We start from the raw sequence: 57671 nt of genomic DNA on the forward strand, positions 1-57671 counted from the left end.
CAGCATGCGCCTCGGCACCACCGTGGAGGCTGTCTCCGCTGATCCGCTCAACAAGGGCTTTTTCATCCTAGGCGGCGGCGAAGAGCAGCACGACCTCTACACAGGCGATTTCGTCGCCGTGAACGTGCTGCATGATCTCTACTACAACACCAACCTGAAGTCGGTGCGCGTGGATGGCTGCCCCGCGCATCAGGCCGCGCTACTGCAGTCGGAATACAAAGCCACGTCGATCTCCAACTCGATCGTCGACAGTGGCACCAGCGATCTATCACTGGCTCAGGACGTGTACGACGCGATCCTGCAAGGACTGGAGCAGCGCAACCCTGCGTTCACGCAGGCCATTCAAGCGGCGGCCGACAGCCGCGACGGCGTGCCATCTGCATCGCTGGACCTTGCGAAGTGGCCAATCATCTATTTCACGCTGGAGGGTGAGAACGGCGAGGACGTCGAACTCGCTTGCATGCCGCAAACCTATTGGCAGGCCGACTTCCCGGCGAAGGGCCGGGCGGCCTTCCAAATTGGCGGGCCGCTCGACACGGCTAACCAATCCATCCTCGGACTGCCGTTAATGAACAACTATTACACCGTCTTCGACCGCACTCAGGACGTCAACGGAGTTATCCGCTTTGCCAAGATCAAGGCCCTGGCCTAAGGCGCCCATCCACCGCCGGTCTTCGCTAGAAGCTGGCGGATTTCACCGAGTATGTGCGGCCTTTCGTGAAGAGCAATAAGAACGGCTCTGTCAAGTTAGCGGGCGTAGGCTACCTGTAGATCAAAAGTAGTTGTCCTTATCAGATAACTTTCTCTGCTGTGGCAGTGACAGTCCAACCATGCCATGTGGGGGTCCCCTTGATTTCGTTGCATTTTACGGGGATAGCAGCGCCTAGGCGCCATGCGGCTTTGCGAAACGGCCTTATTAAAAAATCTCATTAAATCAAGCGCTTCCTGTCTGGTCTCTTTCCGGCAGCGGGAACGCCTTCATGGCTACGACTCGAAGCGAGGGGTATGGCGAGTTACGGAGCACAAAATCCGGTCAAGCATTTCAGCGTAGTTCACATGGCAGCGAACGCTTCGCGGATCTGTTTGGCACGTTTCACTTCGTCGCTATGCAAGTAGATCGACATCGTCGAGATCGAAGCGTGACGGAGATTGTCGCGTACCGTTGTCAGATCGGCACCGCGTGCGAGCGCGTGAGTCGCATGCGTATGTCGAGTCCAGTGCGGGCTCGCGCGACGCAGCTTTTCCGCGAGTACTGGGTTGTCCGCTTCGATGACCTCGGCCGCTTTCGAAAAGAACCGCCGTATGATCTCCCATAGCCGTACACCGCTAATGCCTGCCGCACTGTCCTGCTCGAGGCTGCCGATGAGTGGCGTATCGGGATGCCATCGGGTCGGCGTGACCGGCAGCCTTCGCTCCACCAGATAGCGGTCCAGCGCGGTACGGGCCAGTGGAGGCAGCGCAACCTTACCCGCCTTGCGACCTTTCCCGATAAGGCTCACCTAATGATCGCCGCGGGCATCGGTTTCGATGTTGCTGAGACGGGCACCGACCAGCTCGCTCGCACGCAGGCCGGTCGCATACGCAAAGTCCAGCACGAAACGCAGGCGTTGCGCCGCGGGCGCGTCCCAGCCATACGACCACTCAAGTCCGTCAGCAATGGCACGCAGGAGCATCCACTCGCCTTCGGGAAAGGCGTGGGAGGTATCGAGGACAGTTGAGCGACCGGAGCCGCGCACCTTGACACCGGCGAACGGGTTGGCCAGGAGATAGCGCTGCCCGATCAGCCAGCGGAACATCGCGCCGAGTACCGACAGCGCGTAGGCGGTGGAACGGGCCGACAGCCCACCGGAGAATGGTCGCCATTCCGGCGAGCTGCGGGCTCGCACGGGACCCACCCAGCGCTCGCGCGGCGTCGGCCGGCGCATGAAACTTCTGTACGCAATCGCATCCTCCGTCGTGAGCGACGACAGGGCGCGGTCACGTTCGGCGATCGCCCAGAGGATCGGGCGTTCGGCTTCCTTACGGTAGGCTCGCCGCGTGGCGGTGGATTCGTGCAGCGACAGCCATGCCTGCACGGCTGTGTAATCGTTGCTGGCGTCGAGCGTGCAGGTGTGCCGCGGCGCGCGAAAGGTGCCCGACGAGCCATTGACCTCGTGCGGCAGTCGAAGCGCCTCCCACGGGACGATTGCGCCAGGACCGGAGGCTGCGATCAGGGCGCTCGCCCGCTCCGTCAGCGCGGGATACGCGGCGAAAAACGCCTCAATCCGCCTCGCGGCAGCTGGGCCAAGCCCGGGTACGGTTTTCCACCACCGGCGTCGGCGGGGCATCCGCACGGTCAGATCGGCCAGCGTATCGATACCGTGCGCACGCAGTGCATTCACGGTCCGTACCGGAACCATTGGCCAATGTCATCGCTGACCTGCGGCGCCGGCACCTGCAACGACCGTAGCACCCCAATCGCGTGTATCACCGCCTTGGTCCGCTCGATACGTTCGGCCGCGGGATGCTCGAACAGCATGGCGAGATCTTCGCGGTGAAGGCTGCGAGCCACGTTGACCAGTTGGCGACGGATGCGTCCCAGGACGCCACGCGCGGACTGTCCCTCGCTCACGCTCCCGGGCAAGTAACGCTTGATCGCTTCAAGCGCCGGCAGGCCCACATACCAGGCGCGCAGCGCGGTAAGTGAGTCTGCATCGGGAAAGCCGTCCGGTATCGGGGCAGAATCGGAGGGGGACGTGAGGCGCGTTTTCATGAAGGCGAGTTTGTCCGGAAAACATAGTCCTTAAGATAAGCATACTTATCTTAATAGTAGAGCATGCGGTGAGTTTTTCGACAACGAGATGCCCCTCATATACTTCAACGCGCGCAGCTTCGCCCTCTAAACCGTAGGCGAGCACGCGCCGCATCCAATGCGCGAGTTTGATAACCTGGTCGGTGCGTGACGCAATCGATTAGCGTCGAAACATTTAATTATCTGAAAGTCGCTTTCACTTGCGCGTGAGGTCCCACGACCGAGATCGTGGCGTGCCCAATATTTGTCTATGGGGGTTGCTCTGCAATTCCCAGCTCGGATGCGGCATCTGGCAAGTCCCATAAGAGAGTTGCCACGCGACAAATCCGGTCCCAAGTCGAAAGCCAAGCGCGGCTTTCATCGGCCGCGCGAATGTTCAAAATGCTCTGCAGTTCCGCCGGCTCGTTCGATCCGCAGAACGTCCAACTTCTTTGGGCCTGTCCCGTCGAGCAACATTGGCTTTCTATATCCGACCAAGTATGGCCCACTTGCTGCCGTTCGCCATCACGGGCGCACCGATGTCGAGCGCCTATTACGTTTAAACAGATGCCCCCACTACTGCGGGGGCGACGGTGTTTGCCCGACGACTGAATCCAGGGACAGCACGTCGGTGGACCTCGCTTCATTATTGGTCCCCAACCTTCGTTAATTCTGAATCTCGACAGGCGTTTGATCCTCGACAGTAATGGTAATGGCGACATCTATGGGATTGGGAAAATCGACGTGCAGTATGTACTCCACACCTCCCACTTCACCGCCAAAATGGGAATTGAAGTGAGGTGATATGTTGCTGATCCAAACATCAGCATTGCCAACATGATAGGGCGGTTTCAAGGGTGAAGTGCAACAGTGGGTTTAGTGTTTAGAGCTTGGAGATTGGCTTGCTGAAGCAAGGGTTGCAGCGAAGACTTCGAACGGAGAATGGAACGCGTGAGTGGCGCGCGGCCGGCTGTTCAGGCTGTCGGCGATCGCGTCGAGTTCGTCCTGACTGTAGACCGATAGGTCCGTGCCTTTAGGCAAATACTGGCGCAGCAACCCATTGGTGTTTTCGCAAGTACCGCGTTGCCAGGGACTGTGCGGGTCGCAGAAGTACACATTCACGCCGGTGGCGGCGGTGAGTTCCTGATGGCGCGACATTTCTTTGCCTTGGTCGTAAGTAAAGCTTTGCCGTAACGGCGCAACAATCGAATTGAGTTTGGCGGAGAAGCCCGCTAGCGCTGAGGCAGCGGTGGCGTCCTCCATCTTGGCAAGCAGCACCAGGCGGCTGGTGCGCTCGACCAGAACGCCGACAGAGGATTGGTTGTTCGCACCCTTGATGAAGTCTCCTTCCCAGTGACCGGGCAGCAGGCGGTCTTCGATTTCGGGCGGTCGCACGTGGATACTGACCATGTCGGGAATCTGTCCGCGCCGGTCTGTGCCCCGCGTGCGTGGCATGCGCGTGCTGTGGCCGTGGCGCAGGCAGGCAATGAGTTGGCGGCGAAGTTCACCGCGCGGCTGAGCATAGATCGCCGTGTAGATGGTTTCGTGCGAGACGTGCTGGGTCGAGTCGGTTGGATACATGCGCTTCAGTGTGCCCGATATCTGCTGGGGCGACCATTTCCACTCAAGCAAGGTGAGCACGATGCGCCAGCAGACGCTTTGCGGGCAAAGCTTGGCGGGGTGGCGCGACGCACTGCGGCGTGCGCTGCAAAGCGCCGCAGCGGGCACCGATGCGTAGCCAACAGAAGAGCTGTTTCGCATTAACTCGCGGCTAATAGTTCCCGGTGAGCGCCCGAGTATGCGGGCCATGGCCCGCATACTCGAACCCTGCAGATGCATGCTTGCAATGGTTAGGCGTTCTTCAGGCTGCAGTTGTTGGTAAGAAGTTTTTTCGGACATCGCGACACCTTATACGAGACAGGTGTTGCAGTTCACTTTTGAGGCCGCCTAGATAAAGTCTTGATTGACGTTTCCTACTACTGTGCGAGGGCCCGCCGTGATCTCGGCGGCGGACATGTGGACGACTGCCTGCGCCGATTTAATGATGTTTGGGAGGTTAAAATTTGAGGGAATCCTTCCCTGCACTCTACGCCTTACAAACCGAACAGAGGTTGATATATCAGTTGTCCTAAAAGAAATATGTGGAAATTTTCCCCAAATCGCCGTGAGGATGCCCCCAGTTTTGCATACACAAAATTGGTGATTCTTCGATAATAAGTAATTGATTAATCAAATGTAACGCTGACATTTACGCTTATGACTCTTGCCCTCCTGTAAACGGGTTGTGTGGAAGAATATGGCGAAGCGAAAGATTTCGAGTCTCGAAAGGACGATAGGTGCTTTTTTGGATTAATGCAAGGAACCCGTAGCCTTAGGCGGGCGATGGCACGACAGCTTTCATTGAAGTTTTCAAAAAAGTATTAAATGCCTTCGTTACTGCGCGACTTGCGCGCTAACGGAAGTGTCGTGTCGCCCAATGGCGGGATTTTAGATTGCAGTGTTTATGCCGCGGAATGGGGACGGGCGCACGACTTTGTTGCGGCGACCATGCGTGCGTACTGGTCGGAGAGCCGAGACATCGGCGACCTGTCTACGCTTGGGCGTGAGGTGGTAGCTGCCGGATTATCTTTGAATTTCAAGGTGGTCATTGAGCAGAACACGAATAAGGCAATGGGGCGCGAGGTGTTTGGCGCGCCTTCGTTTCTCATAGGTGATCGTTTGTTGGCTCTGTCAAGTTCGTGGCGCTGACCACGTACGCCGATCAAGAGAAGTTATCCTTATCAGATAACTTTCTCGCCAGCGCTGGCAGCAGTCCAACTTTGCCATGTCGCGAAGCGTTCTTTTAGTATGGCACGATGATGTGCCGCGTTCATCTGATGTCTGGGCAACGCGAAGTGCTACCGGATCGAGCCGAAGCTCGAGAGAAACGCCTGCGTGCGACGCACATCGCGAAACCGCAAATCTGGCGTCCGCGCCTGCGGGTCGGCTCGCGGTTGGTTCTCGGCACGATTGTTCGGCCGTGCAGCCGCTTTGATGAAAACGTGCTTCACATGAGCGAGTTTGGAAATGTCAGCCTTCGCCGCCGGAGAGCTGCGCAGCCGGTCTATAACGATCCCGCGCAGCACCGGGTTTGAACGCAGCGATCGGCGGAAGGAGCGCTTTGCAGCAGGCCTAGTCGACGCTTTTGCACCAGCACGTCCGGTTAAGCACCGTGCTCGCCGACCGCTCGCCACATTAGGTACGGCTCGCCGCGCAGCATCACGGCCATTTCGTCCAGATGCATGTGCCCAGCTTGGGTCGCGCCGCTTTGGCGCGATGTGCGAATCCGCCATCAACTTTGTCGCACCAGCAACGAAATGTTTCGCAGGTGATCACGACGCCACGTTCGAGCAACAACTCCTCTATATAGCGCAGGCTCTGGCTGAACCTGAAATACCACCGAACCTCGCAGCTGATGACGACGGCAGGGAAGCGGTGACCGTGATAAAGCGATTTCGTTTTCTCCATCGTTTCATTTTATCGCCGCCTCCCCGTCAACCTGACATAGCCGTCGCAATATCTTCGACGTTCGCCTTGCCAAGGTCGAACTCGACACCGTTGGGTAACCGCACGTGTAGCGCGACCGACATCGACAGTTCCGGAGAAAACTACGGCGGCAGCGGCAAAGAAACGACGGGCACAAACGCCGATGCGGCACTCGCATTCTGGAGGCTTCGGGCCGTGGGAACTGGAATGTCGATCGAGACGTCGTCGATTAACATCAGCTACGGATCTCCTGGAACGTGCGGAATCTGTTCCTGATAACGCGCAACCCACCGGCGCAATTGATTCGGATTGGTGTCGTGATTCATGGTCATGCGCGCGACTGATTCGCCCGGGTTCAGGCATAGTGCGATAAGTTACGCACCGCGTCTTCATTCAATTTTGCGCTGGCAATCCCGTTTCTCGCCAACAACCAGCGTGCTTCGAAGGTCTCGAATCTCGCGCATTGCAGTCTGATTTCATGTGTCCAGCCGGAAACTCTAGCTTCAGAGCTTCTGCCACTCATTGGAAGAGCGTTGATGAATAACCGCGTACGGTTGAATTCAAAAACAGCCTCAATTGAAGCAGTAACAGACTCTGATGGACACTGGCGGGTGTCGCGCGGCTTACTGCGCAAAATCGACGACATCTAGTTGATGCGAAGTCAACGCGCGATATGCTAACGGATACTTTGATGCGGGCTTTTCGATTGTTGACTGGAAAAGCGCCTGAGGGTCGTAGATGGTTCGCCCTTGCGTGCCGCTGCTTGAAGGGGACAAGCACCGCCATGTTCAATTCGCTCCGGAACGGCACAGTGTTCACGCGTCTGCTAATGGCTTGTTGCTGCCTCCAGGATCCGCAGTGGAATGGGTCACGAAAGGATTGCGCCCACGCGGAGATGGTCTATCATTCTCGACATCAACGTGCTGAACAAATGCGGGTTCAAAGTCTGCTTGCGGCCGATAGCTTAGGCGGGAGAGCGCCAATGGAATACGAGGAAGAGTACTACGGGCACAAGATCAGGATCGTGACCAAGCAGGACGCGTCGGGATCATGGTCTGCAACTGCGGAATCGCTCGACGATCCTGGCGTAACGTCGGAGCGTCATTCGTTATCCTCTGAGGCCGAGGCACGCCGTGCTGTGCTTTCCGAGGTCTATGGGGCGCTGGATCGGTTGCGCGAGCGCGTCGGCAAGCCTTGACGGATGCATACTTCTCTTGCCGCCGCGATTCGAGGTCCGGCAGGCCCACAGTCCGAACCTCGAGTACACCTCAACAGTTATTTCCGCCGGGGCCTCCAAAGAAGATTGTTTCATTCCACGGCGGGTTGTACAGAGCGACACTCACTGTATAGCACCGGGACGTGGCCGAGCCTGCCAGACCGGCGTTGGCCGTGCCGCCACCCGGCGGATAATAGCGAATATCCCTCTGATACGCTGCATGTTGCCAGCCCGCGCTCGCGAGAGCTCCACTGCCCATCGGCGGCCAACTCGATGTCCCAACGGTCTCGCCTCCATAGTCGATGGAAGTGGCGCCCGACGCCATTGCGCCATTGCGATATATCGACGCCGGATAGTATCCGATTGCATTGCTGCCGGCTTCACCACCAACATACAGCCACCAGCGCCCCTGGTACAAATAGAAGGCAACTTGGACCTCGTACTGCTGGCCGCCCGGAATGCTCCATGGCGACAGCGCGCCACCGATCGCCCATGACTTGTTTGTTTGAACAAACGCCGTGCAGGTTAAGTTGTAGCAGCCGGTGCTCTGGTAATTGTCGGCGGTCCAGTAAATGAAGAATACGGGTTTCGTGTTTCCGTACATTTGCGGATAAACTTGCCACCCCACTTCCGCGGTCTGGAGTCCTGAACCACTACCGGCAACATACCAGTGCTGCGACAGGGAAAACACCTGATTGGCTCCGATGGCTGGATCCCAAACGTTCAAATAGCTGTGACCGCCGAGATTACGAACGCTTTGATAGGCGTGCGCCCAGCGATGCGTTGCCGCCACCGGCGACTCTGGCGGCGCAAGCGCCTCGAGAGCAGATCTCACCATCAATTCGGAGCCGCCTGTTTCACAACAAGTCCCCGCTCCAAAGCGCGCACCCCTGAGGTCCGCACCCCGCAGATCGGCTCCTCGTAAATCCACGCTCCGCAGATCCATTCCTCTCAGGTCTGCGCCTCTCAAGTCCGCGCCTCGCAAGTCCGAGTCGGCGGAAGTCGCGCGTGGACTGCCGTCGTCGCGCGAGCCGAAATCAGGCTTGTCCGTGCCTGACTGGGGCGGCGTCGCGGAACCGAGTGGACTCTTCTTGAAGAAGTCCTGCAGGCTGTCGAACCTCGAGAGGTTTTCGAGCGTGACACGCCGCAATGGGATAGTTCCTTCCGGCGCATCCATCACGTTCCCGTATTGGTCCTTGCGATCAGCCGCCAGCATCTGCATATGCGCGGTATTGCGTGCCTGCTTTGCAGCCCCGACGGAATTTCCCGCCTGCGGCAGGTCCGGGGCGACCGGTATTGCTTCACGCGATTGCTTGAGTCCTGGTTGTTGCTCGACCGGGATGCAGTCGAACACCGAACCATTCTCGTCCACGAAGCTATGCTGCGCGTTTACGCCATCGTATAGCTTGAGCAAATGCGCCTGCATAGCCGAAAACTTCTCCTCATGCGACACGCGACTGCCCGGCATGCCGAGAAAATGCTCCGGTTTCGAAGCGTGAAGCTCGTCAATGAACTCCTTAAACGGTTTTATGCCACCAGCATTAGGGTTCGCCATTTTCATGTCCTCTGTGATAACGACATTGACCCACTACGCGTCGGCGCGGTGATGGTATTGCCGGAAGCCTCGCCGGTTCGGCCTGGATTCCGGTTTCACGCCGGCTATCAAATCGTAAATCTAATCTCCTTGCTGGTTGCGCCATGACTTCAGGTGCCGTTTAGGAGTCGTCGTCGGCACCATTGTCACGTTTCTCGGCTTCCTCTAGCTCGCGCATGCGCCGCTCGATGAATTCACGAGGCGAAGGCGGGGAAACGGGCTTGGTTTTGTCGCTGGTGTCTTTTGGCAAATCCGGGCCCGACGCATCGGAGATCCGCGGGTGTTGCTTCTCCGCGGGCTTCTTTCCCGTCACGCTCGCGATCTGTTTGTGCAATCGTTCTGCTCGCTGCCGCCTAGCATCAGCGTCGTCGACCATCGCTTTCTCCTAAACAGACCTCGGTCAATGCGTCGCGCCGCCGTCTATGCTCACTGAGGGAGCGACACGGAGGCGCTCGCTGAGCGGCCCATCCGCGCGCATGCCGCCACGCCGGCTTCCCACGCGTCTGCCGGCAGCAGTGGCCATGGTCGGGGAGGTTTCGTCGTGCTGTTCATCGGTCTCGGGCTCCGACCCTCCGATGATGCTTCTGATCTGCGCGCGCAGCGTTGCAGCGCGCTTCGCGTCGCCTTGGTCCAAGGCCGAGGCCGACAATCCTGCAGCCGACGCTGCTCGGATCCCGCCCGAGACCGCTTGAGCAGTATTCCCGAAGGTCATGCGATCGATCTGCGAGCGGAAGCTCCCATTCTTCGCACTGAGCTGGCCGAGACTGCGGAAGACTGGCGCGGAGCCACCAAACCATGTCTCTTGCCACCATTCGTTCGACGCCGCATCGAGCCAGCTTAGATAACCGCCCTTCAGCACCTGCCGCGGCGTCTTAATCGCTCCCGTGAACGAGTAACGCACACCCGACGCGGCGACGGGATCGAAGAAGCGAACCGAATAGAAATCGGAAACCAGAATGCCATTTACGGTATAGGCATAGTCCGCCGATTCGGACGGGTCGCATCCTTCGAGCAAGAATTGCACGCGCTTCTGGTCAGCTTTTGGTGAATCTCCCGCGACAAGCTTGCTGCCAAAAGGATCCAGCAGCATTTCGATCAACTCATGACTCGTGGTCAGCGACCAGACGTCCAGTTTGTCGCTGGCGGTGACCAGGGCAAAAGGCTGATTGTGATCGTCGAGGTGAATGCCGGCCGCGTCATAGCCGATGTCGTCCATCACGATGATCGGCCAGTAGCCTGTGGGCACATCCTCCAGACTTTCGAATACGTCCACGGTAGCATGGACCTGCCAGAACTGGGATACGTCGCGCACTATCTGCTTTTGAAGCGCGGCGCTTACCTTGGTGAGCTCACGAAAACCCACGTGCCGGGATTCAGTGACCAATCCCACGTGCCGCAGAAGAGAATCCGTCATTGTCGTCCTCCATTCGATAAATGGGTATCGGGCACGCTTGAATCTTCCCGCGTGATCCGATGAGTGACGCTCGACAGTTGCGTTCTTTTACAAGTCGACTTGCGCTTTTTGACACCAGCCCCTACTCAATATTCGACTCTGGAAAAGATGATGCCACGGTGATGTAGGCGTTCTGCCATGACATGACAGTCATCCGCAAATGCCATTCGTACTTCCGTATGTATGTTCGTACTACGTAATAAAGCAAGCATCTTTTGTGAGGCTTTACAGGGTGGCTTTTCAAATAAGAGGAATAACCGAAAATGCAACAATTTGTAACGTTATTTGTATTGGCATTTACCGGAGCTGCTCGGTGCCCTCTTCTTTCAAAAAATTTACGAATCGCGCCGAGCGTAAGGAAAAAATAGGAAATAAACGCATCTATTTCAAGCTATTTTTATGTGGGCTTTGTTGCGCAAGTTTCGAGACGACTCTCAGCAAGAAGACCCGACGGGCCGGCATCCGACTTTAATTTTACATAAGGTTATTGACCGATTTTAAGTTGTGTATTTATGTGAATAATTAGCTAATAAACCGACTGGGCTCAAAATTTTATTGAGTGCGAGAATCATTTCCGGGATCGCACCATCCTCGTCAAACATCGACCAATCTCCTTGAGCTTCACGCGCTTCACACACCGTAAGAGCGCTCGCTCGGCGTTGCGAAACGGTTCAAGCATCGAGCGGCCATGCAGCGCTTTGTAAAGAAAGCACGCCACATACACGGTCTCGAGCAGGCAGCTCACCACATCGGCAATCCCGTGACCATGGCGCATTGTTACCGACGCAAGGTGGTTTCCAGTGAAAGGATTCGGGCTTTCGCGACAGGGAGCGGCAACAGCATCTCTATGGTGAACGATTTTCCGGAAATCGCGGTGTGTAATACGCGATTTCGGCGAACCGACCATGAAGCGATCAATTTCGATAAAAGTTGAGGCGTGGTGCCCGGCGGAGGTGTGGGACGACTACGCGCTTAGACCGGCAAAGTGGGGCCCTGTCACGGGGCGTGAAATTCATCCAGCGACTCACAATTATTTGAACCAGGAAGAAGCGAAATCAAATCTTCCTTGCACTACTTCGTCAGATGTAATGAATTAGAAAGAAAAATGTTCTCATAACTTACTAAAGATTTCCTCAGATACGCCGTCATTTGTATTACGAAAGCGATTTGCCGGTCTCACCGGCTCGCGCAAAGCCTACGTTACCTGAGAGCCCCTTGATCGCGTAAGCGACGGGATTGTTGTATGGCAAGCTGGCACATACTCCGGCGTGCAAGTCATGGCGGCTTGCGCGCCATTCACCTTTGCAGTTGTTTGATCGTGGCTTTGCCGCTTATCGCCAAAGCCGCAGGTATTGTCGCGGACGGCGGTACTGCGACCACTGTTTTGACGGCTGCAAATGGCGGACAAACCGTCAATATTGCGCCGGCTATCTCTGGCGTTTCCCAGAATACCTATGGTTCTTTTAACGTCAGCACGGCAGGCGCGACGCTGAATAATGTCGGCATTAATGCGAGAACAATCGTCAATCAGGTGACGAGCACCAATCCGAGTTTGATAGAGGGAGCAATTACCGTTGGCGGCCCGCGTGCAAATGTAGTTCTGGCTAATCCGAACGGCATCACGGTCAACGGCGGCTCCTTCGTCAATACCGGCCACGTCGCTTTATCGACCGGTATTGTGAGTTTCTCCGATCTCCAGATTGCGCCCGGTTTATTCCAGCGTGATGTCGTTCTGGATACCCGCACAGGCACTATTACCGTGGGTCCTCTCGGACTCGCCAGCGCGTTGATCGGACTTGATCTGATCGCCAAGAACATCCTGATTCAGGGGCCTGTGAGCAATGGCTTCAGCTCATCGACCGCAAGTGTTCGTGCCATTGCCGGAACCAGTCACGTGGCGCTCAATACAGCGCTTTCGCCCACAGACAACGCCAATGACTGGCTGACGCTAACGCCGCCCGCCACACCCGACACCGCCGCATCGTTCGCCGTCGATATCACCGCGGCGGGTAGTTTGAGCAGCGGCCGGGTGCAATTGATCGTGACCGACAAGGGCCCGGGTGTACGTAGCGCCGGGGCGCTGAATGCGACGCTGGGCGACTTTACCTTGACCTCGGCCGGCAATGTCGAGATCGACAACACGTCGGTCACGGCCGCTCAAAACCTGAGCCTGCAAGTTGCCGACTCGATCTCATTGTCGAACACGCAGCTCAAGGCCAATGGCGGGACGGCGACCCTGACGGCAGACGGGCCGATCAGTTTTACGGCGAGCAGCCTGATCGCAAGCGCATGCGTTGAACTGAGCGGCAACGGGATCGAGCTGCTAAACGATGGCCTTAACGGCTCGACAGTCGCCTCAGCCACCAGCGGAGTAACGGTAAAGAGCAGCGGCGATATCGTGAACACGGGTTCCCTCGTGCAGGGGCAGAGCCGCATAGCCGGCAATGCCGATTCAAGCGGCGCGGTGACGCTCACCGCGGCCGGCGATATCGTGAATCAGTCCACGCTCACCTCGCCACTCGGCATTCTCTTCGGTAAGGCCGATGACGTATCGCTAAGCGCGGGCGGCGCAATCACCAACCGTAACGCTCGCATCCTGTCGAACACGAACGTCACGCTCGCGGCGACCGGGGATTTCAGCAACATCGTCGACCACGTGAACGGCGTGGGGGACGGCGAGCCCTCCTGGTATTCGAACAGGGGCCGCGCGCTGATTTTCCTCGAAACACACTCGAACGGTTTTGCCATCGACTATGGGTCGCTCGCCGATCCCACCAAGCTGGCCTACGTCACAGCGGACAGCGGCAACGTCAAGATCAGCGCAAACAACGTACTCAATTCGGGCGGTTCGATCCTGTCGAACGGCGGTTCGGTGAGTATCGCGGCACGTGGGGCATTGATGAACGAAGCGGCCTTCACGGGGCAGGCGGCCTACGATCAATCATGCTTCATTTTTTGCCGCTCGCACGCGTCCAGTACCGTGCAGGCGTTCGGGGGCGTGATCGAGGCGGGGACTGACATCGACCTTGGAAGCAGCTCGCAGATCACCAATCGCGGTGGCACCGTTCTGGCGGTCGGCACGCTGTCGCTCGATGCACCCAAGACCCTTGCGCAGGGCGTCATGGGTTACACGGCGATCACACGTTCAAGCGACCTGAAGGCATGGTTCGGCAACACTTGGTCAGCCATTTACGCGTCCGACACGGGCGGCATTTTTTCGGCCGGATCCGGTCACGTGACTATTAACGGCGAGGCTGACATCGACGGCGGCGTGTTCAGCGCGCCGGAAGGTGTGCAGGCTACGGGTGGGGTCATCACGCTGCGCGCGCCGTATCGCGCACCCGTGACGATCGGCAATCACAACCATGTCGGGCTTGTCTCGTGGTTCGGCCTATGAGGGCGGCCCTCGCTTCTCGTCTGGCGAAGGGCATTTCGCTCTGCGCTATGAGCGCGGCCTCGACGCACTTGTTGGCGCAGCTTGCCCCCGGTCTGCCCGGTGGCGCGCTGCCACCGATTACGTTGCCACCGATTCCGCAGCGCACCGAACAGGATCCCGCGCAGCGCTTGTTGCAGGAGCAGCGTGACCAGCAGCGTCAACAGGAATTGCAACAAGCGCCCGCGCAGATTGCCCTGCCGAGTTCGCCCGCGTTATCCAACTTACCCGTGGACGCGGACGTCGAGTCGCTGCCCGAAACCGGACCGGTATTCCAGGTCGACCATATCGAGTTTCTTGGCGACACCGTCTTGCCTGCCGCTGAACTCGATGCCGTGACGCATCCGTTCATCGGCAAGAAGCTGGGACGTAACCGCATCAACCTCTTGCTCAGGCGCGTCACGGAAGCGTTCATCGAACACGGTTTGATCACGACGCGGGCGTATCTGGGCCAACAGAATCTCGGCACAGGCACGCTGAAGATCAATGTTGTCGCGGGCAAGGTGTCGGCGTTCACCTTGAATGGCAAGCCGTTGCGACCGGGTGACCCGGCTGTGCCCTGGTACCACACCGAAGGCGGCGGTCTGCTCACGGACGCGGGAACCGCCTGGGCCTTCGGGAGCAGTCGTGGCGACGTGTTGCGTTTGCCCGATCTCGAACAGGGCGTCGATCAGATCAACCGCTTGCGCCGTAACCAGGCGGAAATCCAGATCATGCCAGGCGAGACGCCGGGAGACTCCATCGTCGCGATCAAGAACACGTATGGCGACCGCGTGTTCTACGACCTGGGAATGGACAACTACGGCAGCTCGCAAACCGGCACGCTGCGGTATCGGGCAGGGGTCGAAGCAGATAACGTGATCGGCCTGCAGGAGTCGCTGTCGTTCAACTACGTCGGCACGCAGGACAGCAACGCCGTAGTGTTTTCGGGTGCGGTGCCTTACGGCTACCAGACCTTCAGCTACACGACATCCCTCTCCGAATACCAGCAGGCGATCAGCGACGTCGCATTGTTGCAGGGCCGCACGTTCAGCCAGATCCTCGGCTGGAACGACGTGCTGAGCCGCTCCCGCAGCGGCCGCACGAGCCTCGATGTGACGCTCACCAAGATGCGCACCGAGCGCTCGATTAACGGCATCGAACTCTCGCCGCAAGACCTGACTGTGGCACGCGTGGGTATCAGCACGTTACGTCGTTTCGTGATGAACGATCAAGGGGCGGCAGCGACTGTCGATCTGGGTGTATCGCAGGGATTGCCGTGGCTTGCGGCGAGCCACGATGCCGGCTCGATCGGTCGGGCGCAAGCGCATAGCCAGTTCACGCTGCTCGATTCCACCGGCACGCTTCAGTTCTCGCTCGGCACGCTGGCCGGCAGCGCATGGACCTATCGCGGCACGCTGCGGGCGCAGTTCAGCCGCGTCGCGTTGTTCGGCAACGAGCAGATTTTTCTGGGTGGCATGAGTTCGGTGCGCGGCTTCACGGAAGGCGGGATTGCCGGCGACAGCGGCTTCTATATGCGTAATGAAGCGGCCTGGCAGAACGTACCTGTGTGGCGCGGTGCGCGCATCGAACCGTACGTATTTCTGGACGGCGGCAAATCCCATCTGATTGCCCAGGGCGGCTGGCCCACGCTGGTCGGCGCCGGCGTCGGCACGCGCTTGCAATGGCGCTTCAAGACTCAAACGATTTCAAGCGAAGTCCTGGTCGGACAGGCACTGCTTCAACCCGCAGCGCTCGGCCGCAAAGCGACCGTGCTGCTTGCCACGCTCAACTGGTCCATCTAATGGAGAAACTCATGAAGCACGTATTCGTAGCCACGCGTCGCGCCGATATGGCTCGGTTTGCAAGTCATTCAAAGAGCAGGACGCTGGCGATCATCACGTGGGGTGTCGTCGTCCCTGTCACGCTTGCTTTCACCCTGCATGTACACGCTGCCACTAAGCCGTCTTTAAAGGCGTCGGACAAAGCCGCTCATAGCACCTCGACGCAGGCGTCCGAGGCGGCCTCGCCGCAAGCCGCGTCCGGACCGTTGCCGCCTGACGCGGTCGCTCGCGTGAACAACGTGACGATCACGCGGGCCGATCTCGATCAGGCGGTCCGCGCGTCGGGTGCGCCAGATACGCCCGCGCTGCGAGCATCGCTAAAGAATCAGTTGATCGCGCGCGAGCTGTTCCGCCAGGCTGCCGAGAAGCAGCACTACGACGTGCGCCCGCAGGTGGTAGCCGCGGTCGAACAGGCGAAGACCGCGGCGATGACAGCCGCGTATCTGCACGATCAGACAAAGACGGCGCCCGTCACCGACGTGGACGTGAAAGCCAAATACGATGCGATCGTCGCGACCCTGGGCGATAACGAATACAAGCCGAGTGTGATCGCGCTCAAGGATGCCGACACCGCGCAGACGGTCCTGGCGCAACTGAAAAAGGGCGTCGACTTCGCGCAGCTCGCCAAGCAGTACAGCCAGGGGCCGGGTGCCGCGCAAGGCGGCGCATTGAACTGGATTTCCTTCAAGACGCCGATCCAGCCGGGCAACACGCAGAACTGGCCGCAGCCGCTCGCCGAAGCGCTGGTCAAGCTGCCGCAAGGCGGCGTATCGAGCGCGCCGGTGCAGATCGGCGACGCGTACTGGATCCTGCGCGTCGATGAAAAGCGTCCGACGCAGATCCCGCCGTACGAGCAGAGCAAGGACACATTGCGCAAGCAACTGGAACAGGTCGCGCTCGAGAAGGCGACTGCTCAGGTTGTGGTTGATCTGATGAAGAACGCGCGAATTCAGCAGCAATAAGGTTCGGTTAGCAAGTTCCTGTAGCGAACGGGGTGCAGCGGGGGCAAAGGGCTTAGGCGGGTTTGATTGCCCCGTTGCAACCATGAGGCTGGCCGGTCAACCAGTCTCATGAAGAAAAAAACGAATAAGAAAGAGATCATCATGAACGCGATCACGCGCAACGCTTTGCGGAAACTCGAGCATAGCCGTCAGGTACAGGCTGAGCTGCGAGACGAGAACCGGCATCCGGCACGACCGTGGTGGTCCGTTCGCGCACCGTTGCGTGCATACCGGTGGTGGCAGCGTGCGGTGTCGGCGCTGGTCGCGTTGACGTTGTTCGCGGGACCGCTTTCAGCGACGTTCGAGCAGAGCCGGGACGCGGCCGGCGTACTGGCCGCAGGCAGCCGGCGCCTGGATGACGACGCATGGCAGCGCATTGTCGATCTGGCCGCGCTGCGGGTGCGTTTTTCAATGCAGGAGGCACAGGCCACGCCGATCGTCGACCCCGCCGCGCCGATCTCGTTCCAGCCAAAGATCACGCAGACCACGGGTGCGGGCGGCGGTGTGCCTGTCGTCAACATCACGGCGCCGAACGCAGCCGGTATATCGCTGAACCAGTACCAGAGCTTCAATATCGACCCGGTCGGTCTGATTCTTAACAACAGCCTGATGTCCGGTACCTCGCTCACAGGGGGAGACCTCCAGGCAAATCCTAATTTGTCGAGCCGCACTGCGAGCGTCATCGTCAACCAGGTGACGTCGACAGGCGCCGCCTACGCGAGTCTGCTGAACGGTCCGCTGGAAGTGTTCGGCGCACCCGCGACGGTCATCATCGCGAACCCGAACGGCATTACGACGCGCGGTACCGGCTTTACGAACACCATCGGCGTCACGCTGTCGACGGGCACGCCGCAGTTTCTGAGCGACCTCAACGGTACCGTTAGCGACTTCAGCAATGCGCAGGCCGTCGGTTACAGCGTGACCGGTGGGCATATCCAGATTGAAGGCAACGCAGGCGTGAACGGCCCGGGTGCCGGAATCGAAGGCACGGTCGGCACTATCGACCTGATCGGAGAAACCATCGGCGTTAATGCGCCGCTTTACGCAGGCTCGCGCATCAATGTGATTGCCGGCCGTCAGTTCGTGTTGCCTTCGTCCGTGACCGATACCGGCACGACCTACGCGACGTCGGCAAACGGCGCGGCCAACACGGGCGCTGCGATCAATCTCGCCAATGGCCAGGCGAACAACGGGCTCGCCATCGATGCCACCGCGTACGGTGCAATAACGGCCGGACAGATCCAGGTGATCGGAACTGCTGCCGGCATGGGCGTGCGCACGGACGCGCAACTGGCCTCAAACGCGGGTGAACTGCTGGTGTCGGCGAACGGTGATATTTCAGTGGCGGGGACTGCGGCGCAGCAGCAGGCGACGCTGCAGTCAAGCGGCAATGTATCGATGTCGGGTTCGCACATCGGCATCGGTGGCTATGCGATCAATGCGAACGGCGATGTCGCCTCGACCGGCACGATCCAGTCAGGCGGCAAGCTCGCCGTGACAGCCGGCGGGAACGTGAATCTGGCGAACGCGCAGTCTAACGGCGATATGGCGATTGCAGCGGGCGCGAACGCCACGCTCGGCGACGTGCAGAGCGGCGGCGCGCTGGCGGTGACGGCGCAAGGCAACGATGGTGCAGGCGATATCAATCTCAAGGGCACTTCCGTCGTCAGCGCAGCGACGACGCTGCAGGCCGCGCGAGATGTCAACTTCAATGGCCAGACCAACGGCAGCACGTTGCAGGCTACCGCGCAACGCAACGTCAATGTGAACGCTGCGTTGCAGAGCTCGGGCGATCTCGCGCTGACGGCGGCACAAGGCAATATCGCAACGAATTCGACCGTGAAGAGCGGCGGCAATCTCGCCTTGAGCTCGGGACAGGACACGGTGGTGGCCGCGCAGGCGACCGCCCAGAACGCCGTTACCGTGGCAGCGGGGCGGGATTTTACGGTGAGCGGTTCGCTGGCGAGCGGTACGGCGCTCACGGCTAACGTCGCACGCGACATCTCGGTGGCGGGGTCGCTGCTGGTGGGCACCAACGCCCAGGTCACGGCAGGCCGCAATCTCGATGTGCCGGGAGTCGTGATCGTCCAACAGGATGGCGCATTCAGCGCGCAAGGCGATCTCACGGGAAGCGGCTCGCTGGCGTTCGGCCAGAGCGGCTCGCTGACGACCGGTCAGGACGTCGCCTTCACCGGCAAGCTGCTGGCCAATGGCCTGCGGGTGAGTGCAGGCAACAACGCGAGTCTCGCGGACGTGCAGGCGGGCGGCGCGTTCAACGTCGCGGCCAACGGTGTGGCGGGTGGTGGCGATGTGACGTTCAACGGCAATGCTGCGGTAGTTGGTGCGACGAACGTGCAAGCTGCACGTGACGTGCTCGTCAACGGCACGTTGGCGGGTGGCTCGCAGGTGACGCTCGATGCGCAGCGCAACGTTGCCGTCGCCAGTACGGGCACGGTGCAGGCCGTTGGCGATCTGACGATTGGCGCAGCGACGGGCAGCGCGAACTCGGCCGGTACGCTCAATGGCGCGGCCAACCTTGTCGTCAATGGCGCTCAGGATGTCGCGTTGACGGGCAGGACGAGCGTGGTCGGCGATACCACGCTCACAGCAGGACATGACCTGACCATCGGCGGCACGCTGGCCGGGCAGGGCGGTGCGACGCTCAACGCGGGGCACGACGTGATCGCGGGCGGCAGCAGCGGCTTTGTGAAGGACGCTGCCGTCAATGCAGCGAACGACCTGTCCGTGACCGGTTCGCTGCAGGGCGCCGCGGTGTCGCTAACGGCGGGACAGTCGGTGACGCTCAACAACGTGCAGGCGAACGCGGCGCTGCAGGTCGCGGCCAACGGCGGTCAGGTCACCGTCAACGGCACGGTCAGCTCACTGTCGACCGGTTCACTGACGGGAGCCGGCGACGTCGCCGTCAATGGCACTTTGCAAACTGCAGGCCTGCTCGGCATCACGAGCGGCGGGAATACGTCGATCGCCGGCACGGTGCAGTCGAACGGCGATGTAACGTTACTGAACGCTGCCGGATCATTGACGAGTACCGGCGGCATCCAGTCCGGCGGCAACCTGCTCGTGAATGCGGCGCAATCGGTGGATCTCGGCACGCAAGGCACCTCGGCACTTGGCGACCTGACCGTGAACGCGGGCCAGAACCTGACGATGAACGGTTCGGTGGTCGCGCAGGGTAACGGCACACTGACTGCGGGCGGCACGATTGCGGGTGCCGTCGCAAGCGCCTTCGGCCTTGCCGCGAACGTGAGTTCCGGTGGTGACACGAACCTGACGGGGTCGCTGCGCGGCGGGACCGTGCAGACGAGCGCCGGCGGCTCGGCGTCTTTGCAGGATGTGCAAGCCGGCTCAAGCCTCGCGCTTTCCGCGGCTAACGACCTGAACGTGACCGGAGCAGTCACGGGCGGTGCCGCAGTCACGCTCAGCGCTGGCCAGAATATCAATGTCAGCGGTTCGATCCAGTCAGCGGGCGATACGACACTCACGGCGCTTACCGGCAACGCCGGATCGACGGGCACGATCGCGAGCAATGGCGCGTTCACTGTGCAGGCTGGTTCGGACGTGAACCTCGGCGGCGCGACGACTACTGCGCTCGACACCACGCTCAACGCGGCGCGCGACGTTAATGTTACCGGCTCGCTTGCCGGGCAAGGGCAGGGCATTGTCACGGCAGGGCGCGATATTGGCGGCGCGGGGACGCTCACCTTCATGCAGGCGGCGACGCTCGACGCCGGGCGCGACATCGCGCAGGGCGGCCTGGTACAGGGTCAGTCTGTACAAGCGCACGCGGCCAACAGCGCGGCGTTCAACAACATCTCCTCGGCTGGCACGATCAACCTGCAGGCCGACGGTAGCGTGCCTGCCGGCTCAGCGGGTACTACGCCAGGCGGCGACGTGTCGATTGCCGGCAACGCGCTGGCGAACGGAGCGGTCACGCTCACCGCCGCGCGTGATGCCACCGTCGCGGGCAAGTTGTCGAGCGGGGCAACCGTGGGTATTGCCGCGCAAGGCGACATCGGCGTGAGCGGCACGGTGGAATCGGCCGGTGCGATGAATCTCACGGCCCAGGGCAATCTCAATGCGACCGGCGCTGTCACGAGCGGAAGCACGTTAAGCGTGACGACGGGTCTCGATCTGAACGCGGGAGGCGCCACCAGTTCGGTCGGCTCCATGACACTTGACGCAGGCCGCGACGCAGTGCTGAACGGCGCAATCGTCAGCGAGGCGGGCGCGACGCTCTCAGCCTCGCGTGATCTGCTCGGCAGTGGCACCCAGGCCGTAGTGCAAGACTTGAGATTATCAGCAGGACGAAATATCGGTCTGACAGGTTCGATGCAGGCGAATCAGGTTGCGGCCATTGCGGGCAACGACGCGTCGCTCAACACAGTGACCTCGGGAAGTACCTTGAGCGTTGCGGCGAACGGTCAGGCGGGCGGAGGCGATGCAGGCATCACTGGTACGGCCGCCGCGCCGGGCGCCGTGAACGTGACTGCTGCGCGCGACGTGTCGGTGAGCGGTTCGCTGACGGGCGGCCCGAACGTAACACTGAGCGCCGGTCGCAACGCGACAATCGGCGGCGCGGTGCAGTCGGTAGGCGACTTGAGCGTCACGGCTCAGACCGGAGATGTGTCGGTTAGTGGCAGCACATTGTCGAACGGTGCGACCACGTTATCGGCGGCTCAGGATGCTGCGGTTGCGGGCAAAGTGGGCGCCGGCACGGACCTCAACATCAGCACGCAGACGGGCAACGTATCGATAGGCGGAAGCGCTACGTCCAACGGCGCAACGACGATCACGTCGGCCGGCGACGCGAATGTTGGCGGGACGCTTGCAAGCGGCACGACGCTCAACATGACGGCGCAGGGCAACATCGGCGTAGCGGGGGCGATGCAATCGACTGGCGCCATGACGCTCGCGGCGCAAGGAAATCTTGACGCGACGGGCGGTATCAACAGTGGTGCGGCGTTGAACGCGAGCACCGGTCAGGATTTGATCCTCGGCGCAAGCACGAGCGCCGTTGGCGCATTGACGCTGAATGCTGAGCGCGACGTAACGCTGAACGGCGTGACGGTCGGTGAAGCGGGCGCCACGATCACGGCCATACGCGATGTGCTGGGCGGCGGCACGCAAGCCTTCGCGCAAGACGCGTTACTCACCGCAGGGCGTAACCTCGAGCTCACCGGGTCGCTCCAGGCGAACACAGTCAATGCGACCGGCGGCAACGATGCGACTCTGAACAACATTGCATCCGCCACCACGTTGACGATGAACGCCAACGGTCTGGCGGGCAGCGGCGACGCATCGATTACCGGCACGGCGAGTGCGCCGGGGGTAGTCACGATCAACGCCGCGCGGGACGTGTCCGTATCGGGTGCGTTGACGGGCGGGCAGACGGTCACGCTCGGCGGACAACGCAACGCGACCATCGGCGGATCCGTGCAGTCGGTCGGGGACTTGAGCGTCACGGCTCAGACGGGTAATGCGTCCATCGCCGGAAGTGCTGTCACGAACGGCGCATTGGCGATCACGTCGGGACTGGACACGACGATCGGCGGCCAGGCCTCGGCCGTGAACGAGATGAACCTCCAGGCCGGAGGGGATATCTCGGTCGCAGGCACGCTGGCGGGGCAACAGAACGGGACACTGTCCGCGGCAGGTAACGTGAGCGGCGCCGGAACGATGGCGTTCGCGCAGGCCGCGAACATTAGCGCGGGCCAGAACGTGGTATTGAGCGGGGCCTTGCAGGGCGCGAGCATCGATGTCACTGGCGCAAACAACGCGCAACTTGGCTCAGCGCAAGCTATCACGGGTGCGCTGAATGTGACCGCACACGGGCAAAGCGGCGGCGGTGACGTCTCCCTTCTCGGCAGCGGCACGGCGCTCGGCGCGATCGCGCTGAACGGCGCTCGCGATGTGAACGCAGCCGGGGCATTGAACAGCGGCGGCGCCACGACCGTCCAGGCGATACGCACCGCAGCGGTCAGCGACATCAACTCGACCGGTGATCTGACGCTCTCCGCGCAGACGGGTAACGTAAGCGCAGCCAACCTCACCACCCAGGGCAATCTGATCGTCTCGGGCGGCCAGGCGATGTCGCTCGCAAGTGCGACCGCGGGCGGCAATGCGACGCTCACCTCGGGCGGCAACATGGTGCTCGGGGCGGTCGGCGCACAAAACATCGGTAGCATCAACGCAGGGCGGAATCTCACCGCAAGCTCGATCGCATCCGGCCAACAAGCGACCATCGGTGCAGGTGGGTCGATCAACGTCGCGGGTGCCGTGGCCACTAACGGCGCGTTGAACGCCACGGCCGGCGACGGGCTTACTGTCGGCTCAGCGCAAGCCGGGACGACGCTTGCGCTGCAAGCGAAAGGCCAGAGCGCTCCCGGTGATGTAACCGTCAATGGCGCGACGATCTCCGGTGCGGCTACGAGCGTCACGGCCGCGCGTGACGCGAACCTTAAGGGTGCAGTAACAAGCTCGGGCGCACTGACCGTTGCGTCCGGACGCAACCTTAACGCCGGGTCGTCAATCAGCTCGAACGGGAGCACAGCGCTGTCGGCCTCGACCGGGAATCTGAATGTCGCGGGAGCGATCACGAGCGGCGGCAATCTCAGCGCGACTGCAGGCGGCTCGATCGGCGTGAACAGCGCCTTGGTGAACGGCAACACCACGCTCAATGCGCAAGGCAATATCAGCGCGAGCGGACCGTTGCTCGGTCTCGGATTCGCGAGCATTGGGGCGGCGGGGCAGGTCAGCGTCGGCGCGATTACGTTCGAGAGCGATATCGGCGTGAGCGCGGGGGCCGGCATTTCGACCGGCGCAGTGCAGACCGCAGGCCAGTTTCACGCGAATGCGAACGGCGACATTTCGCTTGGAGCGACGACGGCGGTCGGTGACGTGGGCGTCACGTCCAATTCTGGGAACGTGACTTTCAACGGCGCTGCGATCAGCGGCGGAAATCTCACGGCGGTGGCCGGCAACAGCGTCTACGCAGGCGCTGGGGTTTCATCCGCGGGTTCGGTCAGCATCAACGGTGTGAACGGCAACGTGACAGTCGGCAGCGTGTCGGCTAATGGCGATGCGAACCTGCATGCAGGACAAACGCTCAGCATGAACGGCAACACGACAGTCGTCGGGCAAGTCGGCCTGTCGGGTGCGAACGTCGGTTTGACCGGAACGATCAGTGGTTCGAAGAGCGTGAACGTCTCGGCCACCGGTACCCTCGATGCCAGCGGCGCGACCATCATCGCGTCACAAAACGAGCAGTTCTCGGGCACCAACGTCACACTGGGCAACCTGATCGCAGGCGGTTCGCTGACCGCGAACGCGTCCAACCAACTGACGCTGGCAGGTTCGCAAGTGGCGGTGGTCGGTAATGCATCGCTGGTTTCGCAAAACGGTTTTTATAACGCGAGCCAGGTGTTGTCGGGCGGTGCACTGTTCGTGTCGGCGACGAACCTGACGAATGCGGGCGGCGGATCGCTCGCGTCGACATCGACGACCACGCTCAATGCATCCAACCTGACCACCGCGGGCCTGGTCAACGGCTCTGCTACGAACGTGACGGTTGGCGGCACGCTGTCGAATGCAGGCGGCTCGCTGATGGGACTTAACTCGCTCGCCATCAATACGGGGGCGCTCAACAACCAGAACGGCCTGATTTTCGCGGGTAATCCGAACGTGGCGGGCGGCCCGACAACTGGCGACTTGTCGCTCACGATCAACGGTGGCGACGGTTCGCTGGCCAATTCAAGCGGGCAGATGCTCGCGCAGCGCAACCTGGCGATCAACGCGGGTAGCGTGTCGTTCGATCCGCTGCAGCAGGGCACGATCAGCCAGGGCGGGCAGTTGTCGATCACGGCGGCTGCTATCAGCGTTTCCGGCACATGGAACTATGGCGGGCAGGGCGTGAGCCTCTATGGCATAAGTGGCGTGACCAATACGGGAACGATCACCGGGTCATCGCCGCTTACGATCTCGACGCAAGGTGTATTCAACAACAGCGGTCAGTTGATCGGCTCCGATGTGACGCTCAACGGCACCGTGAGCAACGCTGCCGGCGCGCTCTTGCACGCGGACAACGGCCTGACGATCAATGGTGATACGACCAATCGCGGGACGGTGGAAGCGGGTACCACTCTGTCTGTCAACGGTGGCAGCTATGACAACACCGGTGCGACGACCCAGTCGAAGGGCGACATCAATTTCAGCCTTGGCGGCACGTTGCAGAACACAGGCGGATCGATTTTCGCGGGGAATAACATCAGCATTAATGCTGCGGCCGTGGTCAACGATCAGACGGCGCCGACCGGTCAGCAGACGGCCACGCAGACGGTGAGTGATCCGTCGTTTCTGTTGTCGGGATCGATCGGCACTCTTACGTCGAGCACCCTGGCGGGGAGTCTGGATCATGCTCACGCTGTCTACTCGACCGGTCCCGCGGACGTCAGCGCGCTGCTCACATCGGGCCAAGCGGCAGGCGGCACAGTCACGCTGGACCAGATGAGCGACGGCAATTGGTACGTCGATGGATCAAGTTCGCAGGCGGCGATGCAAAATGGCGGTGTAACGCAGGTCGCTCAACAGACGTTCACGCTTCCGTCCATTTCGGAGACCGTGACGACGCAGACGCCCGGAACCTCGGGGGTAATTTCGGCCGGGAATTCGATCCAGCTCACTGCCGGAAGCCTGTCGAACCGGGGCGGTCAGATCGCCGCATCGGGCGACATCTCGCTCAATATCGGCTCGCTCAGTAACGGCGGGGTTTCTCCGACCGTGCAAACGGCAGGCGTTGAGAGCGTGAACGCTGCTCAGTACGCGGCGTTCCTTAGTGCGTTAGGAGCACTCGGAACCATTGCCCTGGGTTCGACCGTGAACCCGAACAATGACCGTTATGTCGCCCCGACGACCATTGCGATCAACGCGAATTCGAGCGCGCCTTCCGCACCGCTGAGTTCGACCTGGTCATCACCGACTGGCATGATCGCGGCCGGTCACGACATGAACATCACGGGCGGTGCACTCGTCAACGCAGGCATGCTTTACGCCGGCAACAACGTTAACATCTCCGGCGCGTCGGTAACAAACCAAGGCGGCAACCAGCAAAATTCTTCGACACAAACGGGCTGTGCCTCGGGCGTGCCTAGCCTCGAATGCAATACGGGAGGTCAGACACGCGGTGGTAACCCAACGACCACCACCTTCAGTTACAACCAGAACGACGCGACGATCTACGCAGGCAACAACCTCGTCATCGCGGCCGGCCAGATCAACAACACGTTTGGCAACCTGATCGCCGGGCACGACCTCGTGGTGGGCGGAGTTGGCTCGACCGCGAGTTCAACTACGCCCGCGGGGACGCTCAACAATACGTCGGGCAACATCATTGCGGGCCACGACATTACCTTGAACGTGTCGGGCGGCATTACCAACACGTTACCCCCGCCCGTGCCAGTCCACGAAAATTATGGTTCGAACGAGCAATATTCGGGCTGCATGACTGCGGGCGGTTATAAGGAAAGCTACTGCGAGGGTTACGTCGACCAGCAGTCCGGCAGCTCATCGGTGATCAGTGCGGGCAACAACCTGAGCATCAGCGCGGGTAGCCTGACCAACATCGGTAGCTTGATCTCCGCAGGTAACACAGCAACAATTTCGGTGGCGGGTCCTGTCATCAATGAAGCGCAGACGCTGAATGCGTACTGGCACTCGCATTGGGTACAGGAAACGGGTTTGTTCAGCAGCGACAAACGCAACGATGTGTGGGCGTGCGGCTCAGTCGCCGAATGTACAGCGCTTTACGGCAGCGCATACACCGGTACGGGCGGCACGATCAACCCGCCGACGCCGGTCGGCAACATCGCCGCCACGATCCAGGCGCCGAATTTGTCGATCACATCCGGCGGACAGATCCAGAACGTCGGTAACGTGATCGGCACCTCAGTCACGCTGACCGGGCAGAAGCTAATCAACGGGATCACGACTGCGAACACGTACACACCGAAAGTGAATGCGCCATCACAGGTGATTTCGCTTAGCCCGGTCGACTTGCCAGGGTTGAATCTTTCGACGCCACGTTCGATCGGCGCTGCGCTGCCTACGGCGGTGGCTGGCAAGGCCTCGTATGTCGACAATTCGCTCGGTAGTTCGGCGATTGGAGCCTTCAGCCCGCAGGATCTGCTGAACAACCTTCCGCCGAGCCTGCAGCCGAGTTCGACGCTGTTTTACTACAACCCGCAGGAAGAGGACGTGCTGTTGCAACAGGCGGCGTTGCAACAGACGGGGCAGGCGAGTTTCATAAGTGGGCTGACTTACGACAGTAAGAACGATCTGTCGGTGACGGAGCAGGAGAAGAAAATCCTGTACCAGAACGCACTGCAATACGCGGAGACGAACAATCTTCAGCTTGGTGATGCGTTGACGCAGACGCAGATCAACGCGCTCGACGAGCCGATGCTTTGGTATGTCGAGCAGACCGTGCCGGACCCGTCGTGCCAGACGGTAGGCAATGCGACGTGTCCGATGATCACCGCGCTCATGCCGCAGGTGTATCTGCCGCAGAACACGAGTGCGATGTCGGTGGGCGGCAATATCGTCGGTCAGGACGTGACGCTGAACTTCAATCAGGGCGGCCAGGGCAGCATCCTGAACACGGGGACGATCAGCGCTTCGGGCACCTTGACGGTGAACACCAACACCCTGACGAACCAGGCTAATCAAGTCAACGTGGGGAATATCTGGCAGTACATCGCCGGTGCCGGTTACTCGGACACGACGGGTACGGTGGTTCAGCCGGGCGGGTTCATGAGCGCGGCGAATATGGACCTGAATGTCCAGACGCTGAACCAGGTCGGCGGTGCATTGCAGAAGCTCAATGCAGACGGGACAGTCGATCAGGCGGGCACGCAGCAGGTACTGGCGCAGTTGCAGCAAAGCTTGGGCAACAACTTTACACAGAGTACGGTGCAGGACAACCTGCACACGAGCTTCACGGCTGAGGGCGGAGGCGTGCCGCCTGTGGTTGTGATGGCGATTGCGGTGGCAGTGTCGATTGTGACAGCGGGGGCTGCGGCGCCCGCGTTAGGGGTGATAGTGGGGCAGATGACGGTTGCTCAAGCGATCGAGATCGCCGCTATCAGCGCGATGATGGGGAGTGCTTCGAGTCAAGCCTTCAGTGGCAATGGGTTGAATGTTGGCCAGATTGCGGAGGCGGGTGCGGTTGCGGCGATCACGGCGGGACTGACGAACGGCATCACGTATGATAGTTCGTCGGGTTTCGGCGTGTCGGGCCTCGGAGATCAGGTCTCGTCTAACAGCCTCGGGTCGCTCGCCGGGATCAACACGGCGGCAAGCAAACTTGGTGGCACCGTCACAACGGCGGGGTCGGTGGCGGCATCGAATCTGCCGGAGCAAGCACTCGCTATTGCCGGCACGTCTGCCATTTCCGCTGGAGTGCAGACCGCAATCGAAGGGGGGAGCTTCCTCAATAGTTTCAAGAGCGATTTAGTTGGAGGTGCCGCGGCGGCTGGCGCATTTGCGATCGGCGGTGAGTTCGGCTCGACGGGCAGCGACCCGAATCTTATAGCTAGCATTGCCAGTCATGCGGTTCTGGGGTGCGCCAGTTCAGCAGCACTCGGCTCAGGATGCGCGGGTGGTGCCATTGGCGGGGCTACGAGCGCGGTCATCTCGCCGTACATCATCAGCCAGATCGATCCGACCGGTGCGCCGCCGACGCCGGAGCAGGCGGCACTTGTGACGGCGATTGCGATGCTGGCTGGTGGCGGCATCGCGGGTGCGCTGGGTCAAAATGTGACCGGTGCGGCGACAGCGGCAGAAAACCAGGTTGAAAATAATGACCTCAAGCACATACTTGTCGCGCTCGGTTTCTTGACACCGCTTGCTCCTGGCAACGTTGTTGACGATGTTTCATATGGACTCACGTTGCCTGCGGACACACTGCAGGAAGAATTGAAGGAAAATGTCATAGCTCCTGTTGTGCTGGACCCATTTACGCAGGGGCCTCCTAAAAAATGATCACCATGAAGAAAACTAAGATTTCCTTGGAGTGGCAGGAGTGGAACAAGGAGCCCGACGCATCAGCTTTGGCGCATGCTGCTTCGATCTTGAGTTTTTCGGAGGCTGAGGCAGCATATAGATTACTAATCGACCAAGGATCAATACTGAGTATGGTGAACTTGGGAAGTCGGTATGAATACAGATCTGATAGTGATGGTGGGCCCGATTTTGCGCAGGCAGAATTCTGGTATCACAAGGCTATTGAGGCGGGATCTGCTGTCGCGACGCTTCCAGTTGGCTATTTTTATTTGCGTAGAAAAAATTACGAGGAAGCTCGCGAAGTATTTTCAATTGGCAGGGATCGCGATTACGCGCCCTCCATCCTCAGACTTGGAGACCTTTACGCCAAAGGGTTAGGGGTCGAGCGAAATTACGATATCGCGCAAGATTTTTTTAAACAGGCTGCTTGTCGCGGGAATCTATGGGCGAAAAGGACGGCGGCAGTTCTGGCGTTTAGACGTAGTCGAGATATTGTGACAAGATTTGGATGGTGGATGCTAGTGGCGACATCCTATCTGGAATTCAGATATCAAAAATGGCGTGAGCCACGAAGTGAGCGCCTGAAAAAATAGGCCTTGAAGACTCACCAATGAAATTTTTACTCAACCGCCGCCGCAGGATGGCGTGCGAGAGCATCGCGACGCGGTCATCCGGTTTGCGCAATTCGCGGTCGTTGTGCGTGCGAGCTGAAAAAGCGCGTCGGGGCAAAAAATTCGGATAGCAAGACCGCGTCGGGGCATGTGCGCTCGCCAAGCCCGATGGCGTCTCGGTTTGCGAGGTGCCGCCAACAGAGGACGTGTCGGGTGCTGTAGATGGTGCCATTGGCGGGGCGCTGTCCGCAGGGCTGAATCCGATCATCGACGCGAAAGGCAATATCACGCCTGCTGCCTTGACGGCGATCGAAACGCTGGTGAGCGGTAGCGTCGCGGGAGTGCTCGGACTCAATGTTCAGGGCGCAGTGACTTCGGCGCAGAATGAGACGCTGAACAATTGGGCTGCGCACATAGGGTTGTCCGGTAGCGTGACTTTGGGCGGCCTTACCTACGCAGGCGGGGTGGGTGTCGCAGCAGACGGCAACGGAAACTTAGGGTGGTACACGGCGTTCAATCAAAAAAACATACCTGGCGTAGGGTTTGGAGGATCTGGTTCAATTGGCGTTAGCGCGGGGTCGTATCCCGGTGCAGGTACGATTATGGATCTAGGAGGCCCGTTCAATACGGCAAGTTTTGGAGCTGGATTAGGGCCGTATGGAGGTTTCGATGTGTATCAAGACCCGACCAAGGCGTCCTGGAATCCATCTAGCTATGAAGGCGGTTTTACGTTCGGTCTTGGCCTCGGAGGCGGGGGATCTGTTACCCGCCCCAGTACAACAGTTCACCCGATCGGAAGCGTGAAAAATTGATGGAGAGTGAACCAAACTGTGGGAGGTCAAATCACGCCGCTCGGCGCGCATTCGGCGAGTTCGCAGCTGCAGAAGTCTTGGTCAACACGGCAAGTTTCTTAACCGAGAATTCTTCGTTGAGAACAGCAACTCTGACCTGTGCCAGACAGTGCGCTCCCTCGTCCGTCCATCGCATTTGTTGCTTCTTCGCCATGCGATGGCTGACCACCAGGTTCACCGCGGACTCGGCAATGCTGCTGCTGATCGGCAGCCCCTTGTGATAGCGCATGCCATAGTTCACAAGCGTACCGGCGTTGTTCTCGATGTAGAAGTACAGGCGGCGCAGGTTCCAGTACAACGTCGAGTGCTCATAGCCTTCCTTCGCCAACAGCGTGGCATCCAATGCCTTGATGCGGAACACCGATTGTCGGCCCTTTCCATGCCAAACCAGCCACTTGGCGTGATCGATCTCTGTCTCTACAGCGATTCGCTCGTGGGGCTCCACCGTCTGGCTTCCTAACACCGAGTTCTTGGCAGCCTTGAACTTCATCGCGATGTGAAACCAGTCCAGGATCCTTCCCCTGGCGAGCTGGCTGCCGTCCACAGCCTTGCCGAATTCGCCAGCGTCATCGCTGATCACGGTGACCCGCTCGTCTGGAGCCACGTCGCTTGCATACAGAAATTGGTCCAACCGCGCGGCCGCCGATGGCACCAGCTTATGCACATACGCGTAGAGACGGGAAGTGTGATCAGCAAGAGTTGCACGGCCCGCAACGATGCTGACATGTCGATCTCGCGTCAGCTTCTGCGCCCAAGGCGATTTCAGCTCCGCAAGGTCGCGCTCCGCCTTGCGGCTCTTGGGGCTGCTGCTAAAGCTCAGCCACGCTGAGTCGACGCTCACGCAGCCGACGGTGGTCGATTCGCGAACCTGCTCTCTGCTGCCCGCCTTTGGTCCAGACGCGATATCGCGCTCGATCTGCGCGTCCAGCGCGCTACCGACGGCGAGGATCCGACGGCGAGTACTACCGAAGGAAATCCGTAAGCGCTCGATCTCCCACACACGGGGCCAATATGGCCGCGTAGCAACGGTCGCGTCAATACGGTGGTTGGGCCAAGCGTTGTTACGCGGTCAAGTCGTAGGCTTTGAGAAGTTAAACGGCAGCAGGTCGCTAACATCAGCGTCTAATGCTCGTTGCGGCAATTCGCTAAGTACCCGTACAAGGTATGCATAAGGTTCGACGTTGCACGCTCGGCACGTGAGCATCAAGCTGTAGATCATGGCACTGGCCTTCGCACCGGCAACCGTGTCACTGAACATCCACGAGGATCTGCCCGTGCAGAATGGCCGGATGTCGATCGATGACGTTGTTATCGATTGGGGCGCGTCCGTCGTTCACGTAGCGGCTCAGGTACGTCCACTGATTGCGTGTATAGGAGATCGCTTTGCCCAGCAGGCTCTCAGGAAGGATCTGCGGTGCCAGTTCGTCAAGCCATTTCCTGAAGGACTCCAGCAGCGGCACGCTGTGTTGCTGGCGCAGCCGGAAGGTGTAGTCGACGCGCGTCTCGCTTTCAGGCAGATCGCCCTTTGCGAGTGTTTCGACCTGGTAGAGCGCCTTGAAGTATTCCAGTGCATGTGCGGCACGCCCGCTTGGTTTCTTCATGCCCTTGAAGGCATCAACAAAGGTACGTCGCGAGTGGGCGAGGCAGCCGAAGTGGGTCGGACCTTCGAGCGTGCGCCAGGCGGCGTATCCATCGGTCATCAGCAGGCCCTTGTAGCCCGCGAGGAACGCCTGGGGATATTGCTGAGCGCGCCCCGGCTGGTAGTCGAACAGCACGACGGGTTCGCAGCAGTCTTCAGCGCTACGGTACACCCACATATACGAGGTGCTCTGAGCGGCTTTGCCCGGCTCCTTGAGCACCTGTACCGTGGTCTCGTCGCCGTGAATCAGCTGTTGCGACAGCAGTGTCTTGCGCAGCGCCTCGTACAGACGGCTGTAATGCAACTCAGCAGGCCGGATGATCCAGTTCGCCAGCGTAGCGCGTCCGACTTCGATGTCCGCGCGCGCCAGCGCATGGGCCATCCGGTACAACGGTGTTCCGTCAACGTATTTGCCCGCGGTGACCGTGGCGATCATCGCCGCACTGGCATTGCTGCCCGGCAGCGGCTGGGCCGGCATCGGTGCGGTGATCACCGGCGTGCGCTCGGCGTGGCGCTCGCAGTGGCGGCATGCGTACTTGAAGCGCACGTGCTGAAGCACCGACGCCTTTACTTCGATGTGCAACTGTTCGCTGAGCTCTTCACCCATGCGGTGCAGCGCGTGTGCGCAGCACGGACATACCTTCGCGCTCTCGGGCAGATCGTATTCGATGCGTTGGCGTGGCAAGTGCGCCGGTAAAGGCTTACGTCCTGGTTTGCTTCTCGTGGGTGGCGCCGGATCCGGCAGACCCGTGTTGGGGAGCACGAACGCGTCGTCAGTGGCGCCGGCGTCCATGTCGTCGGGCTCGGTGCCGGCGATCTGTTCGGCCTCGTCGAAGACGCGATCCTTGAGCTTCTCGCTGCTTGGGGCGAAGCGCTTGCTTTGCGCGAGGCGAAACTGCTCTTCGAGCTGAGTGATCCGTTCGCCCAATTGCCGGTTGCGTGTCTCAAGTTCACGGATATAGGCCTGGGCGGCCGGCGGCAATTGGGAGAAGTCGTCTTCGTTCATGCCTCCACGATAACGAAGTGTCGCGCGCAATGGGTTTACGGGAATTTGTAACAGGCCGGCCGATGCTCACAGGTGACGCGCAACGCTCAACTGGCGTGATGGTACGAGCGTACCGGGTGGCGGCGCACAGCATCGATGTCGATGCCATCCAGGAGCCAGTGCAACTGCTCGCTCGTCAACTTGACTACGGTCTGCTGCCGTCGCGGCCAGACGAAGTGGTCTTCTTCGAGGCGCCTCAACATCATCCAGAAACCGTTGCGATCGTAGAACAGCAGTTTGACCCGGTTGCGTTTGCGGTTGTGGAAGGCGAACACGGCGCGTGCAAACGGATCGAGCTGCATGGACTGCTCGACAAGCGTCACGAGACTATTGATGCCGGCCCGGAAATCGATCGGTTCGCGATGCAGAAAGACCGTCAGGTCCGCTTCGAAGCGGAACATCAACGCGCTCCCAATGCGGCAACCATCGCATTGACGATTGCTACGTCGTCTGCTGAACATTCGAGCTCGAGCTTCACGCCGTTGGGCAGGTGGGCAGACAGCCGTGCCAGTCGTGTCGAGCGTGGCGAAACGCAGGATGGTTCTGCTCTGGTGGCACGGTGCGACGCCGGTTTGGATGCCATGACTGCTGTCGGCTCGTCGATTGCGACCACAGGAATAAAAGCTGACGCTGCGACCGGTCCGTCGTGGGAGATTAGGGACTGCGGCTGTTCACGCGCGCGAACCCATTTATGCAACTGATTGGCATTAACGCCCGCCTTCAGGGCGAGGCCCGATAGCGAAGCGCCTGGCCGCAGACAGGCTTCGACGAGTCGTCGCTTGTCCGTTGGATCGAAGCTTCGCTTGCCGCCGACACCAACACGCGTCACGCGTAAGGGTAAAAAGCTGAGGTCATCTTCTGTCATGGATTGCGTCCGCAAAGTTGGGTTGCGGACGCAATCGTGAGCCTTCTTAACAACGCAAGCTAGGTGTGCGAAATCGCGCGCTTACGGTCATTCCACTTTCGCCACACCGTTTTCAGACAGCCTGACGGAAAACATGATCGAAGCGTTGTGCCCGAAACGCGACCCTGAAAATTAGATCAAAAAAGATAAACTTTTCACCGTAGTATTTCCGGCTTCGGCCATCAAGGGCCATTCAGCCGATAGAGTCAAATCGACGACAATACGCGTCTTCAATCAACCCAGCAGAGGAGCACCTGTGACGGTGACAATTCGAGCGGCTGAACCCAAAGACAGTGTCTCCATCGCCGCACTAATGCATCAGCTAGGCTACGGCGTGACACCCGAAATAATTCGTGAAAAGCTATCCGCTTTGGTCGACAGTGCTTCAGATGCCGCGTTCGTAGCTTGCGAAGACAATATTGCAATAGGCTGCGTCAGCCTACACGCGCTTCCGTTGTTCCATATGCATGGGTCGCTTGGACGCATTACTAGTCTCATCGTCGATGAAGAACATCGCGGCCGCGGTATAGGCCAGATGTTGATCCAAGCTACTGAGCGCTGGTTTCATAGTGTCGGCTGCGTCAAAGCCGAAGTGACCAGCGGTGATGTTCGAATCGACGCCCATCGCTTCTATGAGAAGGAAGGTTTTACGCGTGATGGTCAGCGGCTCTCGAAGAAAATTTAGAGCGTTATTGCAACGCCTGACTTCGGCAAGTTCGGTCACTCGACTTCGGTAGTTACATCGTCGACAATTCTCGCAAGATGACAATGCTGCAGGGGATGGTGATACATGTCGAACGTTACATTGCGCCCGGCCACCGGGCAGGACTGGGAGTTCGTTGCCGCTGTTACGGAAGCCTGCATGCGTGACTATGTCGAACTGACTTGGGGCAAATGGCTGGCGGACGTGCCAAACGATTTCCAGGCCAGCATCCATCAGATCGTTCAGTGCGATGGCGACGATATCGGCTGTCTCGCATTGGTCGATGAACCCGCCGTTCTAACGTTGAAGACCCTCTATATTTTGCCGAGCCATCAAAATCGCGGCATCGGCGCGTTCCTGATGCGGCAGGTTATTGAGCACGCACGCGCTTCAGGAAAGCCCATTCACCTGCGCGTTCTTCGCGTGAGTCCCGCTCGGCGTTTCTACGAATGGCATGGCTTCGTGGTAACTCACTCCTCCGAAGAGCGGCACTTCATGACTCGTTCCACCGGCTGACGTATTGCCTGTTTCGACTAGGCGGTCGGGCGGCCACCCGCGTCAACTTCAGCATTCGGTCTGGTTCGGCCAGAGGAAGAGACACTCGACCATGCGGCCTATATAGTCGAAAATCGATCTTCATTTCGCGAACAATGAGGCTTTCATGTTGATGAGAAGAACACGCGATGACGGACACGACGCACGAGCGTAACGCCCGACTCTGGAAGCGGACGTTGCTGGCCAATTTTGGCGCGGGCGCGAGACCTGCCAATCTTCGCAACGTAACGCGGGAAGACATACCCGCGCTAGGCACGCTCTTTTTTGGCGCGTTCCTCGGAACGATCGATGATGCTGGTCAGGCCGTGGCCCAATACGAATCAAAGGCGATGGCAATTGTCGCCGGTCGGTACGGGGAATGGATTCCAGCAGCATCGTGGGCGATTGAAGAAACTGACGGTCTTCGATCCGCATGCCTTGTTTGCGACTACAAACCGTATGGTTGTCCAGTCATTGCCGTGGTAGCGACTACACCTTCGCACAAACGATCGGGTGACGGCGGAGCGTTGGTGGACGCAGCATTGTTGTCGCTCGTGGAGCTCGGTTACCTGGAATGCTGCACAATGATTACCGTTGGGAACGACGCATCAGAGCAACTATTTGAAAAACACGGCTTCTCGCCTGAAACTGCAGCTCCAACCGGCACAGCCTGAATCCTGTATCCGTCTCAACGCGGTCATTTCGGGGCGATCGACATCAATACGTAGCTCGCCGCACCCTTTATGTCGAGTCAATAAACGGCCGGAGACTGCTTTCGCGACGCTACGTTTGATACAGTGCGGTCTCTCGACGGGAGTTCAGGGAGTGAAGCAGATGTTCTCAGCGGCGATCTTCGACATGGACGGCCTGCTGGTCGATTCAGAGCGCGCGATCATGAACACGTGGATCACGGTGGGAATGGACCTTGGGATCGCATTGTCGGCTAGCGATTATCTTCGGATTGTCGGAAGGTCGGCGACGGAATGCGAGCTGATACTGACAGAGTTGCTCGGTGGGGCGGCTACATTTCGGGAGGCGCTGACCCGGGTCCGGCAGCACTTGAGCAAGCCATCAGCGCATCCGGTATTTCCGCTGAAATCTGGGGCACGAGCCCTGCTGACTGAGTTAGCGAGAGCAGGCATTCCATGCGCTGTCGCTTCCTCATCTCCTGTGGATGAGATTAGATCGCGCCTTGGGCGTGTAAGCGTGCTTCAGTTTTTTAAGGCGATCGCTGGCGGCGATGAAGTCGATCGTGGGAAACCCGATCCGGCGGTCTACAGACTTGCAGCCCATCGGCTGGGTGTGCCGGTGGATTCTTGTCTAGCCTTTGAAGATAGCGATAACGGCGCGCACGCGGCCGCTAGCGCCGGCATAGCAGTGGTCATCGTTCCAGACCTGAAACCACCGACTGCTGAGGTCGCCGAACTGAGCTTCCGGATAATGGGGAAACTCGACGGAGCGATCGAACACGTTGCTGACTGGTTCACGAGGCGCGACACAAAATTTGCGTGAGCGTCCGTTGTCGAGAAAGTTGGTTGACCGCTATACAGGGTCGACTTCTGCCCGACGCGAATCGATGAACGGCGAACCCCATCGAATACGATAGATTGGACGTGACTATGGCGCGCAACCCGGATTTCATGCTCTGCCTTCGTGAAGCGCTAGCCGCCTCCTGGGACAAGCGGACGGCTTATTTAGAGGTTGAGCAAGTGGACAATCCTGCTTTGGGTCAGTGCTATCCAACGTCCCGGGTGGTGCAGCACTACTACCCCGAAACCGAAATCATCAAAGGGAAGGTTTGGAGCGGAAAGGCAGTAGACGTTCACTTCTGGAACGGGCTTCGTCTTGGCGACGACTGGTACCACATTGATCTAAGCTGGCAGCAGTTCCCGGCCGGTTCAACTATTCAGGAATTCGATATCCTCGAACGTCACGAATTGAATGATAGTGAAAGGACGATACAACGCTGCGCGTTGTTGTTGAAGCGGGTTGATGACTATCTAAAAACGTGCAGCCACGCGTGCTCGGATGGTGACTGACGGGCTTTCCGCTCGTCCTAGCTGTCGTATCGATGATTTATCGTCGAGAATCGGTGTCTATGCTGTGGTTGCAGGAACCAGTCGCCTAACTCGGTGGCGCAAACGGACGCAGACAATGACCATTTCCGTTACTTCTGTTTCCGACGTTACTTCCGACCTCGTTGAAGCCATGAACCGCCTGCTTCCCGAACTATCATCGTCTGCGTCGCAGCTTTCTGCCAAAGACCTTCACGAGATAGTCGAGTCGCCCGCGACCGTTCTATTCATCGCCAGATCCGACATTCAAACCATCGTCGGAACGTTGACGCTCGTGTTCTTCCGGCTTCCAACCGGAATGCGTGCGTGGATTGAGGATGTAATCGTTGGGCCCGATGCTCGTGGCATCGGAGTGGGAGCCGCTCTTTGTCAAACGGCCATCCGTCACGCGTCCGAGTCAGGGGCAGTGAGCATTGACCTGACCTCGCGACCATCACGGGTCGCAGCGAACCAGCTCTATCAGAAACTTGGTTTTCAGCAACGAGAAACCAACGTCTATCGCTATACCGTGCTCCGGTGAGGGTCTGCTTCGGAGAAGCGCGATGGGCGGCTCAGGGTCGGGTGCTGCCGATCGCAGCCCGGTGAGGTACAAGCTGCGTATGCCCATTGCATGAGGCAGGCACCGGGGCCATCTGCGGCCGTTCGCCCACAGGCTCGGGCGGACACTCGAGAGTCGGTCCCGCACGAGACAGTGGACATTGGCCGCTGGGATACCCTTAACCCGTCAACCTCCCGATGCCTTGGACGGAGCTGCCCGTAAAGGCGGGTCTGGTGTCGGCACCATCTCAACATCAACAATCCCGCCGACGATCGATACTTCGTCTCTGCCGTGCAGAGACTTTTCCGTCCGCATGCATCGCAGACGGAATTGCGAGTCCCCTCGGCGAAGCGATCCATGTAAGGCCCTTGCGGCTATTTGCTGATGGCATGCAGCACGTAACACTCGTTCACAACTTTTTGGCTGAACGGATGGAATAGTCACGCGTGTTTTTCGTTGCACACCATTCGCTTTTATCTAGCCAGTTCAACCATTGAAATCGCACACGAAATAAGCCCTCCGTCGCAGGAATAAACCCCGCGTCCTCTTCGTTCAATGAGCGTTACGGCCTTTGGACAGAACAAGGAGTGTGGTCATGAAATCTCTACTCGACGTCTTCGGCGTCGTAGCATGCGGCGCGGCTATCGCGACTCTCGTGTCATGCGGCGGCAGCTCCAGTTCGAACAATTCAAACCCACCCATTCAGTCGTCGTTCACTGTGACGGCCCTTGTGTCGGATGGCGTGGTGCCCGCCGCGCACATTGACGCGAATCTGAAAAACCCATGGGGCGTTGCCTTCAATCCGAAAGGTTTCGTTTGGGTCGCGGACAACGGCACCAATGTCGCGACGCTCTACGACGGCAACGGCTTGCCGCAATCGCTGGTCGTCACGATACCCGACGGCAAGAACGGTTCAGCATCGCCCACGGGCATCGTCTTCAACGGCACACAAAGCTTCACCGTCTCGGAAAACGGCAAGTCCGGCGTCGCTGCATTCATCTTCGCGGGCGAAGGCGGAACTGTCACCGCTTGGGCGCCCGCCGTCGGGCCGACCAACGCGTTCGTGATGTACGACGACGGCACGGGCGGCGCCGTGTACAAGGGTCTCGCGCTCGCCGCAATGAACGGCAACAACTTCCTTTACGCGACCGACTTCCATAACAACAAGATCGACGTCTTCGATACCAACTTCACCAAGGTCGCGATGCCAGGCGCCTTCACGGACCCGGCGATGCCGGTCGGCTTCGCGCCGTTCGGCATTCAGGCGATCGGCTCGAATCTGTTCGTCACTTACGCGATGCAGGATGCGGTCAAGCACGACGATGTCGCGGGCGCGGGACTCGGCATGGTCAATGTGTACGACACGGCGGGCAACCTGAAGCGTCGCTTCGCGACCGGAGGCTCGTTAAACGCGCCCTGGGGCATTGCGCAAGCACCCGGCAACTTCGGCTCGATGAGCGGCGCGATACTGATCGGCAATTTCGGCAACGGCACGATCAACGCGTTCAATGCATCGAGCGGCCAGTCGATGGGACCGCTCACTGGACCGAACGGTAGTCCGATCGAGGAGAACGGTGTGTGGGGCATTGCGTTCGGCAACGATCTCAGCAATCAGCCGTCCAATACGCTGTTTTTCGCGGCGGGGCCGAATGACGAAGCCGATGGCGTCTATGGAAGAATCGATTTGAATACAACGTCGAGTTCAGGCACGAACACGGGTTCGAGCGGGGGCACAAACACGAGCGGGGGCATGTAGCGCTGACCGCGCAATAGACAACGGTCGTTCTCTATCAAAGAATCACCGTGGTACAGCCGGGGAGTACCGCTTAACAAACGTTGCTTTCGTATAAGCAAGACTAAACCCGGCCCGTTCGGCATTACGAGCGCTAGCGTTGTTAGGCCGGGCGGTAACGCTCGCCATTGCGCAGCCCGCCTTCTGCGCTGCGGCCAGTCTCGACCGGATCAGTGCGAGCTGAATGCCACGGCCGCGATGGGCAGGATGCGTGCTGGCAATATAGAGATGCGCGATCTTTCCCACGGGAGTTGCAACGACGCTCATGCCTCCGGTGCCCGCGAGATATCCATTCAGCTTTGCTGCAAACAGCGTCGTATCGGCTCGCGCAACGGCTATCTTCGCCAGCGCTTCAAGCAGAAGTGGCGATCGACGTACCGCCTGCATTTCGAACCCCGCGATCGAATGTGACACAAACACGTCCTCGACGATGGCGCGATCGGTCACGATCTCGATGCCGTTAGGTGGCCGAGCGGTCAGATCCTCATCCAGAAGCACCCGGACGTAGGTGTTACTGAATGCATTGACCGCGTATCCACGCTCCGTTAGCACGACGAGCGTAGTGCCATCTGCATGCGGGCAGAGATCGATCTCGACATCCAGCGCCCGCTCGTTATAAGCCGTTTCAAGCTGGTCGACAGCGTCCGCGCTAACCGGCGTACCCATACCGAGTCCTGTGACGTGATTTAGCTTTCTCCCGAAGATGTTTTCAGTCAGCGCTGCCACACCTCCGCAAATCTCGAACGTACGGACGTCCTTACGCTTCGTCAGTGCACGGTAAGCTTCGACTTGCAGCGCCAAATGACGGGCCTCGGCATTCTCTAGCGCAAAGGCAACTTCAGGTCCTGTCAGCATCATGGGAATCACATGGGGACATTTCGAAGCCTTGAAATCTATCATCACTGACGCACCAACTTGATTGCCTTTTCTGGCCGGATGACCTTCCGCATAGGTAAGAGGCATTCTGAGCCGGGGTTGTCCGCCTCACAGCGGCCATGTGAAAACGCAAAACTACTTGGTTTTCAGGGGTCGCTTTACCCCTCCCGAGGTGTCGCGAAGCCGATGTAGCGCGATTTGAAGGGTCGAATTTTTTGAACGTCACGTTCTACGTGCGTTTTCACATCCATCTCGGTCGATTGCCGCCAGCCGCGTCAGATGTACGGCGCTTGACGGACCGATGCAAGCTAGGGCATTTAGTATCTGCCGGCCGCAGGTTGTGTCAAAGTATTTTGTCGCAAGGTAGCTGTCTCGATCGCCGCGAGGCGGCTTTGTGTCCAACTCTATTTCTCCGAAGTCCGATCGCTACCTACGCTAAGTGTTTGATTTATATACGTGTCTTGTGTCAAGGTCTATTGTCGCTTCACACCAACGGCATTTGGATCGAACGCTCCCAAGCCCTCTGCGAGGTCGCGGTGGACAAGCGCAGCCCCAGCGGTACGAGCCAGCATCATCGCGATTGCGGCCGCCGCTCTGGTTGGTATGGCAGGAATGGGCGTGGCTTCGCTATACAAAGCATCGCGCTCCCAAGCCCCTGCAAGTGCCCCACCGTCAGTAACCGCGACCGCACGTCATGCCGGCGAGTCCAGTGATGAAGCACCTCGGGTCGCAAACACGTCGAGCAAAGACATCGCCGCGACACCGGCGCAGCCGGTTGATCTGGCGCCACGACTCACCGCTAGTGATTTTGCATCCACGCCGTCGCTCGGATTGACTGTCGACCAATTTCGTAACTCGTTAAAAACGCGCGAAGCGACGACCCAGATTCCCGGTACCGGCCGATCCGACAGCACTACGTCGAGCGAGATTGATCGAGCGGCAAACTCTCCGATTCACCGCGCACGCGCGCAGCAAGCACGAGCGGGTATTGCGGTTGCTGCGGCGCAGTTGGCGCCTACGGTCCCGGTAGCGGCGAATACCGCGCCGTCAGCACTTAAACCCGCGGAGACTGTTCTAGTCCAACCGGTCCCCCAACAAGCGGTTCGCGTGACGCCCGCCGTGGCGCTGCAAGTGACACCGCAAGCGACGCCGGTGACACAGACCGCGCCGGCGGCGCAAAGCGAGTCGGTTCCGCAAAAGACTGCACATCTGGCACACCACCACATTGGAAAACCCCGAGCGGCCCCAAGCGAGGACACCAATATCGTGGCACCTACCGCGGCACCCGCGAAATCTAGTCCGAGCGCTCGAGCCGGGTCGAACGAAGTACAGATGTTCTAGGAGCTAAACGTCATGAAAAACGAACTCAACATCACCCTCATCGCAGCCGGCTGCGCCATTACAGGCGACGTGATCGTCGACCACGGCGTGAGCTGCTTCGGACTATGCAACGGCGGGATGATTTCGACCCGCGGCCTTTTACACGTGGGCGACGGTGGCTTGATCAAGGGGTCGACGCAGGGCGAACATGTACGAATCGATGGACGCGTCGATGGAAACGTCCACGCGCGAGACTCGCTCGAAATCAACGGTCACGTGTCCGGGGATATCTTCTATAGCGGCACTATTCGGTAAGGTCCCGGCGCGACGCTCAATGGCACCCTGAAACGCGTTGCGAGAATGCTCACGATTGAAGCGGCACCGGCGGCGTTTAATGACCACGTCTTGGACACTGCGGCGACACCCTTAGCGACAAACGCGGTGCCAGCCTCGGAAAAGACAGATTCCAATGTGACTGAACTACATCGCACGGCCGCTTTTTAAGTGATTGCCGGTGCATGTCTATATTTGTCAGATCAAATGCCGAAAACCAGATAGCGTTGACAATTGCGACGTTCAATCCAGCTTTCTTGAAATCGAGTGAACTTATGGCCGCCAGAGCCCGTGTCGTCTTTGAGTACCGGAGCGTATCCTGGGAATCTGCCGCGCAAGAAGCAGCGTTTGACGATCTGTGCTTCTGCATGCTTACCGACGGCCGGATGATTAACAGGCATGCAATGTCGGAGGGAATTGAGCATCGCAACCGATATGCGCTTCCAGATGGATTTATTGATAATCTCTTGGGAAGCGCTTTGCAAGATAAAAGTTAGGGTTTACACTTATCACGTCTCCTCCATGTCCCCTCGATATGGATTACGCCCGCCAAGTGTGCGGGCTTTTTTTTACCTATCGTTCAGCGAAGCCTAATGCCGCAGATCGGCCACGAACGGTCGATCTGATTCGGGTTGAATTCATGAGTCGGCGACATGCCGGAGAATTGGCAGATGGCGTGTGTATCGGCATCTGCCTCCAGCAACAGTTAATGGGTTGCAGTTATAGCCGCCGCTGTGCCGCCCGCTTGTTGAACAACATGCGGGAGATTGAGCGAAGTCGTGCCGAATTCGTCAATACATGACTCAGCGTAAGCGCTGAGCTTTGCTTTGACCCACTCGCCGCTATTCGCGGTCAGTTTGTCGTAGGTGGGGAGATCGGCGGAATATGCTGGGACATTTTTACACAGCCCTTCCGCGATCACAGTTTTGGTATGCGTGTCGATCAGCCTTATTTTCGCGCTGTAAAGCAGGCGATACGTGTTCCAGTGATCCGGAAAATAGGTATAGGCCCAGCTAAGCGTTCGGCTATCCAGGACAAGGTCACTGTCTGGGTACCGAGCAACGATCACATCGATTGAATCGGTATCCAAGGGTTTTGCATCGCTCGTCTTGACAATAAGATCGTATTCCCTGGTGAGTCCTTGTGCGAGCCCGTCGCCGATGGATATCGAAGGATCTGCGATTTGGCTGTCACGGATAAATCGATTGCCTTCGCTCGCCATCAGTCCAGCTCCAATTATTCCCAACATGGCTTTTCCAGGCGTCATCGCGGTGAAAGAAGGCGCCACGTATGAGTCAACAACAATGGATTTCCCCCGAATTGACGACGCATTCTGCGGCGAGATAGTCTGCGGCTGTACCGAGACGCAGCCGGACAACACGATCGAGAAAGTACAAATGTAAACTGCAAAGCGCCAATTCATTTCATTTACCCATATCCAAATTTAATATTTTTGACCGTCAGATAGGTGACCTTGAGAAATCACTTAGCTTTGTGCGATCACTCCACGCCGTAATTACGGCACTTCAGTGCCGATCTTTAGGGAATCGAAATAGACTTTGGCGAGGGAGGTCGCTGTTGGGACCGACAGTCGATATGCACTAGCTTCGTCACCCGTAGGCCCGGATTCGGGTGCTCCATATGCTTTGCTGAGGACCTAAATTCCTGAGCGACCTTTTCGGGGCGGGACGTCAGTCCGCTCTGGGTCCGGGGACGGCCAACCGCATCGGGCAGAGGTCGGCCCAGACCGTCATTCGAACGCGGCCTGCGATTCGCCGACAATTTATTCTTGCCAGTGTCGGATGACTGTGTTTAGTCGTTCTGAAAATTCGGGTGCCAACTGCCGAGGTTTATAAGCTGATTGGGTGTTTTTAGCGCCGGGCATAGACATCTGGATACTCCTCGGCGAGGCGGTTCAGATAAAGATGGCCTTGCTGGTTGTAGTTGGCTGCTTCGCTCGGGGACATTTCAATCGCAAAGCTGTAGTTCACTGCGCTATGCTCGCAAGCTGCATCGAAATAAAGGATTCCGTTTTCTTCGGCGAGAAACCACATATGCGGCTCATGATCGAGAATGTTCACTTTTCCTGTCCGTGCGCGTCTGTATGAAGTGGCAGGGTCGCCTGAACGTGTTTTCAGTAGCCACGCGCATAGTAACGACCGCGAACGCGAATTCTGAAGGATCGCTTTGGCTCAAGCTTTGCCACACGCAAAACCAGGGCCTTGCGCGCATCACCGCCGATGCGCCCGGATTCGGCCCAGAGTGTGTCAAAACACCTTTTTGAATTGCTAAAATATCTCGTCCGATAGCGGAGATGAGCGAGATGAAGCGGTTCGTTCAAGGCGACAATCGTACGCAAAGCTTTCTTCTTCCCGAAGCGCTTGATGACTACGTGACGGACACGAACCCCGTGCGTGTAGTCGATGTCTTTGTCGATGAGCTTGATCTTCAGAAGCTTGGGTTTGAAGGCGTCGAGCCAGCACTTACGGGCCGGCCTTCATATCACCCGGAGGTGATGCTTAAGATCTACATCTACGGTTACCTGAACCGTATTCAATCCAGTCGTCGCCTGGAGCGCGAGGCCCAGCGCAACATTGAATTGATGTGGCTCACCGGCCGCTTGACACCTGACTTCAAGACTATTGCGCGGTTCCGCAAAGACAACGGCAAAGCGATCCGCAGCGTCTGCCGTCAGTTCGTCATGCTATGCCAACGCCTGGACCTGTTCTCCGAAGCGCTCGTTGCGATAGACGGGAGCAAGTTTAAGGCAGTGAACCATCGCGACCGTAACTTCACGAGCGCAAAACTAGAACGGCGAATGCGTGACATCGAGGCGAGCATCAGCCGTTATCTTGTGCAAATGGACACCGCCGATCGCCAGGAGCCGACGATCGCGAAGGCAAAGACAGAACGGCTGCAAGACAAGATTGCGGCTCTCAAGGAGCAGATGCAAATCCTCAAGCAAGTCGAAGTTCAACTCGACGCAGCGCCGGACAAGCAAGTGTCGCTCACGGACCCGGACGCGCGCTCGATGAAGACGCGGGGGACAGGCGTCGTCGGCTACAACGTTCAAGTAGCGGTCGACGCGAAGCACCATCTGATTGTCGCGCACGAGGTCACCAACAACGGCATTGATCGTGACCAACTCACGTCGATGGCCAAGTTGGCGCGTATGGAAATGGGTGTCGATAAACTCACGGCAGTTGCGGACAAAGGCTATTACAAGAGTGAGGAGATACTCGCCTGCCACGAGGCCGGCATCACGGCGTTTGTTCCCAAGACGAAGACCTCGGGCGCAACGTTCGACGGCCGCTTCGGCAAAGAAGATTTTATCTACGACGCTGAAAAGAACGAGTATCGATGTCCGGCGGGCGAGCGTCTCATATGGCGCTACAGGACAACTGAACGTGGCCTGAAGTTAGATCGCTACTGGAGCTCGCAGTGCCAACAGTGCTCATTGAAAGATAAATGCACCCCAAGCACGGAACGCCGGGTAACGCGCTGGGAGCACGAAGGATTGCTCGAAGAGATGCAGGTCCGGCTTGATCTTGCCCCGGACATGATGCGTATCCGACGACAGACCGTCGAGCATCCCTTCGGCACGATCAAGGCCTGGATGGGAGCGACTCATTTCCTAACGCGCACTATCGAGCGAGTAAGCACCGAGATGAGCCTTCAGGTGTTGGCCTACAACCTCAAGCGAGTCATCAACATACTTGGAGTTGCAGGGACGATGAAGGCGATGAAGTTGGCTGGAAGCTAAAGCCCCGAGGGGCTTTCTTGCGCACGCGATGTTCGATTAGCGCAAGCTCGACGTAGTAAACTCGATCGACCCGATCGGCAATCGCGCGCGCGCAGCGGCGAAAATTGACTTTCCACACGGTCTTATATGGACACCGCCCGGTTTGCCAAGATGATCTCGATGTGATCTTAAAACGAGGTACCGGCTGCAGTCTTATATCCGTAAGCGCCCGGTGATGGCATCTTGAATCGACGTAGCAGCCTTGGGAGCATCGTGTCCACTTAACGAATAGGTGGACACGTGAACACTATTGACCAAAATACTCCCCCGGGGCGCCGCAAACGGCGGCGATACACAGCTGAATTCAAAGCGGAAGTAGTGGCTGCCTGCCAAGGACCCGGCGTGTCGGTTGCCGCGATCGCGTTGATGCATAAACTGAACGCCAACTTGTTGCGGCGTTGGTTGGAGAAAGCCGAGAGTGGCTCCACGACAACGGGCGGTGACGTCGTGGCAATGAAGCGGTCGGTGGCCGTGCCCATACCAGCTGCGTTCGTTCCCCTTCAACTGAGCGACGCAAATGATCGTCCAGGGGAAATTCGCGTCGAGGTGCGGCGCGGCCAACAATCAATCACAGTCAGTTGGCCGACATCAGACGCGGCCCAGTGCGCAGCGTGGTTACGCGAGTGGCTGAAATGATCCGCATCGATGAGGCGTGGCTCGCGGTTGACCCGCTGGACATGCGTGCAGGGTTCGACACGGTGCTCGCGCGGGTAGTCGCCGTGTTCGACGCTGCGTATCCTCACCACGCTTATCTCTTCACGAACCGCCGAGCTAACCGTTTGAAGGTGCTGGTCCACGACGGAATCGGAATCTGGTTAGCAGCGAGGCGACTAAACCAGGGACAGTTCGTCTGGCCGCAGCCCGGAACCGACACACGTCGAGCGATCACGCAGGAGCAACTGGCCGGACTCGTGCTCGGATTGCCGTGGCAGCGCATTGGCCAAGACGGCGTGATTCGCGTAGTGTGAGCCGGCCCGCGACAATCGGTGCGTCTGCCGATACCCTTGTGGCACGGGGTTTGGCACACTATGGGTCATGATCGATACGACACAACTCCAGGGCATGAACGCAGATGAGCTGCGTGCACTGGCCTTGGAATTGATGTCCGCAGTTCAGGCGCAACAACACATCGTCGATCGCACGGAAGCAGCACTACGATTCAGCGACGCGAAGCTCGCGCAACTCACGCACGAGATGGCTGTACTCAAGCGCTGGAAGTTTGCTGCCCGAAGCGAGAAGCTCGGTCACGAGCAGCAAAGCCTGCTCGATGAAACCATCGATGCCGACTTGGCCGCGATCGAACTCGAGTTGGAGAGGCTGTCCACCGAGCCAAAGACCCAAGACGCGCCGAACAAACCGCGCCGGGCGCCGCTTCCGGCGAATCTTGCGCGTGTCAATGTTCATCACGAGCCCGAGTCGACCCTCTGCGGTTGTGGCTGTGAGCTCAAGCGCATCGGCGAGGATATCAGCGAGAAGCTCGATTACACGCCAGGCGTGTTCATCGTCGAGCGTCATGTTCGTGGCAAATGGGTGTGCGGCCACTGCGAGACCCTGACCCAAGCGCCGGTGCCAGCGCACGTCATCGATAAGGGCATTCCGACCGCCGGCCTGCTGGCCCACGTGCTTGTTTCGAAACACGGCGATCACCTCCCGCTGTACAGACAAGAACGCATCTTCGCGCGTGCCGGCTTGGCGATTCCCCAATCGACACTGGGCCAATGGGTTGGCATGTGCGGTGTTCAACTGCAGCCGTTGGTCGATGCGCTGAAAGAGAAGATTCTGCAGCATCGCGTATTGCACGCCGATGAGACACCGATCTCGATGCTCAGTCCGGGAAAGGGGAAGACACAACGCGCTTACCTCTGGACTTATTGCCCGGGGGCATTCGAACCAATGAAGGCGGTCGTCTACGACTTTGCCGAGAGCCGCGCTGGTGAACATGCGCGAGCCTTCCTCGATCCATGGCGCGGCCACTTGGTGTGCGATGACTTCGCGGGCTACAAGCAGCTGTTCGCCCAGGGCGTGACCGAGGTTGGTTGCCTTGCTCACGCACGCCGTAAGTTCTATGACTTGCATGTCGCCAACAGGAGCCAGATTGCGGAAGATGCGTTGCGCTACATCGCTCAGCTATACGATGTCGAGCGCGAGGCGCGTGATCTCTCCTGCGAAAATCGATTGGAACTTCGCCACCGATGTGCGCGTCCGATCGCTGAAGCACTGCACGCCTGGATGGTTCTGCAGCGTGCACGCGTGAACGAAGGTTCGTCCATAGCGAAGGCGCTCGACTACAGTCTGCGGCGGTGGGCAGCGCTTACCCGATACCTCGATGATCCCCAGCTTCCCGTCGATAACAATTGGTGTCATGCCGCTAGCGGCATGACACCAATTATGCCGACTCCCCGGTTATGCCGCGTCGCGCATGTGCGTGGCGGTGGATATGGCCTTTCATGATTGCTGTGTCGGCATAAACGTATGATTTCTCAGGCTGGCTATCGCGCTGGCCAGGAGAGATCAAATGAAGGCGACGCGCATAGTCAGCGATTCCGGCGGCCTGCCGGCCCATCACATCGATGCATTTCTTGATCGTCTACGGGCAGCACACTATTCCGAGGTATCGCTTCGCAAGAAACGAAGAGTCCTGTGTGCGTTCTCTGGGTGGATGAAGAACAGGAACATCGACCTGATTGATCTCGATGAGTCTGTCACGGCTCGTTTTATGAAGCGCTTGATCGACACATCACGAGACCGTGTCCAGCGTGCGCGACGCACATTACGGCAGTTTCTCGCCTATCTGCGCGCCGAAGCCATTGTGTGCCCGCCGACCTTGGGCCGCCAGTCCGCGATGGCGCACATTTATTGCCGATACCTGGACTATCTGAGGCAGGGTCGTGGACTCGCGAAGAACTCTCTGCTTGTCTACGGTCCGTTCATTCGCGACTTTCTCGACAGCCACTCGGCCGGCGACGGAAGTTTATTGCCAGATGCATTTTACGCAGTAACGATCCGGAATCATCTCCTTGCCCGCAGCAAAGGCCGATCGCCAGAGTACACGCGGCTGATGGCAGTTGCGCTTCGCTCGTTTTGCCATTTCCTATTTCTGCGCGGCGATACGGCACAAGATCTGTGTGAGTCCGTGCCCGCAGTTCGTAAGTGGCGACAGTCAACTGTACCGACGTTCCTCACGCCTGAGCAGCAAGAAGCTCTCATTGCATCTGCAGACCGGTCGACTCCGACTGGGCGCCGTGACTACGCAATCCTGCTGTTGTTGGCGCGGCTCGGTCTACGTGCTGGAGAAATCGTCGCAATCGAGCTTGACGACATTCACTGGCGGTCTGGGGAGCTCGTCGTTCATGGCAAGGGGCAGATGGTCGAACACGTCCCGCTGCCATCGGAGGTCGGAGAAGCAATCGCAACATATCTCCGCGATGGTCGCGGAGCGAGTGCGTCGCGGCGCGTATTCCTTCGCAGACTGGCACCTCGGGTTGGTTTGGCGGGGCCGGCGGCGATTGGCAAGATTGTTTGTCAGGCCTTCGCACGTGCCGGTTTCCGCCCCGCGTGCCGGGGCGCCGCACATCTGTTCCGTCACGGCCTCGCGACGACGATGATTCGCCACGGGGCCTCGATGGCAGAGATAGCCGAGGTCTTGCGGCACCGCTCAACGGAGAGTACCGCGATCTATGCAAAGGTCGCGTTTGAGGACCTGCGCGAGGTCGCGCGCTCGTGGCCCACGTCTGGAGGTTCAATATGATTGCGATTCGCGATTCTCTCGCTCGGTACGTGGCGGTCCGCCGCGCTCTCGGGGCGTCATTCTACGAACCTGCATTGGCACTCGGCCATTTCGTTGATCTTCTGGAACATGAAGATGCTGAGTTCATTACTACCGATCTGGCTCTGCGCTGGGCGATGACGTCCACACTTGTCGAACGCGCCACTTGGGGACGGCGCCTCTCTCAAGTGAGAGGATTCGCCAGATGGATGAACGCTATTGACGCTCGAAACCAGATTCCTCCGGCAGGACTCCTGAGTGCCCGCAGACGGCGCAATGCCCCGCATATTTACACTGAGCAGGAAATTGATCTGCTTATGACCCGAGCCGCTCAACTGCGATCCCGAACCGGCATGCGAGCACTGACCTATTCGACGCTCATAGGGCTTCTTGTGGCGACGGGCCTCAGGCCAGGCGAAGCGTTTCGGCTCGACCGGTCCGACGTCGACCTCGTCAGCGGAATACTCTCCGTCCGGGAATCGAAGTTCGGCAAATCCCGCTTTGTTCCTGTAGCAGAGTCGACCCGGGTGGCACTCGAACACTACGTCCAGAAACGCGATCAACTCTGTCCTTTACGATTGAGCGAGGCGTTCCTGGTTAGTGAGCGTGGCAAGCGACTGAAAGCCGGCACTGCACGAAGCATGTTCGTCAGAATGTCGCGCGCTGTCGGTTTGCGATCGACGACAGAGGATGGGCGTGACGGTTACGGCCCACGCCTTCAGGACTTCAGGCATAGCTTCGCGACTGGACGGCTGGTCGAGTGGTATCGTGCCGGTCTCGACGTAAGTCGGGAATTGCCGAAACTTGCCACCTACCTCGGCCATGTCAACGTCGGTCTTACGTACTGGTACATCGAAGCGGTTCCTGAGTTGCTCGAACTCGCGGCAGCCTATCTCGACAAGAACTGTTCAGGAGAACGGCCGTGAGCGCCGCCAGTCTCCCATCCCTCGTTCAGCGTTTTTTTAGCCAGCGCCTGCTCGAGCAACAAGGTCTGAGTTCGCATACGGTGGCAAGTTACCGTGACACGTTCCGGCTGCTTCTAGTGTTTGCCACGAAACGCATCGGGCGCACGCCGTCAAAGCTGCGAATCGAGGACTTCGACGTGTCGTTGATCGAGGAATTCCTGCAGCACCTCGAACACGGCAGAGGCAATTCGGTGCGGACACGCAACACGCGGCTTGCTGCCGTGCACGCCTTCTTCCGGTTCGTCGCGGTCAGCGAGCCTGCGTTGTTTCTGCAGTGTCAGCGCGTTCTTGCAATTCCATCTAAACGCTGCGAGCACGGCCCTGTTGAGTTTCTGACAGAGAGCGAGGCCGCCGCTCTGGTAGGGGCGCCTGACGTACGAACGTGGATCGGCAACCGCGACCGAACGCTGCTTCTTGTAGCGGTTCAAACGGGTCTGCGCAACAGTGAATTGACCACACTCCGGCGTCAGGACGTGATGCTCGGCACAGGCGCCCACGTCCGTTGCCTTGGCAAAGGCAGAAAGATGAGATGCACTCCGCTGCGACCGGATGTCGTTGCCGTCCTGAAACAATGGCTGCTGTATCAACCGGGCGAACCAAATGATCCAGTCTTCCCAAGTTCGCGCGGTGGTCATCTCAGTGCCGATGCTCTTCAGCGACTCGTGTCGCGCAATGCCGCAATCGCGTGTCTCTCGTGCCCTTCGCTGAAGAAAAAATCCATAACGCCTCACACACTTCGGCACACGTCCGCGATGAGCCTGATGCATCACGGCGTCGACCTAACCGTGATCGCGCTCTGGCTCGGTCATGAGTCCTCCGAGACGACCCAGATCTACTTGCACGCCGACATGCAACTCAAGGAGCGCGCGCTCGCGCACGCCGCGGCGAGCGGTGTCGCGCCGACACGCTACAAACCTCCAGACCCGTTGCTCGCATTCCTGGAGGCTCTCTGATAATGCCGACAATCCAAGCGACCGGGAACAGAGATCCGCCCAACCGTCGTGTGCGTGGATTCATGACGCGGCATAATCGGGGAGTCGGCATAATTGGTGCGAAAACCAAATAAGGCCGATTGCAATGGGGCGTTCATTGTGCACCTCCTTCCGAGACCTCGATAAACATTGGGATTTGTCCTTCCCCATCATTGCGACACGGGCGATGTTTGCGCGATAAGGCCGCTGTAACCGCATCGCTGCGCAGATCGCTCGCACGAATTTGCCAAGGAGCGTCGGGCATCACCTGCTCGGCGGGCAGAACCCGATCGTTGATCAACCGGCGGATCGCGTGACTGGTGACGCCGAGCGTTTTTGCGGCTTCGAACATCGTCAGCCATTCTCCATCCTTCTCAGCCGACTTGTACGCATGGATGTCTCGCACTCGCCGTATGGAACTGACACGGTGCGCAGTCCAGGTCTTACCCTGGCCTGTCCGTAACCCCATCCGGTTCAACGATGCGGCGATGTCCTGATCTGACCACCGGCTCGCCATGCTGCGAACGACCGCGAGCGCCTCGTCAGAGGTGCTGCATCCATGCTCGCCCGTTCGGGGCTTGCGAATTCGTAGCTGGGAGTGCTGACCGCCGTGCCAGTGGATCGTCAGTATGACTTCGCGAGCCGCGTCGTCGACGTCTGCAACAATATCGACGATGAGCGCGCGGACTAGCTGCTGGCGCATGCGCATGGTCACGCCCGGAGCGTTCCAGGCTGCCTGGAGATTCTCAGCGAGCTTCACAAAGTCTGGAGGCGCTGCCTCTGCCATCGGCGCCCCTGCCGTCTCCAGACGCGTTTGACAGGCCTGTACCCGACGTAATGCTGCTTCCCAGTTCTTCTCCAATTGCGCGGCAATCAGACGGTTATCGGGGTCGCAGGCGGCGTAGCGTCGCTCGGCGAGCGTCGCCTCGTACTGGGCTTGCTGCAGTTCGAGTTCCACGATCCGCCGCTGCTCGTTCAAGGTATCCATTTGCATATGCTCGGCCTGCTGGGCTGCTTCGATTGCCAAGGGCTCCACGACACGCAGAAGTTCGTTTCCGATGGCAGCGTCGATGCGTGAACCGCCGAAGCTCATGCATCGCGGCGGTATGTCAAAGCGGTCACATCGGTAGACGGCCCGCGGGATTCGACCAGTATAGGCCACCGACAGGCGGCGCCCACAGCGCGCGCAAGCAAGCAGGCCAGCGAGCAGTGCCCGTCCACCACGGCTCGATTTTACGTCGCCCGCCTTGCTGTAGGCGTTGGCCGAGAGCTGTTTCTGGTTGCGTTCGAATTCCGCCCAATCGATGTAGCCTTCGTGATGCTCCCGGAGCAGGACATCCCACTCCTCAAACGGCTTGGGATGCTTATAGCTCTTGCGCGCACGCCCATCTACTATCGCCATCTGTTTGCCACTCTTGCCGTACACATATGCGCCGGCATAGAACGGATTCTTGAGCACCGAGATCACGTTACGGTAGCGTACGGGTATCCAGTCGAAGTGCGTCAGCGTCCTACCATCAGAGGGGCGCGGGAAGTGGACCTGTTGAGCGCGTAGCGACAACAAAACCTGTCTTGCGCTACCGAGTTCGCGGAAACGTACGAATATGAGGCGTATAACTTCCTGCAGTTGCAGGTTTGGATCAATGCCCAGACCGACTTCACGATGCCAGATATAGCCGATCGGCACACTGATACGAAGTTCGCCGCGGTGTGCCTTCCGGCGTTTGGCATCGTGCATGCGGGTACGAAGCACATTGAGCTCAAACTCACTGATGCTGCCCTTCATGCCAAGCAGCAAGCGGTCGTTTGCCCGGCACGGATCGTACACACCGTCGAGGTCGATTACGCGCGCCTCGACAAGACCGCAAAGCTCGAGAAGATGGTGCCAGTCGCGCCCGTTTCGAGCGAGGCGTGAGGCGTCCGCGCACAGTACCGCTCCGACCTCGCCTGCACACAGCAACGCGACCAGACGCTCGAAACCCGGTCGAGCCACCATGCCGCTCGCCGAGCGCCCCAGGTCGTCGTCGATGACTTCGATGTCACGAAATCCGCGTCGCTTGGCCTCCTGTACAAGGTCGTACTGTCGGCGCTTGCTCTCGACGTTCATCTGGACCTGCGTCTGGGTCGATTGCCGGACATAAACCACGGCCTTACGCTTCAGTAACAGCGAGGGCAAACGTTCATCGTTATTCATCGTCACGCTCCTTTGCTAGCGCGACGCCGGCGGCCTGCGCTAGCAGGCTCGCGAGGTGTCTGATGACGTTTGAACGCTGCACCGGGCTCATCCCCTGAAGCTCGACCGAGTCGAACGTCATGTTCATCTGGCGCGATATCGGTTGCAACAACTGCGGGTCTGCCGGAACGACGTTTGGTGGCTTGTGCATTGCGCTTCTCCCGGACGATGGTGGAATCGTCCGGTGAGTTTCCGCGCAAATGTCGATTGATAAGAAGTTGGTGCAGATTGCACAAGGCCGCTAAGCTGACGCGCGGCTCGCCGAGAACCAGAGCGGAGCAAGCGGCAGCATCCAACATCCATTCGGCAATGACCCTAACCTCACTGTCGCCCGCGTCGATATGGACGACCCGACCCCCGCCGCGCTGCTCAACATCTCGAACCTTGACGCGACGACGAAACAGCGGATGCCAACGATAATGGACTTCAACTTCTTGCCCGATATGGGCAGAATGAACAGGAACTGGCCGTTAGCAGGGGAAACTGGCTCTTCGCGGGTTCATCTCGTGCGGGCCGGCGTCAGGCCGCAGTGATGAGTCTGATCCAATCGGCCAAGCTGAACGGCCACGATCCGTATGTTTACCTGAAAGACGTTCTAAACCGACTTTCCACGCAACCGGCTGGCCGTATCGAAGAGTTGCTACCGCATATATGGCAACGGGCGCCTTGAAAATTTACCCGTTCGTTCCCAACCCTTACTTACCCGCTTGCTAGAGGAAACGTACAATGCATGCGTGATCACCAAGCAAAGAGCCCCGATATGCAAATCCTAAGCGAAGTTGAACGACAGGCAATCCGCGCAGTGGCCGAAGGCGACCGATCACAACTTGATTCTGCGCGCCGTGCGTTTCACCGCGCCGCTCCGCGCCACGGAGTCGCGTCCTGTGTCGAACTGCAGTTTATGTCCGAAGTCCTGACACCCGTCCCGGACCTACTGCTTCGATCGAACTATCGCCGGGCGCTACTGCGGCAATCCGCTTAGCTGCTGCGTGTTTCCCGACGGACGTTCGTTCGTCGGCTCTCCGTCCTCGCTTCAATACGACTTCACCGCGCGCTTACGCTCACGATCCATTGTCCCGCGGCCATCAAAACGACGAACGTTAGAAACGCCCTACGGCAGCGTCACCCATCATTCTTGCAGCCAGTAACGGTTCCGTTGACGTACCCTGAACACTTGCTCGTATCCGTTGCTAACTGATCATAGAGATCTTTAGCTTTCTGGCAGGCCATCTTCCGCGAGTCGAATGGGCCCGCCAGATCACTACCCAATGGGGCCGCCGTCGACTTTTGAACGTGGCATACGGTACTCGACGTTTCTTGACGAACGACCCGGGTATCAGCGGCGTTCGCCTCCGCCCAGTTTTTCGCCGTAGTCCGGAAAGGTGGTGCCAAAACCGTAGTCCGGCTCGGATCGTGTCGAGGTGTCGCAGCAGACGTTCCGATTCGTGCAACACACTTCCCTCCTTCACGGAAACCATGATTTCGTCACTCCGGACTCGCATTCTGATTATTTCGTCCGCTACCGTCATCGGCGCGCTCGCGCTTTCGGGTGCTACCGCCTACACCACGGTGCGCGCCAATCGCCAAGCCGGCACGCGCGAAGATGCGTTCTTGTCTGTACAGCGGAAGGTGATCGCCGTGTTTCGAGACGAGCACATGGGCAAGAAGGCCGGCGGTCGGAATGCCCTTATCGATGACATGCGCCGGCACCGGTGCCTGAATTAGCGTCTCGCAGCAGCCGCATATCGCCGCCGCTTGCGGCGCCCCGAGGGTGCATCTTGGCTAATAGTGTTCACTTGTCCACCCATTCGTTAAGTGGACACGATGCTCCCAAGGCTGGTACGTCGATTCAAGACGCCATCACCGGCCGCTTACTCGTGAGCAGCGACCAGACGAACATTTCTTAATTTGACATAAGCGAACATAATTAAAGCGATCAATCAATTTTTTTGTTGTAGGAGCAATATCCTAATGTCCGCTTTGGAGGTCCTTCATTCACTCAGGTTGGACGCCGGCAAGCCAAAGACCTTGAGCGCGACACGCCAGAGGGCCATGGTCAACGTCCTTTCCTTTGCTGTTCGAGAATTGGCCAATACGGTGCCCGCGCATCAACTCCGTTATCTGGTTAGTCTGACCTTGAGTTGCAGCGCGTTGATCTTGTCGGACATCAATCGATGCCCTCAAGAACTCGTTGAATGGTATGAGCCGGTGTCCAGAGAGCTACAGCGAAACAAGCTCGTCTAAGCTCTATCTCTCGCGGCAAAAGTCGCGATGCGTCTGCATGCGCGCGTTTGTCGGGTTAGTGAGCGGTAAGGGCCCGCACTTCGTCAGCGACTTCATCGACGGCCGCAAGCGTGATCTCGACGATTGTGTCGACTTCCTCGATCGTCGTAATTAGAGGAGGTGCGAATCCGAGGATATCACCGTGTGGCATCGCCCGGGCGATCACTCCTCTCTTAAGTAGGGCCGCCGCCACCCGCGGGCCGACTTTCACAGAAGGCTCGCATGGGATGCGCTCTTCCTTATCGGCCATGAATTCGATGGCAGCTAGCATGCCGACGCCACGAACCTCGCCAACCAACGGATGATGCGAAAACGTTTCGCGCAGTTGCTGCTGCATATACGCGCCGACGTCGGCCGCATTCGACTGAATGTTTTCGCGCTCGAGAATGTCAAGATTCGCTAGCGCCGCTGCGGCACATAGCGGGTGGCCGGAGTACGTCCATCCATGTCCCATCGGTCCGTTGTCGATCGAACCGCGGTCGATAACATCCCAAACCTTCTCACCTACTATTACTCCGGAGAGTGGTGCGTACGCACTCGTCAGTCCTTTGGCAACGGTGATCAGGTCGGGCTGGATGCCGTAATGGTGCGATCCCATCGGAGCACCTAGACGGCCGAAACCACATACAACCTCGTCAGCGATTAAAAGGATGTCGTGCTTCTTAAGAACTGACTGAATCGCTGACCAGTAACCGTCTGGAGGGACGATGATGCCACCAGTGCCCATCACCGGTTCTCCGATGAACGCAGCGATGGTGTCAGCTCCTTCTGCGGCGATCAGACGCTCAAGCTCGTCGACGCAATGGCCGGTAAACTGGGCCTCATTCATGCCTTTGGGCGCTTGACGATACCAGTGAGGGCACACCGTGTGCTTCACGCGGTCCACTGGAAGATCAAAATGCTGGTGGAAACTCGCCAAACCGGTGAGACTTCCGGTCACGATCCCGGAGCCATGGTATCCACGCTGACGAGAAATGATCTTTTTCTTGTTCGGTCGCCCCAACACGTTGTTGTAGTACCAGACGATCTTTATCTGGGTTTCATTGGCGTCGGAGCCAGACATACCGTAATAGACCTTCTTCATACCCGGAGGAGACCACTTAACGACCCGCTCGGAGAGCTCGATGATCGTGTCTGTCGAATGTCCCACATACGTGTGATAGTAGGCGAGGCGTTTCGCTTGCTCATAGATCGCTTCGGCGATCTCTTGCCGACCGTATCCAACGTTCACACAGTAAAGCCCAGCAAATGCGTCGATGAATTCCCGGCCTTCATGGTCTTGAATTCGAATGCCATGTGCACCCGTAATGATGCGACCGGACAGTACTCCACTCGCATGGTCGTGCGCATGCGTTGAAGGGTGCATGAAATGATTGCGGTCCATGTCAAAAAGCGCATTTAGGTCGTTCATAGGTAACTCTCTCATTCTTTAACGGTCGACGCCGAAGCCAATGCCAAGGCGCCGAGGAGAATATATAATTACTATTGGAATTGGAGCCTCGTATGGCGTCTAAGGCCGCAGATCGATCAGCACGCTCTT

40 protein-coding genes and 6 pseudogenes (2 of these 46 only partly in view) are annotated in these 57671 nt (G+C 58.9%); 27 read left to right on the forward strand and 19 right to left on the reverse strand.

The window, feature by feature from the left end; genetic code table 11:
- On the forward strand, positions 1-652 hold the final stretch of the coding sequence (locus ACSOSP_RS41235; RefSeq protein ID WP_455315487.1) for a pepsin-like aspartic protease. The gene continues 773 nt to the left of window position 1, outside the view; the window shows 652 of its 1425 coding nt (coding positions 774-1425); its start codon lies off the left edge, out of view; its stop codon occupies positions 650-652.
- A 400-nt stretch (positions 653-1052) separates the two neighbouring features.
- Here the strand turns inward: ACSOSP_RS41235 and ACSOSP_RS41240 are convergent.
- Together ACSOSP_RS41240 and ACSOSP_RS41245 are read right to left on the reverse strand one after the other, a co-directional pair.
- Positions 1053-2752: pseudogene (locus tag ACSOSP_RS41240) on the reverse strand (phage integrase family protein).
- Between the two features lie 894 nt (positions 2753-3646).
- Entirely contained in the window at positions 3647-4669 is a 1023-nt protein-coding gene (locus ACSOSP_RS41245) for an IS30 family transposase (protein ID WP_455308200.1), read from the reverse strand.
- 525 nt (positions 4670-5194) lie between these two features.
- Here ACSOSP_RS41245 and ACSOSP_RS41250 point away from each other — a divergent pair.
- A complete protein-coding gene (locus ACSOSP_RS41250; RefSeq protein WP_455315488.1) occupies positions 5195-5518 on the forward strand; it encodes a DsbA family protein in 324 nt (107 codons plus the stop codon).
- Between the two features lie 32 nt (positions 5519-5550).
- Here ACSOSP_RS41250 and ACSOSP_RS41255 read toward each other — a convergent pair.
- Together ACSOSP_RS41255 and ACSOSP_RS41260 are read right to left on the reverse strand one after the other, a co-directional pair.
- Positions 5551-6277, reverse strand: a pseudogene (locus ACSOSP_RS41255) (DDE-type integrase/transposase/recombinase).
- Between the two features lie 257 nt (positions 6278-6534).
- Positions 6535-6627 carry a hypothetical protein gene (locus ACSOSP_RS41260; protein ID WP_455315489.1) on the reverse strand — a complete coding sequence of 31 codons (93 nt, stop codon included), beginning with the start codon at positions 6625-6627 and terminating at the stop codon, positions 6535-6537.
- A 650-nt stretch (positions 6628-7277) separates the two neighbouring features.
- Here ACSOSP_RS41260 and ACSOSP_RS41265 point away from each other — a divergent pair.
- Positions 7278-7493, forward strand: coding sequence for a hypothetical protein (locus ACSOSP_RS41265; protein ID WP_455315490.1), 216 nt, complete (start codon positions 7278-7280; stop codon positions 7491-7493).
- 70 nt (positions 7494-7563) lie between these two features.
- Here the strand turns inward: ACSOSP_RS41265 and ACSOSP_RS41270 are convergent, their stop codons facing one another.
- From ACSOSP_RS41270 to ACSOSP_RS41280, 3 genes are all read right to left on the reverse strand, one after another.
- The gene (locus tag ACSOSP_RS41270; protein ID WP_455315491.1) at positions 7564-9066 is read right to left on the reverse strand and encodes a neprosin family prolyl endopeptidase; all 1503 of its coding nucleotides are present in this window, start codon (positions 9064-9066) and stop codon (positions 7564-7566) included.
- Positions 9067-9226: 160 nt separating this feature from the next.
- The gene (locus tag ACSOSP_RS41275) at positions 9227-9481 is read right to left on the reverse strand and encodes a hypothetical protein (RefSeq protein ID WP_455315492.1); all 255 of its coding nucleotides are present in this window, start codon (positions 9479-9481) and stop codon (positions 9227-9229) included.
- 24 nt (positions 9482-9505) lie between these two features.
- On the reverse strand, positions 9506-10519 hold the full coding sequence (locus ACSOSP_RS41280; RefSeq protein WP_455315493.1) for a hypothetical protein: 1014 nt from the start codon (positions 10517-10519) through the stop codon (positions 9506-9508).
- A 727-nt stretch (positions 10520-11246) separates the two neighbouring features.
- Here ACSOSP_RS41280 and ACSOSP_RS41285 point away from each other — a divergent pair.
- The 7 genes from ACSOSP_RS41285 (at position 11247) to ACSOSP_RS41315 (ending at position 30313) form a co-directional block, all read left to right on the forward strand.
- A complete protein-coding gene (locus ACSOSP_RS41285) occupies positions 11247-11492 on the forward strand; it encodes a hypothetical protein (protein WP_455315494.1) in 246 nt (81 codons plus the stop codon).
- 309 nt (positions 11493-11801) lie between these two features.
- Entirely contained in the window at positions 11802-13955 is a 2154-nt protein-coding gene (locus tag ACSOSP_RS41290; RefSeq protein ID WP_455315495.1) for a two-partner secretion domain-containing protein, read from the forward strand.
- A 47-nt stretch (positions 13956-14002) separates the two neighbouring features.
- The gene (locus ACSOSP_RS41295) at positions 14003-15775 is read left to right on the forward strand and encodes a ShlB/FhaC/HecB family hemolysin secretion/activation protein (protein WP_455315496.1); all 1773 of its coding nucleotides are present in this window, start codon (positions 14003-14005) and stop codon (positions 15773-15775) included.
- An 11-nt stretch (positions 15776-15786) separates the two neighbouring features.
- Complete coding sequence (locus tag ACSOSP_RS41300; protein WP_455315497.1) at positions 15787-16776, forward strand: peptidylprolyl isomerase; 990 nt, start codon at positions 15787-15789, stop codon at positions 16774-16776.
- Positions 16777-16917: 141 nt separating this feature from the next.
- Positions 16918-28869, forward strand: coding sequence for a beta strand repeat-containing protein (locus ACSOSP_RS41305; protein WP_455315498.1), 11952 nt, complete (start codon positions 16918-16920; stop codon positions 28867-28869).
- A complete protein-coding gene (locus ACSOSP_RS41310; RefSeq protein ID WP_455315499.1) occupies positions 28866-29483 on the forward strand; it encodes a tetratricopeptide repeat protein in 618 nt (205 codons plus the stop codon). Before ACSOSP_RS41305 ends, ACSOSP_RS41310 begins: the two co-directional genes overlap by 4 nt.
- Positions 29484-29707: 224 nt before the next feature.
- Complete coding sequence (locus ACSOSP_RS41315) at positions 29708-30313, forward strand: hypothetical protein (protein WP_455315500.1); 606 nt, start codon at positions 29708-29710, stop codon at positions 30311-30313.
- A gap of 31 nt (positions 30314-30344) precedes the next feature.
- On the opposite strand, the gene ACSOSP_RS41320 is transcribed toward ACSOSP_RS41315, so the two are convergent.
- The 4 genes and pseudogenes from ACSOSP_RS41320 to tnpA form a co-directional block, all read right to left on the reverse strand.
- Positions 30345-31352, reverse strand: a complete 1008-nt coding sequence (locus ACSOSP_RS41320) for a hypothetical protein (protein ID WP_455315501.1) — start codon at positions 31350-31352, stop codon at positions 30345-30347.
- A 69-nt stretch (positions 31353-31421) separates the two neighbouring features.
- A pseudogene (gene tnpC / locus ACSOSP_RS41325) lies at positions 31422-32997 on the reverse strand (IS66 family transposase).
- A gap of 86 nt (positions 32998-33083) precedes the next feature.
- Positions 33084-33437, reverse strand: coding sequence for an IS66 family insertion sequence element accessory protein TnpB (gene tnpB, locus ACSOSP_RS41330; RefSeq protein ID WP_062093253.1), 354 nt, complete (start codon positions 33435-33437; stop codon positions 33084-33086).
- On the reverse strand, positions 33437-33901 hold the full coding sequence (gene tnpA, locus ACSOSP_RS41335; RefSeq protein WP_455315502.1) for an IS66-like element accessory protein TnpA: 465 nt from the start codon (positions 33899-33901) through the stop codon (positions 33437-33439). The genes tnpB (ACSOSP_RS41330) and tnpA overlap by 1 nt, the downstream gene beginning before the upstream one ends.
- Before the next feature lie 295 nt (positions 33902-34196).
- Here tnpA and ACSOSP_RS41340 point away from each other — a divergent pair, with 295 nt between their 5' ends.
- From ACSOSP_RS41340 to ACSOSP_RS41370, 7 genes are all read left to right on the forward strand, one after another.
- Positions 34197-34625: a GNAT family N-acetyltransferase gene (locus ACSOSP_RS41340; protein ID WP_455315503.1), complete on the forward strand. Its 429-nt coding sequence runs from the start codon at positions 34197-34199 to the stop codon at positions 34623-34625.
- 177 nt (positions 34626-34802) lie between these two features.
- On the forward strand, positions 34803-35159 hold the full coding sequence (locus tag ACSOSP_RS41345) for a GNAT family N-acetyltransferase (RefSeq protein WP_455315504.1): 357 nt from the start codon (positions 34803-34805) through the stop codon (positions 35157-35159).
- A 215-nt stretch (positions 35160-35374) separates the two neighbouring features.
- Positions 35375-35851 (forward strand): GNAT family N-acetyltransferase, encoded by a 477-nt coding sequence (locus tag ACSOSP_RS41350; protein ID WP_455315505.1) that lies wholly within the window; start codon positions 35375-35377, stop codon positions 35849-35851.
- A gap of 160 nt (positions 35852-36011) precedes the next feature.
- Positions 36012-36689 (forward strand): HAD family hydrolase, encoded by a 678-nt coding sequence (locus ACSOSP_RS41355; protein WP_455315646.1) that lies wholly within the window; start codon positions 36012-36014, stop codon positions 36687-36689.
- Positions 36690-36796: 107 nt separating this feature from the next.
- The gene (locus tag ACSOSP_RS41360; RefSeq protein ID WP_455315506.1) at positions 36797-37216 is read left to right on the forward strand and encodes a YunG family protein; all 420 of its coding nucleotides are present in this window, start codon (positions 36797-36799) and stop codon (positions 37214-37216) included.
- A gap of 115 nt (positions 37217-37331) precedes the next feature.
- The gene (locus tag ACSOSP_RS41365; RefSeq protein ID WP_455315507.1) at positions 37332-37772 is read left to right on the forward strand and encodes a GNAT family N-acetyltransferase; all 441 of its coding nucleotides are present in this window, start codon (positions 37332-37334) and stop codon (positions 37770-37772) included.
- Between the two features lie 613 nt (positions 37773-38385).
- Positions 38386-39546, forward strand: coding sequence for a TIGR03118 family protein (locus ACSOSP_RS41370; RefSeq protein WP_455315508.1), 1161 nt, complete (start codon positions 38386-38388; stop codon positions 39544-39546).
- 42 nt (positions 39547-39588) lie between these two features.
- Here ACSOSP_RS41370 and ACSOSP_RS41375 read toward each other — a convergent pair whose 3' ends face one another.
- Positions 39589-40440: a GNAT family N-acetyltransferase gene (locus ACSOSP_RS41375; RefSeq protein WP_455315509.1), complete on the reverse strand. Its 852-nt coding sequence runs from the start codon at positions 40438-40440 to the stop codon at positions 39589-39591.
- Positions 40441-41811: 1371 nt separating this feature from the next.
- Here ACSOSP_RS41375 and ACSOSP_RS41380 point away from each other — a divergent pair.
- Both ACSOSP_RS41380 and ACSOSP_RS41385 read left to right on the forward strand, forming a co-directional pair.
- Positions 41812-42093 (forward strand): bactofilin family protein, encoded by a 282-nt coding sequence (locus ACSOSP_RS41380; RefSeq protein WP_455315510.1) that lies wholly within the window; start codon positions 41812-41814, stop codon positions 42091-42093.
- Positions 42094-42296: 203 nt separating this feature from the next.
- The gene (locus ACSOSP_RS41385; RefSeq protein WP_455315511.1) at positions 42297-42608 is read left to right on the forward strand and encodes a hypothetical protein; all 312 of its coding nucleotides are present in this window, start codon (positions 42297-42299) and stop codon (positions 42606-42608) included.
- 209 nt (positions 42609-42817) lie between these two features.
- Here the strand turns inward: ACSOSP_RS41385 and ACSOSP_RS41390 are convergent, their stop codons facing one another.
- Positions 42818-43534, reverse strand: a complete 717-nt coding sequence (locus tag ACSOSP_RS41390; protein ID WP_455315512.1) for a hypothetical protein — start codon at positions 43532-43534, stop codon at positions 42818-42820.
- Between the two features lie 448 nt (positions 43535-43982).
- A complete protein-coding gene (locus ACSOSP_RS41395) occupies positions 43983-44192 on the reverse strand; it encodes a hypothetical protein (protein WP_455315513.1) in 210 nt (69 codons plus the stop codon).
- Between the two features lie 242 nt (positions 44193-44434).
- On the opposite strand from ACSOSP_RS41395, the gene ACSOSP_RS41400 reads away from it, so the two are divergent.
- From ACSOSP_RS41400 to ACSOSP_RS41430, 7 genes and pseudogenes are all read left to right on the forward strand, one after another.
- Positions 44435-45874 (forward strand): IS1182 family transposase, encoded by a 1440-nt coding sequence (locus ACSOSP_RS41400; protein WP_455315647.1) that lies wholly within the window; start codon positions 44435-44437, stop codon positions 45872-45874.
- A 357-nt stretch (positions 45875-46231) separates the two neighbouring features.
- Entirely contained in the window at positions 46232-46549 is a 318-nt protein-coding gene (locus ACSOSP_RS41405) for a hypothetical protein (RefSeq protein ID WP_455315514.1), read from the forward strand.
- Positions 46546-46881, forward strand: coding sequence for an IS66 family insertion sequence element accessory protein TnpB (tnpB, locus tag ACSOSP_RS41410; RefSeq protein WP_455315515.1), 336 nt, complete (start codon positions 46546-46548; stop codon positions 46879-46881). The genes ACSOSP_RS41405 and tnpB (ACSOSP_RS41410) overlap by 4 nt, the downstream gene beginning before the upstream one ends.
- Positions 46882-46948: 67 nt before the next feature.
- Positions 46949-48268: pseudogene (gene tnpC / locus ACSOSP_RS41415) on the forward strand (IS66 family transposase); the annotation flags it as partial.
- 160 nt (positions 48269-48428) lie between these two features.
- Positions 48429-49661: a site-specific integrase gene (locus ACSOSP_RS41420; protein ID WP_455315516.1), complete on the forward strand. Its 1233-nt coding sequence runs from the start codon at positions 48429-48431 to the stop codon at positions 49659-49661.
- On the forward strand, positions 49658-50605 hold the full coding sequence (locus ACSOSP_RS41425) for a tyrosine-type recombinase/integrase (protein ID WP_455315517.1): 948 nt from the start codon (positions 49658-49660) through the stop codon (positions 50603-50605). Before ACSOSP_RS41420 ends, ACSOSP_RS41425 begins: the two co-directional genes overlap by 4 nt.
- Positions 50602-51597 carry a tyrosine-type recombinase/integrase gene (locus tag ACSOSP_RS41430; RefSeq protein WP_455315518.1) on the forward strand — a complete coding sequence of 332 codons (996 nt, stop codon included), beginning with the start codon at positions 50602-50604 and terminating at the stop codon, positions 51595-51597. The genes ACSOSP_RS41425 and ACSOSP_RS41430 overlap by 4 nt, the downstream gene beginning before the upstream one ends.
- A 133-nt stretch (positions 51598-51730) precedes the next feature.
- On the opposite strand, the gene ACSOSP_RS41435 is transcribed toward ACSOSP_RS41430, so the two are convergent.
- Together ACSOSP_RS41435 and ACSOSP_RS41440 are read right to left on the reverse strand one after the other, a co-directional pair.
- The gene (locus ACSOSP_RS41435; RefSeq protein WP_455315519.1) at positions 51731-53809 is read right to left on the reverse strand and encodes a recombinase family protein; all 2079 of its coding nucleotides are present in this window, start codon (positions 53807-53809) and stop codon (positions 51731-51733) included.
- On the reverse strand, positions 53802-53999 hold the full coding sequence (locus tag ACSOSP_RS41440) for a hypothetical protein (protein ID WP_228938044.1): 198 nt from the start codon (positions 53997-53999) through the stop codon (positions 53802-53804). Before ACSOSP_RS41440 ends, ACSOSP_RS41435 begins: the two co-directional genes overlap by 8 nt.
- Before the next feature lie 315 nt (positions 54000-54314).
- Here ACSOSP_RS41440 and ACSOSP_RS41445 point away from each other — a divergent pair.
- Positions 54315-54518, forward strand: a pseudogene (locus tag ACSOSP_RS41445) (transposase domain-containing protein); the annotation flags it as partial.
- Positions 54519-55426: 908 nt separating this feature from the next.
- Here ACSOSP_RS41445 and ACSOSP_RS41450 read toward each other — a convergent pair.
- The 3 genes and pseudogenes from ACSOSP_RS41450 to ACSOSP_RS41460 form a co-directional block, all read right to left on the reverse strand.
- Positions 55427-55591 (reverse strand): annotated as a pseudogene (locus tag ACSOSP_RS41450) (IS66 family transposase); the annotation flags it as partial.
- Positions 55592-56147: 556 nt separating this feature from the next.
- On the reverse strand, positions 56148-57542 hold the full coding sequence (locus ACSOSP_RS41455) for an aminotransferase (protein WP_455315520.1): 1395 nt from the start codon (positions 57540-57542) through the stop codon (positions 56148-56150).
- 99 nt (positions 57543-57641) lie between these two features.
- A protein-coding gene (locus tag ACSOSP_RS41460; protein ID WP_455315521.1) for an aldehyde dehydrogenase family protein crosses the window boundary here: on the reverse strand, positions 57642-57671 show its 3' end. Its footprint extends 1449 nt past the window's final position; only the last 30 of its 1479 coding nucleotides appear in the window; the start codon falls outside the window, past its right edge; its stop codon occupies positions 57642-57644.

The sequence above is a fragment of the Caballeronia sp. KNU42 genome (assembly GCF_053760385.1).

Coding starts and splice junctions, on each gene's coding strand:
- ACSOSP_RS41310 (WP_455315499.1), top strand. CDS start 28,866: ATGATCACCATGAAGAAAACTAAGATTTCCTTGGAGTGGCAGGAGTGG.
- ACSOSP_RS41365 (WP_455315507.1), top strand. CDS start 37,332: ATGACCATTTCCGTTACTTCTGTTTCCGACGTTACTTCCGACCTCGTT.
- ACSOSP_RS41360 (WP_455315506.1), top strand. CDS start 36,797: ATGGCGCGCAACCCGGATTTCATGCTCTGCCTTCGTGAAGCGCTAGCC.
- ACSOSP_RS41390 (WP_455315512.1), bottom strand. CDS start 43,534: ATGAATTGGCGCTTTGCAGTTTACATTTGTACTTTCTCGATCGTGTTG.
- ACSOSP_RS41370 (WP_455315508.1), top strand. CDS start 38,386: ATGAAATCTCTACTCGACGTCTTCGGCGTCGTAGCATGCGGCGCGGCT.
- ACSOSP_RS41300 (WP_455315497.1), top strand. CDS start 15,787: ATGAAGCACGTATTCGTAGCCACGCGTCGCGCCGATATGGCTCGGTTT.
- ACSOSP_RS41260 (WP_455315489.1), bottom strand. CDS start 6,627: ATGACCATGAATCACGACACCAATCCGAATCAATTGCGCCGGTGGGTT.
- ACSOSP_RS41345 (WP_455315504.1), top strand. CDS start 34,803: ATGCGTGACTATGTCGAACTGACTTGGGGCAAATGGCTGGCGGACGTG.
- ACSOSP_RS41285 (WP_455315494.1), top strand. CDS start 11,247: ATGCAGCGCTTTGTAAAGAAAGCACGCCACATACACGGTCTCGAGCAG.
- ACSOSP_RS41375 (WP_455315509.1), bottom strand. CDS start 40,440: ATGATGCTGACAGGACCTGAAGTTGCCTTTGCGCTAGAGAATGCCGAG.
- ACSOSP_RS41280 (WP_455315493.1), bottom strand. CDS start 10,519: ATGACGGATTCTCTTCTGCGGCACGTGGGATTGGTCACTGAATCCCGG.
- ACSOSP_RS41435 (WP_455315519.1), bottom strand. CDS start 53,809: ATGAATAACGATGAACGTTTGCCCTCGCTGTTACTGAAGCGTAAGGCC.
- ACSOSP_RS41440 (WP_228938044.1), bottom strand. CDS start 53,999: ATGCACAAGCCACCAAACGTCGTTCCGGCAGACCCGCAGTTGTTGCAA.
- ACSOSP_RS41380 (WP_455315510.1), top strand. CDS start 41,812: ATGAAAAACGAACTCAACATCACCCTCATCGCAGCCGGCTGCGCCATT.
- tnpB (WP_455315515.1), top strand. CDS start 46,546: ATGATCCGCATCGATGAGGCGTGGCTCGCGGTTGACCCGCTGGACATG.
- ACSOSP_RS41400 (WP_455315647.1), top strand. CDS start 44,435: ATGAAGCGGTTCGTTCAAGGCGACAATCGTACGCAAAGCTTTCTTCTT.
- ACSOSP_RS41250 (WP_455315488.1), top strand. CDS start 5,195: ATGCCTTCGTTACTGCGCGACTTGCGCGCTAACGGAAGTGTCGTGTCG.
- ACSOSP_RS41275 (WP_455315492.1), bottom strand. CDS start 9,481: ATGGTCGACGACGCTGATGCTAGGCGGCAGCGAGCAGAACGATTGCAC.
- ACSOSP_RS41290 (WP_455315495.1), top strand. CDS start 11,802: ATGGCAAGCTGGCACATACTCCGGCGTGCAAGTCATGGCGGCTTGCGC.
- ACSOSP_RS41420 (WP_455315516.1), top strand. CDS start 48,429: ATGAAGGCGACGCGCATAGTCAGCGATTCCGGCGGCCTGCCGGCCCAT.
- ACSOSP_RS41245 (WP_455308200.1), bottom strand. CDS start 4,669: ATGTCCGAAAAAACTTCTTACCAACAACTGCAGCCTGAAGAACGCCTA.
- ACSOSP_RS41265 (WP_455315490.1), top strand. CDS start 7,278: ATGGAATACGAGGAAGAGTACTACGGGCACAAGATCAGGATCGTGACC.
- ACSOSP_RS41425 (WP_455315517.1), top strand. CDS start 49,658: ATGATTGCGATTCGCGATTCTCTCGCTCGGTACGTGGCGGTCCGCCGC.
- ACSOSP_RS41270 (WP_455315491.1), bottom strand. CDS start 9,066: ATGGCGAACCCTAATGCTGGTGGCATAAAACCGTTTAAGGAGTTCATT.
- ACSOSP_RS41305 (WP_455315498.1), top strand. CDS start 16,918: ATGAACGCGATCACGCGCAACGCTTTGCGGAAACTCGAGCATAGCCGT.
- tnpA (WP_455315502.1), bottom strand. CDS start 33,901: ATGACAGAAGATGACCTCAGCTTTTTACCCTTACGCGTGACGCGTGTT.
- ACSOSP_RS41455 (WP_455315520.1), bottom strand. CDS start 57,542: ATGAACGACCTAAATGCGCTTTTTGACATGGACCGCAATCATTTCATG.
- ACSOSP_RS41355 (WP_455315646.1), top strand. CDS start 36,012: ATGTTCTCAGCGGCGATCTTCGACATGGACGGCCTGCTGGTCGATTCA.
- tnpB (WP_062093253.1), bottom strand. CDS start 33,437: ATGTTCCGCTTCGAAGCGGACCTGACGGTCTTTCTGCATCGCGAACCG.
- ACSOSP_RS41385 (WP_455315511.1), top strand. CDS start 42,297: ATGTCTATATTTGTCAGATCAAATGCCGAAAACCAGATAGCGTTGACA.
- ACSOSP_RS41295 (WP_455315496.1), top strand. CDS start 14,003: ATGAGCGCGGCCTCGACGCACTTGTTGGCGCAGCTTGCCCCCGGTCTG.